Raw genomic sequence first — 48,719 nt, forward strand, 5'->3', positions numbered from 1 at the left:
TACATGCAAGCTAACTTTAGGGTCATTTGTATTGATACCAACTTGAGCAATCGCAGATATGGAAAATATTAAAAATAAATAAATAAAGATTTGGGACTTCATATGTCAATTTTTCACAAAGTTACTAAAACAACCATTTTTTAATCATAATAAACTTATAATAGATTAGTTAATAGTACAGTACCTGTAATCCACAATATGAATGAAAGCACCCCTCCAATTATCAAAAAATGCTTAAACTTATAGAGTCCTGTTCCATAGATTAAAGTATTTGTTTGGTAACCAACAGGAGTGAAAAAACTAAAATTAGCTCCAAACATAACCGCAAGAATAAAAGGTTTTACGTCCAGGTTTAAACCTGTAGCTAGAGCAATAGCAATAGGTGTCATAATAATTGCAGTAGCATTATTACTAACAAAACCAGAAAGCACCATAGTAAAACCAAATATTAATCCTATAATTATTAAAGGTGTCTGTCCGTTTAATAGTTTAAGTAGGTATTCGCTTATCCAAGCATCAGTACCACTGTTACTCATAGCCATACCTAATGGAATCATCCCTGCAAGTAAAAAAATGATTTGCCAGTTTACTCTATGGTAAATATTCTCTAATGAAATAAGCTTAAATAATAGCATAGCAGCAACTCCTGTAATCGATGCAGCTAGTATTGATAAAACACCTGTAGCAGCTAATACAATAACTCCTATTAAGATTATAAGCGCTGTAACTTTACGATTATTAGGTATTGCTGGTGTGTATTCATGTTGATTGAGTACTGCGATGTTTTGTAGCTCATACATTTTAGCAATTCGTTGTTCTTGTAATTCAACTAAAAGTCTATCGCCAGGTTTTAGATTAATTTCATGAATGTTTTTTCGAATCATTCGTTCAGCAGTATTGCGAATGTTTTTACGTTTTTTTATAGCGATGGGATAAGCACCATTAAGCGACATTTTTCTAATTCTTTTCAGCGTTTTGCCTATTAGATTGGACCCAGGTAATATCAGTAATTCTACATAAGTCATATCACTTTTATTACTGTCTTCACCATCGCCAAATTCTTCTTGTTGTGCTTCTCTTCGTTTCTCGTTAATGACAAGTTTATGTTTATTTACAATTTCAGAAATACTTTCTAGACTACTCATTAAAACTAGATTATCACCTTCTTTTAGCTCAATATATTTTCCTGGCGCATTAATTACTTTTTTGTTTCTAATCAATTTTAAAGGCACAGCGCGTTCTTCATTTATAAAATCTACTTCAGCGATAGTTTGTCCTATCAAATCTGATGCTTCATCACTTGCTTCGGAAATATTCGGGATTTTTAGAGTAAATACATAATTGTCAATCTCGTAGTTTTCTTGTAAATCTGAATTAGGATCTTTAGGTAAAAAGCGTGAGACTATAGTCATGTAAACAATACCAATAATTAGAAAAACACCACCATATAAGCTAAATTCAAAAAAACCAAAAGCTTCTACGCCAGCATCTTTAGCAATTGAATTAACTAAAAGGTTTGTGCTTGTGCCCATTAATGTACAACTACCTCCTAATATACCTGCGAACGAAATAGGCATCAGTAATTTAGCTGACGAAAAGTTATACCGTTCAGCTAATTGGGTAATTATTTTAATGAAAATGATTACAACAGCAGTTGTGCTAATAAATGATGAAATTACTGAAGACACGACCATAAAGGCTGGAGTGAGTAATATTAATGGTAACACTTTAAGTTTTTTTATGGCGTCAGTAAGCCATTGAATAACACCGTTATCTTCGAGGCCTACAGCTAATATCATTAACGATAAAATAGTAATTACGGCAGGATTAGAAAAACCACTTATTGCTTCCTCTGGTGTAGTTAATTGGGTGAGGACTAAAGTGGCAATGATAAAAAATGAAATTTTATCAATAGGAAAATACTCCGTTACAAAAAGTAAAACGGTGATTCCTATAATAGCGAATACCAAAATGATAGGTAGTGTCATAGTTATGCTTAGTTAAAATAAAAATATTCTAACTTTCCATAACTCTTAGTTAAGAGGGTATTAAATTATTTGGTGCAGCTAAACTTCTAATTAATTGTAATTAAGATAAATGGTGTTTAATTTTTTCATACCCAATCATATTAAAATGATTTACTACCATATTAGCATTTGAGTAATCTTGATCTGTAGAATGTTTACTGTCGTATCCTATTACGTAAATTCCTGCATCGTTAGCCGCTTTAATTCCGTTTGTGGAATCTTCAATTACAACACAATGTTCGCGAGCGTGTCCAGCAGCTTCTGCAGCTTTAATGAAAATCTCTGGATGTGGTTTACTTTCTTTTAAATCAGCTCCACTAAGTTTTGCTACAAAATATTGGTTGAGGTCAAAACGATCAAATATTCTATCGATATTAGGCATGGAAGCAGATGATGCTAAAACTAAAGTAATATTATTAGCATGATAATCTTTTATCAAGTCGAGAACACCGTCAAGCAACTGAAGCGAGCTATCGTTTTCAAATAGGTATTTGAAATGTTTTCGTTTACATGCCACAAGTGCCTCAGGAGCTTCTGGAATACTAAACATATCCACAAGTTTTTTACAAATATTTAAGGTAGACTGCCCTGTGAAACTAGTGTAAAGCGTTTCAGTTACTTCAATGTTCATGTCGTCAAACATTAAAAAATAGGCTTTACGGTGGAGCGGTTCTGTATCTACAATAACCCCATCCATATCAAATAATACTGCTTTTAACATTCGTCAAAGATAAAACTATTCATAAAAAAGGTTGCCGAGAGATTTTGTTTTTATTCGGAAATTTTAAGTAGGAACACAAAAGCCTACATGTAAAAAGTTTCCTTATTTTCATCAGTTTGTTGCGAGTACAATGAAAATAAGGAAACTTGAATATTAGTAGTTCTTCAATATGTTATTCTTGAACAGAAGCTTTAAAGTTAAGTCGAAAAGGGTGCTGCTGCGCATTCGTTTTAACATAAATAGTTTCAGAATAATCCCCTGTTCTTTTAGGTGTAAAGTGCACTTTTAATTCTCCAGATTCGCCAGGTTTTACCTCCTTTGGCATTTCAGTAGCAAGACAAGCGCAACTTGAATTTTTATCAGTTAAAAGCAATGGCTCAGTCCCATCATTTAAAAATGAAATTTTTACAATTTTAGTTTCGTTAATTTTATCTGTCGTTGTTGAAATTTCACGAGAATTAAGTGTAAAGCGTGGGCCTTCCTTAGTTGCATTAAATGTTTCTTGTGCAAAAGTTGATGCACTAACAAATGCAGCAAAAAGTAGTACGTAGATATTTTTCATAACAGTTTAATTTTTGTTGAAAAATAAAAATAATGCAATTGAAACCCGATAACAAGTATTGAAGGATTTTCGCACACTATAAGGCTTAAAATTTCAGAAATACCATAATAGAGGACATCTATTGCTGTACTTGTTTAGATATCAGTTAAAATTACGATATTTGCTGTAAGAAAATAATCTAAGTTTATCAAGTTAAGTAGGGCTTAAAATACACTTTAAAAACGTGCTTAAGCTTTTTGGAAGTAACTCGATATTTACTAATTTTAGATTATTCGCCTAAAAACTACTCACATGGCAAAAGAAATTAAAAATTTAAAAGATTTACAAAACACAGAGTATTCATTGAGAAAACTCTTTGATGAAGCTGAAGATTTTCTTCCACTTTTAGGAACAGATTATGTGGAGCTTTATGTAGGTAATGCAAAGCAAGCTGCTCACTATTATAAAACTGCGTTTGGTTTTCAAAGTGAAGCTTATGCTGGATTAGAAACTGGATTGAAAGATCGTGTTTCGTACGTATTGAAACAAGATAAAATTAGATTGGTTTTAACTACTCCATTAACTAAAGATGGAGAAATTAACCGTCACATTAATGAACATGGTGATGCAGCTAAGGTAATTGCATTGTGGGTTCCAGATGCCACAAAAGCATTTGAGGAAACCACTAAACGTGGTGCAAAACCATTTTTAGAGCCTACACGTGAAGAGGATGAAAACGGATGGATTATTAAATCTGGAATTTATACCTATGGAGAAACAGTACATATGTTTATCGAGCGTGAAAACTACAAAGGTTTATTCCTTCCAGGTTTTACTAAATGGGAATCACATTTTAACCCAGAGCCAGTAGGTTTAAAGTATATTGATCACATTGTAGGAAATGTAGGTTGGGGAGAGATGAATAAATGGTGTGAGTTCTACGCTAAAACAATGGGCTTTGCACAAATTATAAGTTTCGCAGATGATGATATTGCAACAGATTACACGGCATTAATGTCCAAGGTAATGAGTAATGGAAATGGGCGTATTAAATTCCCTATTAATGAACCAGCTAAAGGGAAAAAGAAATCTCAAATTGAGGAATATCTTGACTTTTACGGAGGTGCAGGAGTACAGCATTTAGCTTTAGCAACAGATGATATTGTTGCAACAGTAAGTGCCATGCGTGAAAGAGGCGTAGAATTTTTATATGTGCCAGACACGTATTATGATGATGTGCTTGAACGCGTAGGTGAAATAGACGAAGATATTGAAGTACTTAAAAAACATGGTATTTTAATTGACCGTGATGAAGAAGGATATTTATTGCAATTGTTTACAAACAATGTTTTAGATAGACCTACAATGTTTATTGAAGTAATACAACGCAAAGGGGCACAATCTTTTGGTGTCGGAAATTTTAAAGCGTTATTTGAAGCTATTGAAAGACAACAAGCCCGAAGAGGTACTTTGTAAAATAATACCGTTGCTATAAGCAGCAAAAATTAAAAAGCCATTTAGAAATAAGTGGCTTTTTTTATGAAATATTTTAGTGTTAATTGTGATAATCTGAAATTTTCAAACAGATTAAAACACTTAAATTTCATTAAATTTACCTTATGGAAAAGAGCATTTTAAAAACTATAGAGGAAAGAAGATCTGTCTTTCCTGCACAATATAATAAAGAGCCAATAACAAAGGGGGAAATTTTGCAAATCCTTGAAGCAGCAAATTGGGCACCAACACATAAAAAAACAGAACCTTGGAGGTTTAAAGTTTTGCAAGGTCCGTCCCAAGAAAAACTAGGTTTGTTTTTAGCCGAAACATTTAAAAATGAAAGCCCAACTTTTTCTGAATTTAAATACAACAAGCTTAAAGAAAACCCTAAAAAAGCAGGAGCAATTATAGCTATCTGTTTTCAAAGAGACGAACAAGAACGTATTCCTGAATGGGAAGAAGTTGCAGCAACTGCTATGGCGGTTCAAAATATGTGGTTAGTAGCTCACGAAATGAAAATAGGAGCTTACTGGAGTAGCCCTAAATTAATACAACATACAAAGAAATTTTTCAGCCTAGCAGAAAATGAAACCTGCTTAGGTTTTTTCTATCTAGGGAAATATGATGATGAGCTTACACCTGGAGATCGTAATTCTACTATCGAAGATAAAACTGAATGGATGTAAAAAAAGTGAAAAGTATAAAATATAAAAAATCATCATTTATAGCGAGTTTCTATAGATGATGATTTTTTTATTGAAACAACTGTAAAGATTTGATAATATTTAATTAACAGTAGTAATAGCAATAAAAGCTAGGTTTGGGGTTTTAAAAAACAAATTTCGTGAACTTTTCAATTTCAACACCACGCTCCATTAAATGGTCCTTTCTTGCATTAATCATATTTTTATTATTTGCAAGCTGTGATAAATTAGACACATACGTTGTAAAAACTGACACCTTTAATTCTTTTTTAAATGAAGTTGAATTAGCCGCAATTATCCTTGATGAAAGTGCTGCAGCTTTTCAATTACAAAAAATCCCAATTGATACTTTAAAAACACACATTTTAGATACTAGGAATGCGTATAAAAAAGTTGAATTTTTCTTGGCTTATTACAATCCAGATTTTGTGAATTCACATTTAAATGGCGCACCGTTATTAAAAATCCAAAAATCTGGTAGTGAACCAAGTGTAATACCGCCTGAAGGTTTACAAGTACTAGACGAGTTGATATTTTCAGAAACACCAAAAAATGAAAGAGTTAAAATTTCTGCTCTTGCGAAAAAATTTAAAGCGAATGTATCAATTTTAACAGCTGCTATGCAAAAGGTAACGCCATCGCTTACCGATATAGTAAATGCTTCAAGAATACAGTTAGTAAGAGTTTTTACTTTAGGTGTTACAGGTTTTGATACTCCAGGTTCAGTCAATGCTTTAACTGAAGCAAAAATATCATTAAGCGGAATGAAACAATTAATTGAAGGAGTGCCTGAATTTGATAAAGTTTCTCAATTAAATCAATCAATTCAGTTGATTGATGGTGCTATCAATATGTTAAGTAACAGTTCTTTCGAAGAGTTTGATAGGCTATCTTTTCTTAAGGAATATATAGACCCTTTATACAAACAATTAGGAGCATTACCTATTGATAAAAAATCTGTTTTATTATCCAATAGTTCTTCTTGGAACCCAGAGAGTACTAGTATTTTCTCAGCTAATTTTTTAGATCCTTATTATTTCACCCAATTAAATGAAAAAGAAGATTCCGAAACACTTAGAAATCTTGGTGAAAAATTATTTTATGATACCATTTTGAGCGAGGATGGAAGTATGAGTTGTGCTAGTTGCCATAAGCCAAACTTGGCTTTTACTGATGGTGAAATAAAATCAATATCCAGTATTGAAGGAGCCACTGTTATGCGTAATTCTCCTACACTTTTAAATGCTGTTTTTGCTGAGCGATATTTTTATGATGTTAGAGCTTTTAGTTTAGAACAGCAAGCTGAACATGTAATTTTCAATCCTAAAGAATTTAATACAAGATATAGTAGTTTGCTAAATCGTTTAAACAACAATGCAGATTATTCTAATGACTTTAAAGTGCAATTTGGTACAAATAAAATTAGCCGCGAACAGTTCGCTAGTGCTTTGACTTCATACGTTTTGTCACTGCAATCCCATAACAGTGAGTTTGATCAATTTGTTCGGGGTGAATTGAATGAAATAGAGGATGAGGTGAAAAATGGATTTAATTTGTTTATGGGAAAAGCTGCTTGTGCTACTTGTCACTTTGCACCTACTTTTTCAGGATTAGTGCCACCGCTATTTGTTGATTCGGAAACCGAAATTTTAGGGGTTTTAAGTAACCCATTAGGTAAGGACCCTTTGTTAGATTTAGATGAAGGAAGATGGGACAATAAAATAGCCAATGAAAAATCATTTATATATAATAAGTCCTTTAAAACAACAACCGTAAGAAATATTGCGTTAACAGCTCCTTACTTTCACAATGGTGCGTACAGTTCGTTAGAACAAGTACTTGATTTTTATAATAAAGGTGGTGGAGCAGGAATGGGATTGAATGTTACAAATCAAACGCTTCCAGATTCAGAACTAGATCTTTCAGATAAAGAAATAGATGATATAATTTCATTTCTAAATTCTCTTACAGAAATTTATTAAAGACGTTATTTCCTTAGTTCACTAATATGTTCATAATTAAAGCATCAAGAATTAGATTAACATCCACTTAAAATAGAGTTTACAAACACCTTTCTTTTTTCATTTCTAGTTGATGTTAAGTTAAAATAAAAAAGCTACAGTTAATAGTTTTATGACATAGTGATAAGATTAAGTTTTAATATTTCGGAAACCATATTTATAATTTTGGGACAACTAAAAACTTAATCTTTCTAACTAAAAAAAACTATGAAAACAAATTCCTTTTTAATGGGTGTTTTGTTGTCTTTTCTTTCAATAGCAACATCATCAGCGACTGAGAAAAACTCAACAAATTCACTTACATATACTACTGAAACGTCAGTAGTTGAAAATATATTTCCATTTCCAGCAGGAAGTGAATGGAGATATAATGATTCTGGTACAGATTTAGGAACTGCTTGGCGAACTGTCGATTATGATGATAGCACTTGGCCTATAGGGGCAGGGCAACTTGGTTATGGCGATGGCGATGAAACAACAGTTCTTAGTTATGGTCCAGATTCTTCAAATAAATATCCAACGTATTATTTTAGATATAGTTTTGAAAATACAGGGGATGATCAATTCGGTAATTTTAATATTTCATTATTATTCGATGATGCAGCTGTTGTGTACTTAAATGGTTCAGAATTAATGAGAAGAAACCTTCCTAGTGGTGAAATTTCATATTCAACTCTTGCAAATGGTGGTGCAATTTCAGGTTCAGATGAAGATGATTATGATGTAGTGGATGTTGAGGCGGTGTTACTTTCTGGAACAAATACTTTTGCTGTTGAAATTCATCAATCTTCGGTTTCAAGTTCAGATATGAGTTTTGACTTTGCTGCTGAATTTACACCATTAACTTTTGATCCTGCTGCATATCCATTAGAAGCAGGAACATCTTGGTCTTATTTAGATACTGGAGTTAGTCTAGATTCAGAAGCTTGGAATACTTTGGGGTATGATAATTCCTCTTGGGCAATTGGTGCTGCTCCATTAGGATATGGTGATCCAGTTTCTACAATTATTTCATATGGTCCAGATGCTGGTAATAAATATATTACAACATATTTTTTGAGAGAAATTAATATGTCTTTAAATGATGTTACCGATGAGGTTGTATTTGGTTTAAATCGTGATGATGGAGCAATTGTTTACGTAAATGGTGTTGAAGTTATTAGAGATAATATGCCGCCTGCACCTACTGATTATTTAACCAACTCATCTACAATTGTTAGTGGAGCAGATGAAAACGTGTATTTTACTCATAATGTTTTAAAATCTAATTTTATAGAGGGTGTTAATATTATCGCAGTAGAGCTGCATAATAGAGATGGAAATAGTTCAGATTTAAAATTTGATATGTATATGCAAAATACGCCAGATCCAGTAGATCCATTTATTTGTGAAGACGGTGATATTGCTTGTTTTACTTCAATTATGCCAACTGGTCAAACGAGTAATTTAATTATACCTCAAGAACATAGATTCCAAATAATAGTTAAACAAGGTGATCCTTATACAAATGGAAATGGAACTGTAGGTGGAAATAATGACTTTACAGGATATACTCCAATTAGCGGTTCAAGTACTTTGGGATATGTGTCAATTAATCATGAAACTACACCAGGCGGAGTTACTGTTGCCGATGTTAATTTCAATGAAGACACCTTATTATGGGAAGTTTCACAAACACAAGGAGTAGACTTTTTTAATGATGCTTTAGTAACAACGACTAGAAATTGTTCAGGTGGAACTACGCCTTGGGGAACAATCATTACAGCTGAGGAATCTTCTAATGGAGGTGATATAAATATGGATGGATATCAAGATGTGGGATGGTTAGTAGAAATAGATCCTGCTACTGCCTCAGTAGTTGACTATGGAAATGGGCAAGAGAAATTATGGGCAATGGGAAAAATGAATCACGAAAATGTTGTGGTAAGTGATGATATGGTTACTGCATACTATGGAGAAGATGGAGGAACTGATTGTGTTTATAAATTTGTAGCAGATACTCCAGGCGATCTTTCTGAAGGAACACTATACGTTTTAAAATTAGATGATCCATTAGTGAATGATAATCCTTCATCAGATACTGCTCAATGGATTCAAGTTCCTAATACAACTATAGATGAAAGAAACAATGTTCGATTTGCAGCAGAGGCTCTTGGTGGTACAAATTTTAATGGTGTAGAGGACTGTGAGATTAACCCAATTACTGGTGAAATATTTTTTACTTCTAAAGGAAAAGGGAGGGTATATAAATTTACTGATAATGGAACTTCAGTTGCTGGTTTAGAAACATTTGTAGGTGGAATGTCTTACGATATAACGACTCCTGAAGGTGTTTTTAACGAATCCTGGGGAGGAGGAAATGATAACTTAACTTTTGATGATAAAGGTAACCTTTGGGTTTTACAAGATGGGGGTAATAATTATATATGGGTCGTTCGTCCTAACCACCGTCAAGATGTGCCTAATGTTGAATTATTTGCTTCAATGCCAAACGGATCAGAACCTACTGGATTAACATTTACACCAGATTATAAATATGGTTTTTTCTCAGTTCAACATCCAAGTAATGCAAATACACCACAATTAGATGCTTCATTTAATGAGGTTTCATTTGATGCATCATCGACTGTTGTTTTCGCATTAGGCGAGCACTTAGGTCTTCAAGCACCAATAGCAGATTTTACAGCTTCAACGGTGTCTACAGAGCCTGGAACTGCGATTGAATTTACAGATATGAGTACTAATAACCCTACATCTTGGTCATGGACTTTTGAAGGTGGAATTCCTTCAGTTTCATCTGAGCAATCTCCAATTGTTGCATATTTAGATGAAGGAATTTTTAATGTAAGTTTGATTACATCGAACCAAGCAGGTACAGGTGAGGTTGAAATGAAAACAGATTATATAGAGGTTTTGTTATTAGGTATAGATACTTTATTAAAAGAGGATGTATCGGTTTATCCAAATCCAACAAGCGGTATTGTAAATGTTGAAATAGCAAATCAATCTGAAGAAGTAATTGTGGTTACTGCTTATGATGTTCTAGGACGTGAATTGTTAAGTAGTTCAAATGTTCAAAATTCTGGAATTAATCAAGTAATTAATTTAGACTTATCAGCAGCCCTAACTAATAATCCAGTAGTGTTATTAAAAGTAACAGTAGGTGATAAAACTGGCACCTACAAAATTTTAAGAAAGTAATTGTTATTATAACGCACTTTTGAAGTTTAATAATAATGATGAAAATTGAAGTTTAATATTGTTCAAGACTGGCGCAAATATTTGTGCCAGTCTTTTTTATTTGAAACTAATTTTGAAATACATAATAACCAGTTTATGATTTATAGAATATCTAAATTAACGAAGAAGTTTTTAGTGTTTGCTTTTGCTTTTTCAATGAATATGGACGCTCAAAACGCTAACCCTATTATAGATAAAATGTATTATAACGTTGATGAAGCTATTGCAGAAAATGTAAATACACAACAACTTAATTTACGTGATCAACAACTATTTTTTTTGCCTGATAATATTTCTCAATTAGGTGAGTTACGTTTTTTAAATGCTATGAAAAATCTATTTGAACATTGGGATTTGAATATTTTTAAATTAGTGAAATTGAAGGAAATTAATCTAAAAGCTAATAGTTTAATTCAAATTCCTAGAAAAATAGGTGACTTAAAAAATTTAGAGACTTTAGATTTAGCTGACAATGCCATCAAAAAAATAAATTCTAACATTAGTGAATTAAAAAACTTAGAACGTTTATACTTATCAAGCAATAAATTAGCATACTTACCTAGTGAGTTAGGAAAATGTATAAAGTTACAGGTGCTTGAGTTACAAAACAACCAATTGGCTTATGTGCCAAATTCTTTTTCGGAACTTATAAATTTGAAAATATTAGATTTAAGTTATAACCAGATAAATGAGCTAGACCCTATCTGGATGAAGCTAGAATCTTTAGAAGATCTGAAAATTAGTTACAATAAGCTAACGCAACTTCCTGAAGGTATTTCTGGTTTTAGAAACTTGAAAACGTTGTCTTTAAATAACAACAAAATAAATAAGTTGCCAAATGATTTTGGGTTATTGAAAAACCTTACTTTGGCTATTTTATCTAATAATCAACTCACAATTTTACCTAGTAACATTTCAGAATTAATCAATTTAAAAACGCTTATTTTAACAGGAAATAATATTTCAGAAAATGAAAAAACGCGTATTAAAAAGGCGTTGCCTAATTGTAAAATTTACTTTTAATATGCTTAAAATAACACTTCACGATACTCAATAACTTTATAGATAAATAATCCAAGGTAGATTAGTGTAGCCATAAATTTCACGAAAGTTGAAGCTAAGAAGCCAATAAAAGAGCCGAAGGCTGCTTTTAAGGCAGTATCTCCTGTGGAGTTGTTAAATGCTGTTTCTCCAATAAATGCACCCAAAAATGGACCCCATAATATCCCAAGTGGGATAGGTACAATAATACCAACAATAAGTCCAACCATAGTACCATAAACACCAGCTTTACTGCCACCATATTTTTTAGTGCCAATTGCAGGAATTATATAATCCAGTATATAAAGCACTATTGCTACAATACCTGTAATAATGATAAAGGTCCAATCAAAAGTTATAGCTGGAGTAAGGTAAAGTGCAATTAAACCTAGCCAACTTACAGGGACCCCAGGTAAAACAGGAAGAAAACTTCCAATAATACCTACTAGGATTAATATAAACCCCAATACTAAAAATAAAATTTCCATAGATTAATTTATGTACACATTAGACTACTAAAATTAATTAATGTTACACTTTACAACTAAATAATTAGTTTAACTAATTATTTAGTTGTAAGTTTGTGTTCGTTAATAGCTGTTTAAGTCTATAAAAAGGATTATCTAAATTACATGAAGGAGTTGTTTAAATATACTCCTTAAACTTTGAAACGTTAAATATAAAATGAAACAACTTACAAAAGCAGAAGAGGATATCATGCAAATTCTATGGAATTTAGGTGAAGCAAATGTTGCAAGCATTGTCAATGAGTTTCCAGAGCCTAAGCCTGCAAACAATACTGTTTCAACTATTGTTAGAATTTTAGAAAGTAAAAATTTTGTCACCTATCGCAAAGAAGGTAGAGGACACATTTATATTCCTAAAGTTCAAAAAAATGAATACAGTAATCAATCTATAAACAAATTAGTTGACGGTTATTTTCAAGGTTCATTTAAAAGCATGGTGTCATTTTTTATGAAAAAGAATGAAATTTCGGTAAAAGAAATGGAAGCTATTTTAAATGAAATTAACAAAAAGAACTAATTATGGCACATTACATTATACAAGTAATAGCGTTTCAGTTATTGTTTTTAGTAACCTATGATTTGTTTCTTAAAAAAGAAACATTCTTTCAGTGGAATAGAGTCTATTTAATTGCTACGAGCATTCTTTCTTTTGGACTACCATTTATTAAAATAGGTCTAATACAACGATCGATTCCGCAGGAATATATGGTGCAATTACCAGCAGTTTTAATTGGTGGTTTGGTAAATGAGCCATTACGTGTTCAAGGTGAAGATGTATTAATCAATGGTATTTCAACAGCACAATCTATATCGGTATTACAAATTATTACAGCGCTTTGGATTGTTGGGATGGTTGTTTTCGCGGGAATCTTTGCCTTTAAAATTGCACATATTCGGAATTTAAAAAGAAGAAATCCTTCAGTTTTTGTTAAAGGAGTTAATGTAGTAACACTTCAAAATACTGATGCGGCATTTTCGTTTTTTGGCACTATTTATTTAGGGGAGAATATTTCCGAAGCAAATAAAAAAGACATTCTACTTCACGAAGAAGTACACATTAATCAACATCACTCAATAGATCTTTTGTTTTTTGAAATCTTCAAGATTGTATGTTGGTTTAATCCATTAAGTTATGTTTTTCAAAAACGCTTAGAGTTGCTTCACGAATACATTGCTGACAGTATTGTAGCAACTAAAAAACAAGATACTACCTATTATCAAACCTTATTATCGCACGTTTTTAATACTGAAAATGTGTCGTTCGTCAATACCTTTTTCAATAAATCACTAATTAAAAAACGAATTATTATGTTACAAAAATCAAAATCAAAGCAGTTATTTCAATTAAAGTATTTAGCACTAGTTCCATTAGTTTTTGGAATGTTAATTTATACATCTTGCTCTAATAATCCAGTAGAAGAAGGATATAGTACAGCAAATTTTGGGTCTGATTCAGACAGTGAAATAATACAAAATATTGAACGCCTTAAAGAATCTATTGCTAAGAAAGGATATATTTCAGAAGAAGAAGAGTTAGCACTAAAAGCATTTACAGTGTTAACATCATCTGAAGGAGTAGATAATATACATTTTGAAGAAGTACAGGATTTAGTAGATATTCCTTTTGGAGTAATTGAAAAAGTGCCTGCGTATCCTGGTTGCTCTGGAACAAATGAAGAAATGAAAGATTGTATGACAAAAAGTATGAGCGCATTTATTGGTAAAAACTTTGATATTAATGTAGCGCCAAAAGGACTAACAGGTGTACAGAAAATCTACGTTCAGTTTAAAATTGATACTCAAGGAAAAGTGGTAAATGTAAAAGCGAGAGCACCACATGAAGCACTTAAAGAAGAGGCAATTAGAGTGGTTTCTAGTCTTCCTACAATGAAAGCTGGAGAGCAGAGTGGAAAAAAAGTGAGTGTACTTTATTCTTTACCAATCAAGTTCGAAATCAATGAATAAATATTTTATAGTAGTTTTAATTTTATGTTTCGCTAGAGCCAACTCACAAAAAGAGTTGGCTTTGGCTGTGGGTGATAGTTTGTATGCTATGGGGAACTACTCGTCAGCCATATTAGAATTTGAGAAAGCGCCTAAGAGCAAGATTCAGCAAGAGAAAATTGCTAAATCTCATCTATCTCTAGGAAATAAAATTGAAGCTATTGTGATATATAAAAACTTGAGTATTCAATATCCAGAAGCTTTGATTCTTAAAAAAAACTACGCTACTGTTTTATATAATGCTGAAAAATATACGGAAGCTAAACAGGTTTTTAGAGAGTTAGCAATGCAGGATATGCAAAACTCAAATACCTTTTATTATTTGGGGCTTATTGCAGAAAAGCAACAAGATACCACGGCTGTTGAAAACTTTAAAATGGCCACGTACATAAACCCAAATCATAGTGATGCTATATATAAAGTAGCAAAACTTAATGTACAAAAACAACGTTTTTTTAATGCAGCAGGATTTATTGAAAAAGGACTTGCACTTAATGAAAATAGTACTAGATTTTTAATTTTAAAAGGTCTTTCGGCATATTATAAAAGGGAATATGAGGAAGCAATTGAAACCTTAACTAAGGTTGTTTCTTTGGGTAAAAATACAGAGCAAATTCATGCGATTTTAGCTACTAGTTACGCAATGCTATTTCAGTATGAAAATGCGGTAGCAGCGTATCGAATTTTACTATCGCAGTATAATGATTTGAACCCGAGCTATCATTACAATATGGGTAAATGCTTAATGGGATTAGAAGATTTTGAGAATGGTCAATCATACGTGAAGACTGCCATTTCAATACTAGATGTGTCACTGCATGATCAATACGTAACGCTAGCTGTAAGTTATAGCCGACAGCAAAAATATCAAGAGGCATTTTCGTATTTAAAGTTAGCTCTTAAAGAAGATAATACAAGTGAAAAAGCGCACTACCAGCTTGCTGTTGCTGCAGATAATTTTTATAAAGACGATGCTGATGTACTTGAATTGTATGAGAATTATATGGATAAATTTGGAGTAAATGGACGTTATTATTCGCTTGCGGCAACGAGATCAAAGGATTTAAGACAGGTATTATTTTTTAAAGAGGGTAAGTAACTAATTGAGCTTATTATTTTTGTACTTTTCGGGCGCAAAGTAGTGGGATCAAATGAAATACATTTTACTTTTAATATTATCATTGACATTGAGTTCTTGTCAGTTTTTTGAAACTGAAAAGATCTCGAGTGAAACCTTCTACGAAGAAGAAATTAAAACCTTCAATTGGAACGAGGTTGACACCTATCCAGTTTTTAATTCGTGTAATGACATTGCCGAAAAAGAAGCAGGAAAACAATGTTTTTATAATACGCTTAATTCCGAAATAGTAACCACTTTACAACAGCGCAATCTCATTGTACATCATGATGTTAATGAAAAAGTATTGGTTCATATTCAAGTTTCTGAAAATGGAATGTTAACCATTGATAATGTTGAAATGGACAGTCTTACCGTTGTGAAATTTCCGAAGTTGGAATCTTGGATTAGACAAAGTGTCGATAATTTAGGAGCGCCACTACCAGCATTAAAAAGAGGGATTCCGGTAAAAACTAAATTTACACTTCCTGTAGTTTTAAAAACGGAATAAATAAAGGAATTCTATTTATAAAAGCTTTCAAAATAAACTTTTTGAACTTACAATTTAAACTTGTAACCTAAACTTACATCAATAGGAAACTCACCATTACCATCTTGATTTAAAGCTACTGCATCATTATAAGTAGCAAATAAATAACCATTACCTAATTTATACTCTGCGCCAATACCAAAGGCAATAGGTGCGTCAAAACCGCCACCGCTTGTTTCTTCAATTCTTGCAGGTTCAGTATCTGTTGCTGCTACATTAAATTCATTTTTAATATATGAATAAGCAGCTACTTTAGTGTTTAAAAATGCGTTGAAGGTTTCTGAATTAATAAATTTAAAACGATAGTTAAATGAAATTTGTGTAGCGCTATTTTTTTGTTCGTCGCTTTTAAAAGTTTGACTAAGTCTAAAAACAATAGCGTGGCGTTTTAGTTTTTGAGCATCCATCAATTCTACTTCAACCCCTATTTTTGGTTGATAAACATTGGTTTCATTTCCGGAGAAAATGGCATTAGTAACTCCTCCAAAAGCACCTAAATAGGCTATTAAACGCACAGGATTTTCGTCGTAAGAAAAGGAACTATCTGCTTGCTTATTATATTCATTATAAAAAGTACGAAGTGATCCCATTGTTAATTTCACATCACTCACTTCTGCATCCATGTTACCTGAATGTTGTTTTAAAACAGCTATGTATTCTTCTTGGTAATCGCCATTTTTTTTCGTGTTTACAAGCTCAAATATTTCATTTCCTTTTTTTGAAAAAAAACGTATGTTGCCATCAATACTATTTGAAAGCAATGTTAAAGTACCATGAACTTCTGTGTTTAATTGATATGAGTTGCCGTCAACTGTATATGTGTTTTGAGCAAACAAGGATAAGTGGAAACTAAAAATGAGTACGGTAAGTAGGAGTATGTTTTTCATAATAAGTGATTAGGGTTGTTAAAGGTAAAAAATAAATTAACCTAAAAGAGTAATTTTAGTTTTTAGAATTAATACAACCTGCCTTTCCATTGATAGTTAAAAAACTGACTTTTAATTGTAACAAAACAGGTAATAAAAGGATAAATAAATCCGCTTAAAAGAATATGTAAAAACGAAAGCTGAATTCCCATCCATAGTTTCATTTTTTTAATAAATAATGCGTCAACTACAATTTTTAAAAAAATAAAAACAGCTGCATTATACCAAGTGCTAATTGCCAAAATGCCCAAAATAAGTATAATGATCCAAAGAAAATTAACCATGAATACAAGTAGGCCTAACATTAGGGAACTTTTATGTTTAACTTTTGCAGTTTTAGACGCCCAGCGAATACGTTGATTTATTAGTGCACTCCACGAAGTTACGGGTTGAGTAATAACTATAGCATCGTTAGATTTTAAAAAATGGACTCTATCCGGAAATTTGGCTTTCATTTTTTGAAGCATAAACACATCATCTCCACTTGCCAGATGTGAGTTTCCTTCATATCCATTTACTAATTGGAAAGCTTTTTTTTCGAAAGCTAAATTTGCGCCATTGCATAGTAATGGATTTCCTGTGCCAAAACTTCCCATTGTTACACCTTGTAAACTAAGGATGTCTGCTTGTTGGTATTTGCTTAACAAACCCTTACTATCATTAATTGAAACTGGTGCACAGAGCATTTTAGCATCAAAAGTTTTAATCGCTTTTGTATATTCTATAAGCCAAGTTTTGGGTACTTCGCAATCTGCATCAGTGGTTACAATCCAAGTTCCTTTAGCCTTAGAAATTGCTAATGTAATAGCGTCTTTTTTAGGTGAATTTGTACGTAACACATTCTCTAAAATAGTGTAGTTAATGGAGGGTTCGATTGTTTTATTGATAATATGAATAGAAGAGTCGTTACTCTCATCATTAATAAAAATTATTTCAAAACGATCCTTCGGAAATTTTAATGCGTTTAAACTGTTTACTAAATTTAATAGATGAGCTTCTTCATTTCTAAAGGGAATAACAATTGTAAATGAAACGGAAGTTGTTTCGATAATTGAAATTTCCGAAGTAGGAATTTCCAAAAGCCGCTGAAATCCCTTGTAAAGAAAAAACAATACAATGAAGTAACAATTTAATAAGATGAAACTGCCAATGATCACGCTTTTTGATTTTTAAGGGTGAACAAAAAAATACTTCCTATTATAGCTGGAAGTACCATATTTAGTAACCACATTATGAATACAGTACACAATACTGAAATTTCGGGAACTCCTAAAAGTGAAAATACAAATACGGCTACACCTCCTTTAATAGCAACATCAAGTATGAAAATTGAAGGTAGAAAAGAGGAAACAAGATACATTCCAAAAATGGCAGCAAACCCATCAATAAGTTCAACCTGGACATCAAAAAACCGTAACAATTCAAAAAACATAAAGCTGAACACCAAATATCTGATTAATGAAAAAACCAGAGTTTTGATCTTGATTCTTGCTGAAATTTTTTTATAAAATGTATAGATATTAGCAATTGTAAAACCTTTGATGATGAACTCTTTTTTTCTGAAAAAATAACTAACTAACCCAATAATGATAGTTGTAAAAAAAAGAAGGAGAGCTTTGTAAATGGAGATATCGATTTCAAAAATAATGACAAGATATCCAAGTCCTAAAATGCCAAAAAATGTGGTTACTAGCATTTGAAAACCATTCCCTATAAAATTTAATAATAGAATTTTTTTACAATTATTAGATGGATAAAAAAGTGCTTTGGCTCCATATTCCCCTATTCTATTTGGTGTTGCTAATGATACCGCAAGCGAGGCCAAACTTTCCTTTGCCGCACGATTAAATGAGATGCTATTAAAACTTGAAATCAAAGATTTCCACTTTAAAATTTCGAATAACCAATTTGCAAATACAAGCATTACTAAAAGTGCTATAAAGTAAAATAACGAACCAATACTTAAATTGAAAGCATTGTAAACTGTTTTCTTAATAGATACATCTGTTGTATTTAGTTTGAAATAAATGTAATAAAAGGTTCCCACTAAAATTAAAACCTTTAGTGCAACGAGCGAATATTGCTTAGCTTTGTGGGAGAGGGAAAACATTCATACGAATGTAATAAATATGCATTGCGCCTCTGTGCCTTTGCAAGAAAATTTTTATAATTGAAAGATTCTACAACCGAAAGAATAATTTTAGGAATTGACCCAGGAACCACAATAATGGGTTTTGGACTCATCAAAGTCGTTGGTAAAAAAATGGAGTTTTTACAATTAAACGAACTTCAACTTTCAAAATATGACGACCATTATAAGCGCCTCAAAATAATTTTTGAACGTACCATCGAATTAATTGAAACGTTTCATCCAGATGAGATTGCTATTGAAGCACCATTTTTTGGTAAAAATGTTCAGTCCATGCTAAAGTTAGGTAGAGCGCAGGGTGTTGCAATGGCAGCAGGGCTTTCAAGAGACATTCCAATTACAGAATATGCTCCAAAAAAAATAAAAATGGCCATCACTGGAAGCGGAAATGCTAGTAAAGAACAAGTAGCTAAAATGCTGCAAAGTATTTTGAAGTTAAAAACACTTCCTAAAAACCTAGATAGTACTGATGGGCTTGCAGCTGCAGTATGTCACTTCTATAATACAGGAAAAACAGTAGCTGGAGGAAAAAGCTATTCTGGCTGGGCTAGTTTTGTAAAACAGAACGAAAGCAGAGTAAAAAAGTAAGTAATACAAAACCATAATAGTTTTTTCATAAAAATGGCAGGAATCTACATTCATATCCCTTTTTGCAAACAAGCTTGTCATTATTGTGACTTTCATTTTTCGACATCTTTAAAAAAGCGAGACAAGATGGTGGACGCCATCTGCAAGGAAATAGTACTTCGGAAATGTGAAATTGATGGGGAAATAGCTACAATTTATTTTGGTGGAGGAACCCCGTCATTATTAACAAATGTAGAAGTTGACAAAATACTAAGCACCGTTTATTCTACTTTTCAAATTTCAGAAAACCCAGAAATCACCTTAGAAGCAAATCCTGATGACTTAACAAAAGCGAAGATTTTAGAATTTTCAAATTCTGCAATTAATAGGCTTTCAATAGGCGTACAATCTTTTTTTGAACACGATTTAAAACTTATGAACCGTGCACATAATCAAACTGAAGCGCTCGAGTGTATTGTGCTTGCTAAAAAGCATTTTGAGAACATCAGTATCGATTTAATTTACGGAATTCCAGAAATGTCTAGCGAGCAATGGATTGCGAATATAGAAAAAGCACTTTCATTAAATATCCCACATTTATCTTGTTACGCCTTAACGGTTGAGCCTAAAACGGCTTTGGAACAATTTATCAAAAAAGGAATTGTGCCACCTGTTGAAGATGATGTAGCGCAAGAGCATCACGCTATTTTAATAGAAATGACAGAAGCTGCAGGGTATGACAACTACGAGTTTTCAAACTTTTGTAAACCTGGATGGGAATCCAAAAATAATACTGCCTATTGGCAAGGAAAACCGTATTTAGGTGTTGGACCTTCTGGGCATAGTTATGATGGTAATCAAAGGAGTTGGAATATTTCAAACAATCCTATTTACATTAAAAAAATTAATGATGGAGAACTTCCTTTAGAACGAGAGGTGCTTTCTACTAGAGATAAGTATAATGAGTATGTAATGACGCGTTTGCGTACTACAAATGGAATATCACTAAAAGAAATTAATGAAAATTTCGGCTTAATATTTAGTGAGTATTTATCTAAGCAAATGATTCAACATATCGATAGCGGCTTGCTTTGTGTTAAAATGGATGCGATTATTGTAACTAAAAAAGGGAAGTTTTTGAGTGATGGGATCGCAGCAGATTTGTTTATGATTAATATATAAGTATCTGATAAGGAGGATTTATACTATAGGTTTTGTATTTTTGCTGTTTAAGTGTTGTTTAATATGGTTAAACAGCACTTCACTAGTTTTATAATTATTTCTCCTATGCAAAATGATGCAAATGGTCAAGAGCACATTATAGACAATTTGCTTAAAGAGGCATATGAACTTCGAGGACATCATCTCTCTAAAAGTATTTCGTTAACAGAGCGCGCTCTTCAAATTAGCAACAACTTAAACCTACCATTTTATACTGCAAGAGCTTTAAGTAGGCTTGCATTATATCATATGATTAGAGGAGCGCACGATTCTTCCATTGAGATGTCTAATCAAGCTATAGAAATCTTTACAGAACTCAATGACGAAAGAGGGATTGCGATAACAAAATATAGCATTGCATCAATTTTTTATAAAACGGATAATCATCATTTAGGAATGTCCTACTTGTTAGATTGTTTAATTTCTTTCAGAAAGTTTAAAGATCACCATAATGAGTCAAAAACTTTAAAATCCCTAGGTACTGTTTATGAGTATTTAGGTGATTCTATAAATGCTCAGATTTCTTATAAAGCGGCAATAGCCTCTGCAAAATTAGCAGGGGATAAAAATTTAGAGTCAAATGTTTACAATCCTAAATCAGGTTTGTCTTTAAAATTAGGGAATACTAAAAATGCAATGGATTTAATTAAAAAGTCCATAAAATTAAAAGAGGAAACTAATGATTTAAGAGGGATGGCATTTGCTATTTATGGTAGAGGGAAAGTTTATCAAAAAATGGGTGAATACGAAAAAGCGTTAGCCGATTTTGAAAAAGCTATTGATATACACAGAAGTTTTGGGGAGAAACTTGGTGAAGGGATGGTAAACTATAAATTAGCAGAACTTCGGCTTAGTATGGGGCAGCCTGATGTTGCAAAAAAACTTCTTACAGCAAATATCGTTTTTACGAAAAAGTATAAAAGTTTAATGATAAACCTTAAGTGTAAAAGGTTTCTGTCACAAATTTATAAAGAAGAACAAAATGCAGAATTATCATTACTTTATCTAGAAGATTATACCTCCACGAAAGAGGCTCATGAGTCATCTCAAACCGTAAAGGTGATTGAGCTATATGAACGTGCAGCAATTTTAAAATCTTCTGAAAGAGAAGCCTCTCTGGAGTTAGAGAAAATTGAATTGTTAGCAAAAAAGGACTTAGCTGTTCAAGCTGCTCAGGTTCGACAAGAATTTTTGTCGGTTATGAGTCACGAAATTAGAACACCTTTGAATGCTGTTACAAGCATTATTTCGCTTTTAGAAAATCGATCAGATCCACAAGAACAGGAATTATTAATTTCCTTAAGATTTTCTTCAAGAAATTTATTAAGAATAATTGATGATATTTTAGATTTTTCTAAACTGGACTCAAATAAAATGACACTAGAAAAGTATCCGGTGAATTTTAAAAATTTCTTAAGAAATATTCGCCTTACCTATTTAAATATGGCAAAGGAGAAAGGTCTTAATTTAAAGGTGAGTTCAGATTTTGAGATAGTAACAAATTATTTATTTGATGAAACTAAACTTTTCCAAATCCTAGGAAATTTATTAAGTAACGCCATAAAATATACTAATAAAGGCGATGTTTCACTTTCAGTAACATTACAAAAGAAGACAGATTTAATACACACCTATAGGTTTGAAATAAAGGATACAGGTATTGGTATTGCAAAAGAAGAAATTAATAAATTATTTGATAGCTTTTATATTCCAGCATCTAGTACAACCCGTGATTTAGGAGGGACAGGTCTTGGATTGGCCATTGTAAAAAAATTAATAAACCTTCACGATAGTGAAATACATATTGAAAGTAAACCTAACGAAGGTTCAACATTCTGTTTTGATTTAGATTTCGAAGTTTCAAGTCAGGAACAACCTTCCATTAAAGAAATGTATGCTTCACTAGAAAACAAAAAAACTATTTTAGCTGAAGATAATGAGGTAAATGCTCTTGTCCTTACAAGATTACTTAACCGAAGCGGTATTGAAGTTATTAGAGCTAAAGATGGCGAAGAAGTTGTAGAAATGTCTCAAAATAATGAAGTAGATTTTATATTGATGGATATACATATGCCAAAGTCTAATGGGTTTGAAGCCGTTAAAAACATTAGAACTAGTTGCACTTCTAATAGTAGAAAACCTATTTTTGCTCTTACAGCGGATATCACAACCAATGACAGAGATGAATATAGAGAGATGTTCGATGGAATAATACATAAGCCTATTCAAATTGAACGACTGTTAGCTATTTTGTCAAACACGTTTACATCTAAAAACAAAAGTTGTAAAAGAATAGAATAGGTATTCTTAATCTCATAAGAATAAAATTGTATATTAACTTTCAATATGCGCGCAACCTTAAAAATAAAAAACAAACAAGTAACCGTTAATTTATCTAAGCCTTTAGATATTTCAATTCCACTTTCTGCGGAAACTAAAAACCCGTTGGCTTGGTATATTGATAAGCCTGAAATTTCCCCGGTAATTATGGGAGATTGGGTAGGGAGTGTCGAAAATGGTGCTTCAGTAAATTTCAATAATATTCAGTTTAATCCGCACGCGCATGGAACTCATACGGAATGTGTAGGTCATATTTCAAGAGAGTTTAATTCAATTCACGAAGCACTAAAAGAATATTTTTTTTCAGCTGAAGTTGTTACAGTTACATCAAGAGGGATTAATGGAGATGAAGTAATTACCAAAGAAGCTATTGAGAAAAGCCTTAAAGTAATGAATACCCAAGCAATTGTAATTAGAACTAATCCAAATTCAGCTTCAAAAAGATCCAAAAAGTATTCTAATACAAATTGGCCATATTTAGCTGAAGATGCAGCCCAATTTATTCACGATTTAGGAATAGAGCATCTATTGATTGATTTGCCTTCAGTAGACAAAGAAAAAGATGAGGGGGCTTTAAAAGCACATAAAGCATTTTGGAATTACCCAAAAGCACCAAGGTTTAATTCGACAATAACCGAATTTATTTATGTTCCTAACAGTATTAAAGATGGTTCGTATTTACTTAATTTACAAGTAGCTAACTTTGTGAATGATGCTGCCCCAAGTAGGCCGGTTTTGTATAAATTTTTATAACAAACCAGAGTATTTCGGGATATAAATAATTTTGGTACGCTATTAGCAGTTAAACAAACAACCAAAACAACACATGGAACAAGTATTAATAGGGTTAGCAATAGGAGCTGTACTCGCATATTTTATCTTCAGCAAGTTTAATAACTCAGCACAAAAACATAGACGCAACAGTCAGAGTGTCATATTGATGGAAAAAATTAGATCAGTTTGTAAGTTTATTACAGTTGAAGGTGATTTTTCTGAAATCTATCATTACGAAAATGTAGAAGCAAAGTGGATGAACAAATTGCTTGGTAAAAAGAAAGCATTGGTATTAATTGAAGCAAGAGCTTATGTAGGGTTCGACTTAACAAAAATTAAAATGGATGCCTCAGAAAAGGCTAAGAAAATTACCATTACTAATTTCCCGAAACCACAGCTACTTTCCATAGAAACTGATTTCAAATATTACGACAAAAAAGAAGGATGGGCAAATCCATTTACAGCAAGTGATCTTACTGACATTAATAATGAAGCTAAGCAACACATTGTGGATAAAGTACCATCAAGCGGATTGTTTGACGAAGCTTCAAAGCAAGCATTAGATACCATTCATTTAATAGAACAACTTGCAGCAACTATTAACTGGGAAGTAGATTATCAAGCGCTAGTATTACCGCCTGTAAGTAAAAAGAATGTATTAATGTCAAACAATGAAATTGAATAAACAATTACTATTTTTTTTGTCATTTCTTGGAATATTAATAAGCTCAAGCCTAAGCGCTATAATCATTGCGCAAACCAATGACGAGATTGACGCAACAATACAATTATATCCAACTTTAGTAGATACTCCAGAGGAGTTGTCAAAGTTTATTACAAGAGATTTTAATACAGATGAAGCAAAAGTTCGTGCAATTTATACTTGGCTAATTCAAAACGTATCGTACAACCCTGAAGAGTATAAACGCTTTAATTATTCGTTTAAAAACTACAGAGAACGAAATACTAAAGAAGAAAAAACACGGCGTAAAATTATCAATCATACACTACAAACTGGTAGTGCAGTTTGTGAAGGATATGCCATGGTTTTTGAAAAATTATGCCAGCTACAAAACATCGACAACTATCTAGTTAGAGGTGATACCAAAACCAATTTTAACGATATAGGTAGAACCTTTGCGAATAACCACATGTGGAATGTAGCTTTTATTAAGGGAGAGCCTTTTTTATTTGATGCAACTTGGGGAGCTGGTAGGTATACTACTAAATTTATCAAGGAGCCTTCTTATTATTATTACAAAATATCTCCACAACACTTAATAAATACACACTATCCACAGCAGTACGAAGATGCATTTTTAAATGAAGATCTTTCGACAATTCTTTTTTTTGATAGACCATTGATTATAAAACATGGCCTCACTTTCGGCGATATTATATCAAAAGAAAAATCTGGAGTAATTAATTAGCAATTATATAATGGTGAGGTGGTTTTTAAAGTAGCAACACCTGTTGATGAGGTGTCTTATTCCTTCGGAAATGAGACGTTCGTTTTAGATTCCTCAAGTGTTGAAAGCTTTGATAATGAAACGACATTTACAATTCCATTAACTTTAGGCATTGATAAATTGCTTGTTTATTTTGATGGCAAACCAGCGCTTGGTTATTTGGTTAATTAAACGACTATTGAAGTATAATTTTAGCCTCATTAAATAAAGTTGAAACGATAGCAACATTTACTACTTTTACATCTATTACTTAATTCGAGGTTATGAACATAGAACAATTTAGAGACTATTGTCTTTCTAAAAAAGGTGTAACTGAGTCATTGCCGTTTGATGAGCACACCTTAGTTTTTAAAGTTATGGGTAAAATGTGGGCGCTATGTTCATTACGTAGGCAACCAACTCAAGTTAATTTAAAATGTGATCCTGAGCGATCTGTGGAGTTGAGAGAAGAGTTTGATGGACTCATTATTCCTGGATATCACATGAGCAAAATGCATTGGAATACTGTATTGATTGAAGATACAATTCCACCTAAATTAATTATCGAACTAATTGACCTCTCGTATAAACTAGTAGTTTCAAAACTCACTAAAAAGTTACAAGCAGAACTTACTGCATTATAAATGGATTCACTTACTCAAATAGTTTTAGGTGCCGCAGTAGGCGAAGCAGTATTAGGAAGGAAGGTAGGATGGAAGGCTGCGCTCTATGGAGCAATTGCTGGAACAATTCCAGATCTTGACGTACTTGTTAAACCTTTTGTTGATACAGTTACAGCACTAGAGTGGCATCGTGGCATTACTCATTCAATTCTTTTTTCTGTTTTTATGGCTCCTGTTTTAGGGTGGCTTGTTTCAAAATGGGAAAAAGCTGCTAGTTGGAAAAATTGGGGGTGGCTTTTCTTTTGGGCGTTGATAACACACCCGTTATTAGATGCTCATACCACTTGGGGAACACAACTATTTTGGCCTTTCGATTTAAGATTAGCTTATAAAAATATCTTTGTAATAGATCCATTATACACGGTACCATTTTTAATCTTTTTACTGCTTGCATTAAGGAAAAAGCGAACTGACCCAAAGCGTGCTAAGTATAACAAAATTGGTTTGTGGATAAGCAGTGGGTATATGGTTTTGACACTTGTATTAAAAGGAGTAACTTTCTTGAAGTTTGAAAATGCATTAACAGAACAAAACATCGCATATTCTGAAATTGAAACAAAGCCCTCTCCAATGAATACTATACTTTGGACGGCAAACGTGGAGACTGAAAAATCCTTTTTAATAGCAGATTATTCATTATTTGATACTCAGCCTATAACCTTTAGCGAACATACTAAAAATCACGAATTATTAGGTGAGTTGGCTTATAATGATAAAATACAACGACTCATTAAACTCACTAATGGCTGGTATACAATCACCCAAAAAAAAGGGGCTTTATATTTTAATGATTTACGCTTTGGGCTGTTGAGTACAGATAGTACATCTAATGATTATGTATTTAGTTTCTTAATCGACAATACAGGTAGCGATCTAATTATTACTGAAAACAGAAAACGTCCAGAAGACGCTAAACGACTATTAAAAGATTTGTGGCTTAGAATTAAAGGAAACTAGTTACCCACAACTCATATCTGCCACAATCTTCCATTCGCCATCAATTTTCTTAAATATTATCATAAAAACACCGTTAGCATCACCTACTTTACGACTTAAAAAGTATTCGCCCATAACCCAATAACTTCCACTTTCAATAGGGGAAATATCATTCACATTAAAAGTTAGTGTTCCACTGTGCTCTTTAGTTGGGTACCCTTTTTTATAATTGTCCAACGTTTGTTGCCATCCTTTTGTTAATCCACTTTTTCCGTAGAATTTAAGCGAGTCACTTTTAATGTATCCTTGCATAAAACCCTCAAGATCATTTTTGCTCCAAGCAATTTCTTGGTCTTTCATTACTTTTAAAATTGCAGCTTTATCAGCATCAGTAATTGATTTCTTTCTAAGAATAATAGCTTCCTTTTCTATGGTAGTTTCAGGATTTGTTTGAGAATTGCAGCTTGAAAATGTAAGTGCTATAGCAAAAATTAAAAGGTATTTCATATTTCGGAATTTAATCTTTTAAAGATACGCTTTTGTATTTTTGTTATAAAACTGTGCAATGCGAAAAATCACTATTCTTACTTGTAAAAAATATTTAGAACTTGATACTTCCGTCCCATACGAAGCTAATATTCAATTAGAATATAATTTACTGAAAGATGCTCTTGTTTCTAAAGGTGTTTCCGTAGAGCGAACCAATTGGGATAATACCGATTACAATTTTGCCAAAACAGACGCTATTGTTTTTAGAACAATCTGGGATTATTTTGAGCGCTACGAGGAGTTTTCTGTTTGGTTAGAAAAGGTGTCAAAGCTAACAACAGTGATCAATCCACTATCGTTAATACAATGGAATATCGACAAACATTATCTAGCAGATCTTTCTGATAAAGGTGTTTCTGTTATGGAAAGTGTTTTTATAAATACAGGCGAACATCAATCGCTAAACGCGATTTGTCTAAAAAAAGGGTGGGACGATATTGTTATAAAGCCTGCAATATCTGGTGCCGCAATGCACACTTATAAAATAATGGCTTCGGAAATATCAAAGAACGAAGCATTGTTCAGAAAATTAGTAGATGAACGCGATATGTTAGTGCAAGAGTTTCAACCCACCATAATGACAAAGGGAGAAACTTCGTTAATGATTTTTAATGGAAAGTTTACGCACGCTATTTTAAAACGAACAAAAGAAGGCGAGTTTAGAGTTCAGGATGATTTTGGCGGAACTGTACATGCTTATGAACCTAACTCAAATGAAATAGAACTAGCAGAAAAAGCTTTTGCAGTGTGTGACCCAAAACCAGCATATGGAAGAGCAGATATTGTTTGGGATACAGAAGGAAACCCAATGATCAGTGAGTTAGAAATTATCGAACCAGAATTATGGGTACGTACATATCCAAATTCTGCATTTGATTTTGCTGAAGGAATTCTAAGTTTCGTTAAATAAATTTTAGATAGAAATACTAATTAAAAATCTTCTATAAATAGAAAAGAAGGATTTGGGCACAGGCTTTTCCATGTTATAATTTCAGAAGGGAATGCCACGCCATTATAATTTTCTGATGCTCCTAAAAGATCTGTGATTACTTGTAAATGTAGATGAGGTAACCAATGTCCATTTTCTTTTTCATTGCCTAAATACGCAATGCACTCTCCTTTTTTAACATATTTTCCAATAGGTGATTTTGTTAACGAAGCAATGGTTAAGTGACCATAAAGTGTATAGAATTCTAATCCGTTTTCCTTGTGTTTAAGGACTAAAAGAGGCCCATAATCTTTATGGAAATCATTGTGATGACTAATTACCACTTCACCATCAAATGGAGTGTGAATGGGTGTTTGTGCTGGCAACCAAAAATCTGTTCCTAAATGAATGTTTCTGTATTCAATAGTACCATTTTTTGTTCTTTCAAAACGTGGAGTATTGTAAAAAGATCGTTCCTCTAAGTAGCCATTTGCTAATAGCGCATCAGGATTTTTAAGCTGAAAGGCTGCTAATCTTTTAGCAGCTACTTTTAAGTTTTCGTGCTGTGGATCATTTCCGAAAAAATGACTGCCAACACTCATGTTAGGTACAGCGATGTTTCTAAAATTAATGGTAGGAAATAAATCGCTAAGTGATGCTTTTTGCTCTGTACTCCAATTTAAAAATGGGTTTGTCATTCTTCAAAAATACAAATCACTTAGCAAAAAACGATTTCTGTCTCTTGTAAAAAGCATCGGCTTGATCTTGCATTAGTTCGCGCGCAATTTTACGTTTGTAGTCATATAATTCTTGTTCTTCAGCAATGTCTCCATAAACGCGATTGTTTACTTCAAGATCTGTTGCGACAAGTGTTTTTTGCTGTTCTTTTTGTTGTGCCACCCAAGATTTGAGCCCGCTTTCTTGTTCCTCTAGTTTTAAATCGTATGCGCCTTTTGGTGATAATAATTTCGCAATTATTGGCGATGTTTCAATGGCTAGAAATAGTAAGAATATAAAAAAGGAAGGTATCCAGGGTAATTTGTTTAAAGCGGTAACACGAGCCATCAAACCGTCAAAGCCATCAATAATAGGCTGTGTTTCGGCAACGCGAGTTTCATATGCGGTTGTAATGGTCGAAATTTCTTCTTCAAGTGCTAAAATTTTAATTGCATTATTATCTTTTAATAATTTTAATGCAGCTAGCTCAGTATCGTGTTTGTCTCTTTTTTCTTGATATACGGGACCTTTGCCTAACTTTTGAGATCCCGCAGTACCTTCAGCTTCAGCGATGTAAGTGTTGTATAATGCATTTACCTCAGATTCTTTAGTAGTCACTTGGTTTTCAAGTTCTATTATTTCAGAATTTAGTAAGTCGATACTTGGTGTGAATTGTAATGCTAATTGGTCTTTATTTGCTAATGTAAGATCGTTTTTTTCTTCGAGTATTACTTGACTTATTTCCTTTTCAAAAATCTTTAATTCTAATGGTTTAGAAATTACGATAGCAATGATTAATGCAAGGATTATTCTTGGTAGTGCTTGTAGAAATTCAGCAAAAAAATCATCTCTTTTTTTAATTGTTGATACAATAAAACGATCTAAATTAAAAATTAGTAAACCCCAAATTAGTCCAAAAAATATTGCTGTAAATACATTCTCAAAAACTGTGAATAAAGCATACGACCCTGCAATGGTTGCCATCACAGCAGTGAAAAATACAGTAGCACCTATGCCTGCATATTTGGTGTTTTCGCCTGGTGAGCAATCGTTTAAAATAGCAGTATCTGCACCTGAGCAGAAAATAAAAAAACGTTGTAGCATAGTGTTTCTTTTTAAGTGAATGAATCTACAAAACGTTTTTTTTAACATTTTTGTTGCTCGATGGCAGTGTATTTAACCTTTAATTAACTAGATATTATTTGTTAGTTGCAAATAGATTTTTAAAAATGTGTTAAAATTCCTACAAAATCTCTTTTTATCGTATTAATTTGTATTTTATCATTTACCTTTGTATCGTATTTCTATTGCTCCCCCATAACCTTACAAAAACCTCAACAACATTAAATCTATTTCAACGTACTTATGTATCCTGCTATTTTCATTTTTTTCTATAACTAGTTACGCCCAAGTGGGTATAGGAACAACAATACCTGATCCTTCAGCTTTACTGGAGTTAGACTCTGATGAACACGGATTTTTAACACCTAGAATGTCTACCTCTTTAAGAAATAGTATTTCCAGTCCTGCGAAAGGTCTCTTAGTTTTTGATACAGATGAAAATGTTTTTTATTTTTTTAATGGTACAATCTGGGAGCCAATAGCAAGTAGCGATAAAAGGGATAATTATAAATTAGTAAAAGATATATCTGACTTAGCAGACGAATTGTCTGGGGGAACTTATATACTAGATGAAAATTTTATGTATGAAATTAACGGAACCATATTAGTGGATAATCCTATTGACATTAATGGTGCATATATAAGAGGACATGATACTGGAGAAGATATACTACAGAATAATTCTGGAGGCACCTTATTTGTTGGGAACAAAGGAGGCCGAATGAAAGATATCTTGATTATGGGTAATGGTCAACAGGTCTTTGATATCACAGGAACTGGTGTTGAAAATGTAATATTATATAGTGTGGTTATAGTAGGAGCATCTTCAGTTGGAAGTTTAAATATGTTAAATACTCTTTATTGTGAAGTGCTTCAGATTATATCTTGTTCAAATGGTATCAGTTCTAATACCGTAAATAACTTTTATTTAGACAAAGGATTTTTTGATGCTAGTAATTCTGGTACTTACTTAACCTTATCAGGTACTTTTAATAACGTTCAATTAGCAAATGGAAGAGTGGTTGTTGATACAGGAGAAACAGGTTTAGATGTGTTAGCAAATCCAACTATAACGATTTCAGCTTCATTATCTGAAATTAGTTTTGCAGGAGATGGTACTCGAGTAAGAGCTTATACTTCAGGAACATATCCAGGTTATAATTTTACAAATGAATGGGATGTAAATTGTCCAGGAATCCCTATAGAAACAGATGGTACAGCTACTGGTGATATAAATTTAGATACTGCTGTTGGTTCTGGAGAAATTACAACTTTTGCAGATAATTTAACCCCTACAAAAATTCTTGGTACAACCACTAATAATAATTTATTTAGGTTTTCAGCTTCTGGAAATAATAGAATAATTTATAACGGGCTTAAAAAGCGATTTTTTAATATATCTGCTTCAATATCATGTCAATCTGCCAATTCAGGAATTTATATTTTTTATTTAGCTAAGGGAAGTGGCGCTGGAGCTGCTTCAATACTTCCAGAAACTAAAGTATATCGTCGTTTTAGTTCAGGTTCAGATATTGGTGGTGCAACTGCTATTGGAACCATCGAAATGGAGCCAGGTGATTATGTAGAGGTTTGGGCACAACGCTATAGTGGGACTTCTAATCTATTAACTGTATCGTTAAATTTAGTTGCTAACTAATTTTATATTTTTTATAGCATTGCTTATTTATAAAAAGAGCCCCAATTTTATTGGGGCTCTTTTGTTATACGAGTATTTTAATTATCAAGTTTAGAAAATAAATATGGTTTGTTTGAAGACGATTTTTTTGCTAAAACTGTCTTACGATATTCTTTATTTAATTTTTCAATAAACGTATTAGTGGTATGTTCTTTTTTTAGGCTTACTCCATATAGCTTAAAAGCTTCATCAGGCCAGTTTTCTGTATGTATATCCATTGCTTTTTTAAACTCTGATAGTTTTACCTTGCTTCCGTTAAGATAAATATCCTCCCCATTTACGTATACTACATAACTGTATTTATATTTTTTTGTAACATCTCCAAGACTAGAAGGTGGTGGCGGTGGCGGTGGCGGTGGCGGTAGCTGTAAATTATTTGTACTTACTTTTGATACCTTAGGAGCAGGTGGTGGTGGTGGAATAGTTGATTTTTCGCCTTTTTTAACAATTGGTGATGGAGGTGGAGGCGGTATTATATTCATTCCTCCATTAACTTTAGAGAACTTCGTTTTTTTGAATTCAATATTTATTTTTTCTAGATATTCCTTAGGAGTACTTGCAATTAACACTGAAGGTTGTGCTTTTTTAAAATCTATTGTTGACCAGTTTTTAGTGTAATTATCTACCGTTTTAACTAATTGATTAAAGGGAACAACTTTACCATTAAATATTATTTCGCTTATCTCGATTTGGAGAACAAAAGCTTTTAAATTATTTTTTTCTCCACCAGTAATATACTCATTGGCGTAAGTATTATGTGTAATAATTTCTGACTCTGGAGCCATAGGTAGATTTCCTTTAGAACGAATAATCTCTTCCTTAGGAGTTATAATTCTATGGTAGCCGTATGTTGTTGCAATCTTTCGTATAAATAATAAATCTTCATACGATATTTCGTTTATAGCAGTCACATGAATATTTATTATTCTGTCTCTCTGTTTTTTTGTTATATCTGTGTTTAAAGATCCTAACGACTCGTAAAGGCTTTTCTTTGGTATTTTCACCCCTTCGACTTCCATAAAATTTGTGTCTAAAATTTTTATTGAAATGCTACGAGCTGTAAGATGCCTCTGTTCTTTTGAGTTATCTTCAGAAGGTGTAGTGGTTGTAACAGTATTGTTATTGTTTTTTTCAACTTTTACAAGTTCTTGAGTAGTACTGAATCCATAAATTAATATGGATAGAAGCGGCACTAACAATAATCCTTTAATTAAACCATTTCTTTTTGATGTTTTTGTTTTCATAACAGTAAATCTTTTTTTTATGGATGAATAATTTATAGCATTTGCCATGGAAGGGTGTCTCCATGAATTTATATAATTGAGTAATATTTTTTGATACTTTTTTGTGTCTTCTTGTCTCTCTAATACAGCACTATCTGCTAAAAATTCGTGATTGAGTTTAATGGTTCTTTTGAATAAATAGATAAGTGGATTGAACCAAAAAATAACTTGTATACATTCAATGAATAATATGTCTAAGCTGTGTTTTTGAGTTGCGTGTGTTTCTTCATGCCACATAACTTCTTTAGGTATTTTTCCTGCTTCATAACTTGCTTTATGAAAAAAAATATTATTTAAAAAAGTATGTGGTGCAACATATTCATTCAATAATATATAGATGAAACTATCTTGCTTCATTTTAGTATTCTTCTTGATATTATATAATATTTCATATAGATTTTTTATAAAACGATAACTAAAAAATAGCACACCAAAACCGTATATTATTAATAAAACAGTAGTGTGATTAAACGAGCTCTCAGCCATTGTATTAGTTGAGATTACTTGTTCCGTATTTGAAAAAACTGGACTAAATGAGGTTAATTCACTTTCTATATATGTTGTAAATGTGATCAACGGAATTATAAATGAAGTTGCTAAACTTCCTAATAGATAGCCTCGTTTAAATTTATGAAAAGATGTGTTTTCAAGAAACACTTTGTAAAAGACAAAGAAAATAGCGAGGCAGGCAGCCGATTTTAAAAGATAGATTTCCATTATTTCTTCTTTTTAATTTGATCATTTATTATCCCTTGCAATTCCTCTAGTTGAGCTTTAGTTAAGTTTGTCTCTTCTGTAAAAAACGAAGCAAACTGTGCCGGACTATTATTAAAGAAATTTTTGATTAAACCATTTACATGTTTACTGAAATAGTCCTTTTTCTTTACTAAAGGGAAATATTCTCTAGAGCGACCAACTTGTACATAGTCAACAAAATTTTTGTCTTGCATTCGTTTAAGTAACGTTGCAATAGTTGTTGTTGCAGGTTTAGGATCATCATACGCTTTAATTAAATCTTTCATTATGGCGCGTTTCTGCTTCCATAAAATTTGCATTAGTTGCTCTTCAGAATTTGATAATGACATAGTTATTTTATTATTTGCTCTACAAACATAGAATAAACTTTTCTATTCTACAAGTGTAGAGTAAAAAAAATGTAAATTTGATTTTCCCAAATAACTGATAATTAAAGAAAGTGAATACCTTTACAAAATGAGAATAACTGCTATTATGTGATTGTTAGTTGGTACTAAACCCATCTTTAATTATTTATATAGCAACAAAAAACAACTGCCATGAATAGTACTATTGAAAGAGAAATAAGAAAAAGAGCTGAAGATAAATGTGAATTATGTGGACAAACCGATCCTGATAAAGTTTCTGTATATGAAGTTCCAGACACTCCAGAGCGAATTGAAGGCGCAGACATAGGAATATTAGCTTGTGATAAATGTCAAGCAGAATTTGATAGTGAAGAGAAAGATCAAAACCACTGGCGTTGTTTAAATGATAGTATGTGGAGTACGGCTCCTCCTGTTCAAGTTATGGCTTGGAGAATGCTACACCGTTTAAAATCATACGGTTGGTCGCAAGATATGTTAGATATGATGTATATGGATGAGCAACAACTAGAATGGGCAGCAGCAGCAGGAGATGCTTTAGATAAAAGTGATGCACTAGTGCATAGAGATGCCAATGGTGTTGTTTTACAAGCTGGTGATAGCGTTGTCTTAATAAAAGATTTAAAAGTAAAAGGAAGCAGTATGGTTGCAAAACAAGGGACTGCTGTTAGACGTATTTCATTAGATCACGAAAATGAAACTTATATTGAAGGTAAAGTGGGTGACCAACAAATTGTAATTATTACAGAATATGTAAAAAAACTCTAATACTTATAATCTAAACTTTCTATAAATTTAATGAATCTAGTCTCATTTTTATATGGCTCAAAGGCTGGTTCTACAGGTAATTCTATTAAACCTAAGTCATTATATTCTTTAGCTTTATCTAGCCAAAAGTACATCTCTTTTGGTTTATTGATTAAAGCGTATGTAGATGCAATTTGGAAACTCCAGGCTTTTTGATGTTGATCAATGAGCGTTTTAATAGCTAAGTCTGACTTTTCTTTATCCCTAATAAAATGATAAATCACCCCCTTGAGGTGAAGTTTAAAACCTTCGAGGGGTTCTTTTTCAATGACTATTAGTGCTTCATCATATTTCTGTTGATTTAATAGTGTTAAAGCATATAAATAGTAGCTCATTTCTTGTTTTGGTTCTAATCGAATGCTTTCTAAAATGGCAGCCTCAGCTTCTTTGTATCTCTTTGCAAAATTTAACGTATTAGCTAATCCATAAAAATTACTTTCATTTACAGGATCTAACTCAATAATTAATTTTTTAAAATCAATTGCCTTTTCAACATTCCCTTTTAAAAGTGCAATCTCTGAAGCTCTTTCTAATCCTGTTATATTATTAGGCTCTAATGTTAAAGCTTGACTCACAAATGCGCTCGCTAAATTAATATTTCGATCATATTCTAATGCTAATAATGCTTTAAATGCATAGGCTTCCGCATAAGTGCTGTCTTGTTCAATAGCTTGCCTAGCCATGTTTTTAGTTAATCTTTTTGCATCTGAAAAATTTATTATTCCATAGTTGTTTTTTTCGTGATAAATTTCACCTAATAGTATTAAAGCTGGAGCGTATGTGGAATCAATGGCAATAGATTTGTTGATTAACATTTCGGCATCAATTAATGATTCTCTGTCATACGTGTTGTAATGTTTGTATCTAGCTTGTAAGAATAGGGCATAGGCCTCCGTTTTTGCTTCTTTAACCTTAGGGACTATATTATCTAAAATTCTCAACTGAAGATTTTCTGAAACCGCTACTGCAATTTCATTCTGTATTTTGAAAATATTTTTTAATTCTTTTTCCCAAGATTGAGACCAAATATTTGTGTCTCCTTTAGTTTCCACTAACTTCACATTAACTCGTATAATACTGTCGTAAGTTCGCACACTACCTTCTAAAATATATCCAACTTGTAGTGCTTTTGCTATATCTGAAAGTGCCATAGCTTTGTTTTTAAATGAGAAAGCAGATGTTCGAGATGTAACTTGTAACTCACCAATTTTAGTTAATGAGTTTAGTAACTCTTCGGCTAACCCATCTGCAAAATAGCCTTGCTCTTTATTTGGAGACATATCATTAAAGGGAAGTACTGCTATGGTTTTATCTGAAATTTTCTCAACATTAGCCACTTTGTTAGTCTGTTGAGATCTTAGTCTAAACCTGTCTACAAAGAGTAACACAATGGCTAAAGTTAAAAATGCAATTATAAATGTATTTAGTTTCTGTCCAGTTTTTTGACTGATAGATTTTTCCTTGGGTACATTTTTAGATTTTTTAATTCCTTCGGTTGTAATTTCAAAAAACCAAGAGATACAAACCCAAACCGGCAAAAGCACTATTAAAATTATAAGTATCATTTTGCCAAACCAAACGGGTGCCTCTATAATAGGGGAAAGTATAGAGATAACTTGTAATAAAACCCAAGAAAAAACCAAATAGGAGATGGTGCCTTTAAAGACATTTCTTCTTTTTAGTTCGTTAAAAAATTCATTGAAATTCATTAGTCATTATTTGTTGTTTTAGGAAACCCCATTTTGTCTATAAATTTGTTCCATCTTTTGTCATTGTGTAAATTTCTAAATCGTGGTTCGGCTAGTATTTCATTTAAACCCACATCGTGAACATCATATGCTTTTTCTAACCATTTAAAGGCGTTTTCTTTGTCATTTCTAAAGGAATAGCTTTCGGCAATTTGGTAAGCCATTTCGTTTGTGTACTTATAAATTAATTGTTGCATATACATTTCAGAAGTATCTAATTCATTTAGTTTAAAATGGATGTCAGATAGCATTTGTAAACTCCATCCATCATCTAATTCGGCTTTAATAGCTTTTCTTGCTTCATCAATGTTGTTTTGTTGTAATAAAATACGGGTGTAATAGTAATGTATGGCATACCTGTTGGGATTCATTTCTATACATTTTCTTGCGGCATTCGCTGCGTCTTCAAGCCTATCAGCATAGTAATATATATTAGATAAATAGTAGTATGTATCTGGGTTTATTGGGTCTAAACTAGCGGAGTATTCTTGCAATCTAATGGAGCTTTCTATATTACCTAGAGCAATAGCAAGCGTTGCACTTAAGTTAATTATTACGGGGTTTTTACTATCTAATTTTAAAGCAATAGCGTTTAACTGTTTTGCTTTTTCAAAATCCCAATCATAACTTAAACTATAGTCGGCTAAATAGGCGTAAGCAAGCGCATTAGTTGGGTCTATTTTTAATACATTATTTGCAGCTTGTTTAGCTTTTGTATATCCTTCTTCAAAACTTAGCTCAGTACTATTTGCTTTGGTTTCATAAAGTCTTGAAAGTAAAAGCCAAGCAGGAATATAGCTTTCGTCAATTGCAAGCGCTTGTTCAGAATAGCTAATAGCTTCATTTAATTTAGATACACTACTGCTAAAGTGTGATGCGTGCACGCCTTGTAAATAAAGTTTATATGCTTCAGGATTTGTCTTTGTAGATTTCGGTAATGGTTTAGCTTCTAATAGGCTAATTTCAAGAGCTTTTACAACTTCTTCAGCAACTTCATCTTGTATAACAAAAACGTTGTCTATTGTACGGTCAAAAGTTTTAGACCACAAATGTTTATCGGTTTCCGCTTCAATGAGTTGTGCTGTAATTCGAAGTTGACTTTCAGATTTTCTAACACTACCTTCAAGCAAGTATTTTACATTTAATTTTGAAGCAATTTCTGGAATTTGAAGGTCTGAATTTTTAAAAGAAAAAGTTGACGTTCGTGAAGTTACTTTTAGGTTTGGTACTTGCGATAAGAGATTGAGTAGCTCTTCGGTTAGTCCATCTACAAAGTATTCATTGTCTTTTTCCGAAGAAAAATCTTTAAAAGGGAGTACAGCAATGGTTTTAGATTCTAAAACGAATTCAGTCTTGTTGTTTTTAGTTTTTGAAACTTTTCCAGTTATAAAAAACCGATCCACAACTAAAACAATTAAAACCATTACGAGAACAGCAATAATAATTTTATTCAGTCTTTTGCTTGTTTTTTTACGAATAGACTCGTTTTCTTCAACTTTCTTAGTTTTTTTTAATCCATTGGGTGTTATTTCATAAATCCAAGAAAGTAGTAGCCAAATTGGAAAAAAAATTAATAGTAAGAAGAATAAGCTTTTAGTAATCCAAATGGGCATTTCAAGAATATCGCCTAATAAGGCCGCAATGCGTATAAGTAGCCAGGCCACAACGATGTAAGAAATAGCTAAAAAACTGTTTTTGCGTTTCAAAATTCAAAATATTACGTTAGATTTTTGCCTATTAAAGGTACAATTTTTTATACCATTAGCATTACGTAGAAACACCCGTAAGTTTTTACAAAACTAACGGGTGCTTTATTTAATATTTTGAATAACAGTTTTTTAGCTATTTTTCAGCTTCGTAAATTCATGATAGAATTGAGGAATAGTCTCAATTCCTTTCAAATAATTCCATATACCAAAATGTTCATTTGGCGAGTGAATTGCATCACTGTCAAGTCCAAATCCCATCAAGATAGTTTTACTTTTTAATTCTTTTTCGAAAAGAGCTACAATAGGAATACTTCCTCCGCTTCGTTGAGGAATAGGTGTTTTTCCAAACGTAGTTTCATAAGCATTACTTGCTGCTTTGTAGCCTAAACTATCAATAGGAGTAACGTAAGCTGTACCACCATGATGTGGATTTACTTTTACAGTAACACCTTTAGGAGCAATACTTTCAAAATAGTTTTTGAAAAGCTCTGTAATTTCTTTCCAATTTTGATCTGGGACTAAACGCATTGAAATTTTAGCATATGCTTTACTTGCTATAACCGTTTTAGCACCTTCACCTGTGTAACCTCCCCAAATACCGTTTACATCTAATGTAGGACGAATACTATTGCGTTCGTTAGTAGTGTATCCTGCTTCTCCGTAAACATCCTCAATGTCTAGCGCTTTGCAATATGCTTCTTTACTAAATGGAGCTTCAGCCATTTTTGCACGTTCCTCTTTCGATAACTCTTCAACTTTGTCGTAGAAGCCTGGTATTGTAATATGATTGTCATCATCGTGAAGCGACGCAATCATTTTAGTTAATACATTAATAGGATTTGCTACTGCACCTCCATAAAGGCCGCTGTGAAGGTCTCTATTGGGACCTGTAACTTCAACTTCAACATAACTCAATCCACGAAGACCAGTTGTAATACTTGGAATATCGTTAGCAATCATCCCTGTGTCACTAATTAATATTACATCATTAGCTAGTTTTTCTTGATTGCGTTCAACAAACCATCCTAAACTTTCACTGCCTACTTCTTCTTCTCCTTCAATCATAAACTTTACGTTGCAGGGAAGTTGATTTGTTGCTGTCATATATTCCATCGCTTTTACGTGCATATACATTTGTCCTTTATCATCACAACTTCCACGAGCAAATATGGCTCCTTCTGGATGTAATTCAGTTTTTTTAATGACAGGCTCAAACGGAGGGCTATCCCATAAATTAATAGGATCTGGTGGTTGAACATCATAATGACCGTAAACGAGAATTGTAGGTAATTTTGGGTCTAGCATTTTTTCACCATATACAATTGGATATCCTGGTGTGTCGCAAATTTCAACTTTATCACAACCTGCTTTCTCTAAACTCTCTTTTATGACATCTGCAGTTTTTATAACATCATTTGCATATGCTTTATCTGCTGAAATGCTCGGAATTTTTAATAAATCGATCAATTCGGTTAAAAATCGGTCTTTATGTTCTTCTATATAGGGTTTTGCGCTTTTCATATAAATTCCTCTAAGTCAGGAAGTTTTTGATGTTAATTAATATCTTAAATGCTAAAGGTACAAAAAGTAGATTTTTTTAAAGAAATCTTTGTTTATAAATAAAATATGTTCTTTATATTTGCCGTCCCTTAACAGGGCATAGTTTCATCTGTAACTTATACAGATATAGCCGCGGATGTGGTGGAACTGGTAGACATGCTAGACTTAGGATCTAGTGCCGCAAGGCGTGCAGGTTCGATTCCTGTCATCCGCACAAAGCTTCTCAGAAATGAGAAGCTTTTTTGTTTTAGATACTTTTTGGATTTTTGATTAAGTTCTTTTAATAGAAAAGCCCACTGTTTAGTGAGCTTTTGTAGAATTATCATATAACAAAAAAAATCCCGTGTTTTGAACACGGGATTTAATACTGATTACTTAGGAGCGTCTAGCGTTTCAAAATGCTTAACTGCTCGGAGTAAATCCTTTTCCAGATTAATATCTAGTTGATTAGCTTTTACCCACTTTTTCATTTCTTTTTCTTTTTCTCCAAAAACCTTTAACTTCTTGTTTCTAGATTTTGGAAATTGATAGAATTTACCTGTTTTTGTTACTAAGTAATAAACTGGCTCATCAGTAAAACTTGCAGGAATATCTCTAGTTAAAGTTGATGTGGCTTTTTTTGCTTCATCGAAGTCTTTAATATGCTTTTTGTAAAAGTCTACCTGAGTTCCTTCGTACATTACTTGGAAATATCCGCCTTCCTCAACACCACCTTGATAAGGAACAAAAACATAAATATCTAAGCCTATTTTAACAAATATGTCTTGAGACTTAGTTAAAACCTTAGCGTCTTCATCGTCAGTTGTTAATGACTCCTTTACTTCCATTTCGTCTGCAATGGCATTATAGCGTAAAGCAATGTTTTCAGCTAACAATTTCCCTTCCTTATAAATACTTCCTAATAAATAATTTGCATTATTATATGGAGTACCTGTATAAGATTTAGTGTCCTTAAAGTTTATTCCTTTGTTTTGGCGCTTTATATATTCGTCTAAAATAAATAAGTCACTAGTAAACTTTTTGGCGTTAAACTGTCCATAAGTTACTTGTAATGTAGATATAGCAATGATTAATAGTAGAAGTAATTTTTTCATAACTGTTAGTTTTATTTAAGAGCACAAATATTTTGCCAAAACCTGTTTTCTTAATTTAGCGTGCTGTAATATTTAAGCGCTTTTATTAAATCTTCATCTTTACGTAGATTTAATTTTTCGTTTTTCATATAAGTTGTAACTTCGTTTTCTTTAGAAGAAAATAATTTTTTACGCTTTCCTTTAGATCCAGGAACTTCTTTAATTTCTTCTCCTTTCACTTTAATAAAAAGTACTTCGCGTTCTTTAAAACTGTCTGGCACATCACGTGTGTATGAATTTACAGATTTTTTACCTTCTACAAACTCTTTACTTAGTTTTTTATATAAAGTTAATTTATCATTTTCTTCTAAAACGATTAAATATCCATCTTTAAATTTTTTTCCTGGAGAAGGAAGGTATACGTAATGGTCGTTTAAAATTTTGACGTCAATGTTTTCACTTTTCTTAACTACATTAACAACAGTTGCTTGAGAGCCTAATTGTTTCATGTATTCAATTTCTTCACTTTGAGCGTTATAGCGTAAACCTACATTGCTTGCAGTCATTTTTCCATCAACGAAAACAGTTCCTCTTTTAAACTCTTTATCATTATAGATAGATCCATTTGTGTTTTTATAACCTTTGAAAACAGGAACAGTTTTAGAAGATAAGTAAGAGGCTTCTTGGTCAACTTCGTTTTCAACGTTTTGTGCTTGCGCAGACATTGTTCCTGCGCAAACTAATGCCAACAGTGTGTGTTTAAATAATTTCATAGTGGGTTTTTCTTAGTAATTTTTTTTGAAATCCAAAGTTAACCGCATGGAGTCTATTAAATGTTAATTATTTGTTATTATTTGAGTATAGGTGAACATCTCGTTGAGGGAATGGAATCGATATTCCTGCCGCTTCAAGTCGCTTTTTACCTTCTTCTAAAGTGTACCAACGAGCATTCCAAAAGTCTGGATTAGTTGCCCAATATCTTAAAGAGAGGTTAACAGAACTATCGGCTAATTCAGCAACTACAATCATGGGCATTTTATCTTCTATTTTAAGAATAGTTTCTTGTTCCATAACTAAATCAAGTAATATTTTTTTTGCTTCAGAAACATTACTAGTATAGCTAATTCCAAAAGTGATGTTTTCTTTTCTTATTCCTTCTGAAGAATAATTAACAATAGTTTCATTTGATAATTTACCATTTGGAATAATAGCTTGTTGATTTCCAAAGGTGAGCACTCTCGTGTTAAATATTGAAATTTCCTTTACAGTACCTTCAATGTTTTGTGCCTTAATAAAATCGCCCACTTTAAATGGTTTTAATAATAAAATTAAAACTCCTCCAGCAAAATTAGAAAGAGAACCCTGAAGTGCAAGGCCAATTGCTAATCCTCCAGCACCAATTATTGCAACTAATGAAGCAGATTCAACTCCTAATTGAGTTATGACAAGTACGAATAAAACAATTTTTAATCCATAATTAATTAAGCTCGCTACAAACCTTTCTAAAGTTATGTCATAATCAGCATTGTCAAAAATTTTCTTTACTACTCTATTGATGACTTTGATAATCCAAAGACCAACAAATAATAGTAAAATAGCCGTCACTAAGCTAGGAATAAAGTCAATTAACTTTTGACCGTATTTTTCAATGTAGTATTCAGCTTGTTGAAATTTTTCTGTATCTATTTTTAGCATTTTTATTTTGTTAATTTTATAGGGTTAATTGCTTTTTCAATAACGCTTTCTGGTAATTTACAAGCGTTATTTACACATACGTAAATTAGAGTTTGATTATCAACATAACGTTGTGTTAATAATGGAGCGCTTGCTTCAATATTACTACCTGCAGTTAAAATATTTGGTAAATAATTAATGTTGATTTTTGCTAGTTTTTCCTTTGCATTAGCACCTACAACTACTACTTCGTAAAATGGTTTTTGATAATCAAGTAATAATGATAGCCAATTCGAAAATCCTGAAGGATATTGTTTCATTTCTGGCAATACATTTTTAAGCATTTGTTTTGATACTTCCGCATATAGTTGGTTGTCGAAATAATGCGATAGTAGTTGCAGGTTTTTAGCCATTATCGAATTAGATGCAGGAATTACGTTGTCTCGGTATTCAAAATTACGCGTTACTAAAGCAGGATCTTCGTCGCTTGTAAAGTAGAATAACTTCTTTTTTTCGTCAAAAAAGTGCTCAAATGTGTAAGCTGTCAAATTATTTGCAATATCTAGCCATTCCATATCTAGAGTCACTTCATACAGCGATATGTATGCGTCAATAACTGCAGCATAGTCTTCTAAATAACCATTTATCGTACTCTTTCCATTTTTGTGATTATGCAAAAGTGCACCACTAGTTTGCATCTGATTGTTCTTTATAAAATGAGCGTTTTTTACTGCTGCGTCTAAATAATCTTCAGTGCCAAATGCTTTGTAGGCATCCACATAGCCTTTCAGCATTAGTCCATTCCACGAAGTTAATATTTTGTCATCTAATCGTGGCATGGGCCTTTTGGATCGATATTCGCTTAATGCTTTTTTCCATAATGTTTTTTTGGAATTTAATATTTCAGCTGAAATATTATATGTGTCTATTATTTCCTCATCACTTTTAGAACGGATTAATACATAATGATCGGCTTCCCATTTTCCGAAAGTGTTTACATTATAATAATCTGAAAATAAATTGAAGTCATTACCTATTAATGTTTTTAATTCCTCTTTTGCAAATACATAAAATGCCCCTTCTTCAAGTTCGCCATTTTCGTTATCACTATCGGCATCGTATGAAGAATAAAATGCTCCATTATCTGTTGTAAATTCTGCTGCGATAAAGCGAAGTGTTTCTTCGACTACTTCTTTATAAAGTTCTTTTTTTGTTGCTTTATACGCGTCGCTATAAAGACTAACTAATTGGCCGTTGTCATACAGCATTTTTTCGAAATGAGGGACATGCCATTTTATATCTGTGCTGTATCTAGAGAAACCTCCGGCAACGTGATCATAAATACCTCCATAAGCCATCCGGTCTAGAGTTAGCGTAACTTGTTCAAGTAGTTTGTTGTCATTGTTTTGTATTGCTTGACGTAATAAAAATGATACATTATCTGGCATCATAAATTTTGGAGCACGTTTAGTACCTCCGTATAAGGGATCGAAACTTTCTTTCCATGAAGCTATTGTTTCATCAATAGAAATTTCTTTAAAGTCTACATCGTCTGTATTTAGAGGCAACAAGTCCATACTTTTTATGCCTTCTTCTAAATTATCAGCAACATCAAGTAGTTTTTGAGGTTCAGTTTCATATAATTGCTGAAGCCTCTCTAACGCATTTATCCATTCATCTTTTCTGAAATAAGTTCCTCCCCAGATTGGTCTTCCATCAGGTAATGCAACCACATTTAAAGGCCATCCTGCATTACCAGTTAAAAGCTGAACTGCATTAATATAAATTTGATCAACATCAGGTCGTTCTTCGCGATCTACTTTAATGTTGATAAAGTTTTTGTTCATTACCGCAGCAACAGTAGTGTCTTCAAAACTTTCGCGTTCCATCACATGGCACCAGTGACAAGCAGCATAGCCTACACTAATAACGATTAATTTTTTTTCTTCTTTTGCTTTTTCTAGCGATACATCATTCCACGCACGCCAATCGACTGGATTGTGTGCATGTTGCAATAGATACGGGCTAGTTTCTTGAGCTAGTAAATTTGTATGTTTGTTTGAAGACACAGTTTCTTTTTTTGAGGTAGAAGTACAGGACGCGAGAAGTAAAATAGAAATTACAATCCCCCAAAACGGGTTAAATACCATAGGGTGTTCGTTTAAATGAAAAATACGCTCTTAATAAAATTAAAAGCGTATTCTATTAAGAGGTAGTGAGGTGTTATTTTACCTCAAATGTGATTTTTACATTAACACGAAATTCCGTAACCTTTCCATCTTCAACAACACACGTTTGTTCATTTAAATAAACCGAACGAATATTTTTCACACTTTTAGAAGCATGCTTTACAGCATTTTCTGTTGCTTCTTCCCAGCTTTTGTTAGAATTTGCTAATACTTCGATTACTTTTAATACTGCCATAATGTTTAATTTTAAATTACTACTTGTTTTATAGCCACTAAAGTACAGTTTTACAATTAGCTTTTTCTGAAAATCAAGTTAAAAGTATAGTACTCACTTGTGTAGAAATTTAATTTTAAGGCAAAGCCGAAATATCAAAGGTTTTAAAATTTCTAAAAGTTTATGAAATTTATCCGTTAACAGCTTCTACATGCATAACACGACCTTGTAACATATCTCTAAGCATAGTTTCAATACCATTTTTAAGTGTTACGGTAGATGAAGGGCAACCACTACAAGCACCTTGAAGAATCACTTTTACAGTTTTGCTAGTTTTGTCAAACGAGTCAAAAGCGATATGTCCACCATCGCTGGCAACAGCAGGTTTTACATATTCATCTAGAATGTCAACAATTTCTTGCTCGATACCTTCAAATGAAGCGTTATTAATAGAAGTAGATTTTGTGCCAGAATTTTCTTCAAACGTCTCATTAGTTGTTTTTGCATTTGAATTTTGTAGAAAAGCATCAGAGAAAATAATATTTCCGTCTTCAATAAACTTTCTAATAAACTCTCTTAATTCGTTTGAAACCTCAAGCCATTCAGCAACATTGTATTTAGTAACTGAAACATAATTTGCGCTTATAAAAACTTCTTTTACAAATGGAAAGCCAAAAAGAGCTTTTGCTAAAGGAGCATCTGTAGCATCGTCAATATTTTTAAATTCAAAAATACCATCAGCAAGTGGTTTGTTGGCTACATATTTCATTACTGAAGGGTTAGGAGTACTTTCAGCATAAATTGTGACAGGTATTTTTTTTGAAGTCTCACTTTCTGTTATTACAGGGTCTCCTGTTTTTAAATAATCAGAAATCGATGAGGCAACTTCATCTTGCACAGATGCCCAATCAATTATGTTGTATTTTTCAATAGCAACAAAATTTTGAGAAACATACACTGTTTTTACGAAAGGAAGATGAAATAGTTGTTGCGCTAAAGGGCTAGGTTTTGCTTCTTCAATATTTCCAAATTCATAACTTCTTGCCTGAGTTAAAAACGAATTTGCAACAAATTTTACAATATTTTCGTTATTAGTTGGTTGTACTGTTATGTCAAATTGATTTGCCATGCTATTTTTTTTGCAAAAATAACAAAAGAAAATCATTGTTATCTATATATTTGGCAGCATAAAGTGCTATTTATGAAGAAAATTTCACTCCTTTTATTTGGGTTGTTAGGCTTCTTGTCAACAGCTTGTATAAATTTTTATAAAACTTCAGCCACTATTTTAGGGGTCTTTGGAGCATTAGTTAGTATTAATTACGCTAGGGCTTTTTGTTTATTAATCTGTAAGGAGTATGATTTTAATAAAAATAATAGGCTCAAAAGCTTTAGTATTAAGGCTTCAAATACACTTTTATTAAACGTATAATTATGAAAAAACTATTACTTCTTCTAACCATATTTTTTTCCTATGCTGTTTTTTCTCAGAGTATAGTTGTGAATGATCCTGCCGCTCCGGAAACAGCATATGATGCTGAGGAGTTGTTAAACGAAGTTTTAATTGGTGGCGGTGGTTGCGGTGAGGTTAACCTTACTTTTTTGCAAGAAAACCCTGATGGTGTAGCTAATATCAACGAACGTAGTTGGGGATACTTTGATGCTACTGGAACAGGTTTTCCTTTTGAATCTGGAATACTTTTGGCTACAGGTTTTGGTGTAAGTGCTCAAGGACCTAATGATACATCTTCTATTTCGGATACGGGAACAGGATGGAATGGTGATCCAGATCTTCAAGCAATATTAAATGCTCAAAGTGGTAATGTCTTTAATACTAATAACGCTACAGTATTTCAGTTTACATTTGAGCCTGATGTCGAAGAGTTGTCTTTTAATTTTATTTTTGCCTCAGACGAGTATGAAAATGACCAAGAATGTGCCTCTTCAGGTCAATTTAGAGATGGTTTTGCCTTTTTATTAAGAGGAATGGGTATTCCAAATGATTCTGGTACTGGATTTGGAGGTACAAATATAGCAGCCGTTCCTGGTTCTGCTGGAGTTCCTGTAAGTACATTATCTATTCATGCAGATACTTTTGTTTGTGGTCCAGAAGTAACTGGAACTAACTTTTTTCCTGATTTATATATTAGTAACAATGGGGCTAATAATCAAAATGAAATTCAATACGATGGTTATACACAAGGCTTAGTTGCTATGTATAATTTAATTCCAGGAGAGCTTTATGAATTGAAAATGGTTATTGCTGATAGAGGTGATAGTGGTTTTGATTCTGCAGTATTTTTTGAGGAAGGTAGTTTTAATTTAGGGGTTAACCTTGGTCCAGATGTTACTATCGCAGATAATAATACTGAATGTGAAGGAGAGATAATCACCATAGGATTAGATGGTATTGGTGGTACCCCAGGTACTTATCAGTGGTATGTGTTAAATGAAGGTACAGGAATGTTTGATATTATTCCAGGTGAAACTAACAATTCACTTGACGTAACTGTAACAGGAACCTATCAAATAGAAGTGACTAGTGGAGGTTCGGCTTGTGCTGGTACAGATGAAATATTTGTAGAATTTGCTCCCCAGCCAACTGCTAATGAACCAGATGATTTATTTCAGTGTGATGATGGAACTTTAATGGGTGTCTTTGATTTAACTGTAAATGATGCAGTAGTTATAGGTGCACAAGATCCAGCAGATTTCGTAGTAAAATATTATGAAAGTTTATTAGATAGTCAAGGTGATATTAATGAAATAGCAACACCTGCAGCTTTTCCAATAGCTACTACACCTACACAAACTATTTATGTTCGTATCGAAAATAATGGTGGTCAATGTTCAGCCCTTACAGAGTTTGATTTAAATTATGCTCAACCAATAGTAGGTACTTTAACTGATACTACATTATGTGATGATGACAGCGATGGCAGTGTGGATGTAAATCTTCCTGCTTTAAAGGATGCTGAAGTATTAAACGGACAAGACCCTTTGTTGTATACTGTATCATATCATAACACTTTGCCTGAAGCTACGATGGGCACAAATCCATTGGCTTCAAATTATTCTGTAACTGCACCAGGTGAAACAATTTTTGTTAGACTTGAAAGTAGTTTTGATAGTACTTGTTTTGATGTAGGTAATTTTTCAATAACAATTTTCACTGCTCCAGTCGCAACCACACCAACAAAATATAATCTTTGTGATGATTTACCAAACGATGGTTTTGCAACTTTTGATTTAACGACAAAAGATTTAGAAATCACAGGAGGGAATCCAGATGCAG

General features: G+C 32.5%; 44 protein-coding genes and 1 tRNA gene (1 of these 45 cut by a window edge). 23 read left to right on the forward strand and 22 right to left on the reverse strand.

Annotation, left to right across the window (positions count from 1 at the left end; translation table 11 throughout):
* The 4 genes from GBH57_RS12555 to GBH57_RS12570 form a co-directional block, all read right to left on the reverse strand.
* On the reverse strand, window positions 1–102 hold the 5' end (the start) of the coding sequence (locus GBH57_RS12555; protein ID WP_151674845.1) for a hypothetical protein. Its footprint begins 1,155 nt before the window's first position; 102 of the gene's 1,257 nt are visible here — the first part of the coding sequence; it begins with the start codon at window positions 100–102; its stop codon lies off the left edge, out of view.
* Between the two features lie 53 nt (window positions 103–155).
* On the reverse strand, window positions 156–1,988 hold the full coding sequence (locus GBH57_RS12560; RefSeq protein ID WP_151674846.1) for a sodium:proton antiporter: 1,833 nt from the start codon (window positions 1,986–1,988) through the stop codon (window positions 156–158).
* A 100-nt stretch (window positions 1,989–2,088) separates the two neighbouring features.
* A complete protein-coding gene (locus GBH57_RS12565) occupies window positions 2,089–2,748 on the reverse strand; it encodes an HAD family hydrolase (protein WP_151674847.1) in 660 nt (219 codons plus the stop codon).
* Between the two features lie 172 nt (window positions 2,749–2,920).
* Window positions 2,921–3,310 (reverse strand): DUF1573 domain-containing protein, encoded by a 390-nt coding sequence (locus tag GBH57_RS12570; protein WP_151674848.1) that lies wholly within the window; start codon window positions 3,308–3,310, stop codon window positions 2,921–2,923.
* 291 nt (window positions 3,311–3,601) lie between these two features.
* Between GBH57_RS12570 and hppD the strand changes: the two genes are divergently transcribed.
* The 5 genes from hppD (at window position 3,602) to GBH57_RS12595 (ending at window position 11,774) form a co-directional block, all read left to right on the forward strand.
* Entirely contained in the window at window positions 3,602–4,765 is a 1,164-nt protein-coding gene (gene hppD / locus GBH57_RS12575) for a 4-hydroxyphenylpyruvate dioxygenase (protein ID WP_151674849.1), read from the forward strand.
* 143 nt (window positions 4,766–4,908) lie between these two features.
* The gene (locus tag GBH57_RS12580; RefSeq protein WP_151674850.1) at window positions 4,909–5,472 is read left to right on the forward strand and encodes a nitroreductase family protein; all 564 of its coding nucleotides are present in this window, start codon (window positions 4,909–4,911) and stop codon (window positions 5,470–5,472) included.
* A gap of 158 nt (window positions 5,473–5,630) precedes the next feature.
* Window positions 5,631–7,472, forward strand: a complete 1,842-nt coding sequence (locus GBH57_RS12585; protein WP_151674851.1) for a cytochrome-c peroxidase — start codon at window positions 5,631–5,633, stop codon at window positions 7,470–7,472.
* 246 nt (window positions 7,473–7,718) lie between these two features.
* Window positions 7,719–10,712, forward strand: a complete 2,994-nt coding sequence (locus GBH57_RS12590) for an alkaline phosphatase PhoX (RefSeq protein ID WP_151674852.1) — start codon at window positions 7,719–7,721, stop codon at window positions 10,710–10,712.
* 135 nt (window positions 10,713–10,847) lie between these two features.
* Window positions 10,848–11,774 (forward strand): leucine-rich repeat domain-containing protein, encoded by a 927-nt coding sequence (locus tag GBH57_RS12595; protein WP_151674853.1) that lies wholly within the window; start codon window positions 10,848–10,850, stop codon window positions 11,772–11,774.
* Window positions 11,775–11,779: 5 nt separating this feature from the next.
* Here GBH57_RS12595 and GBH57_RS12600 read toward each other — a convergent pair whose 3' ends face one another.
* A complete protein-coding gene (locus tag GBH57_RS12600; protein ID WP_151674854.1) occupies window positions 11,780–12,280 on the reverse strand; it encodes a DUF456 domain-containing protein in 501 nt (166 codons plus the stop codon).
* 196 nt (window positions 12,281–12,476) lie between these two features.
* On the opposite strand from GBH57_RS12600, the gene GBH57_RS12605 reads away from it, so the two are divergent.
* Genes GBH57_RS12605 through GBH57_RS12620 form a run of 4 tightly spaced genes read left to right on the forward strand, consistent with a single transcriptional unit; the run spans window position 12,477 to window position 15,951 of the window.
* Entirely contained in the window at window positions 12,477–12,836 is a 360-nt protein-coding gene (locus tag GBH57_RS12605; RefSeq protein WP_151674855.1) for a BlaI/MecI/CopY family transcriptional regulator, read from the forward strand.
* Between the two features lie 2 nt (window positions 12,837–12,838).
* Complete coding sequence (locus GBH57_RS12610; RefSeq protein ID WP_151674856.1) at window positions 12,839–14,284, forward strand: M56 family metallopeptidase; 1,446 nt, start codon at window positions 12,839–12,841, stop codon at window positions 14,282–14,284.
* Window positions 14,277–15,422, forward strand: a complete 1,146-nt coding sequence (locus GBH57_RS12615; protein WP_151674857.1) for a tetratricopeptide repeat protein — start codon at window positions 14,277–14,279, stop codon at window positions 15,420–15,422. Before GBH57_RS12610 ends, GBH57_RS12615 begins: the two co-directional genes overlap by 8 nt.
* Window positions 15,423–15,474: 52 nt before the next feature.
* Complete coding sequence (locus GBH57_RS12620; protein WP_151674858.1) at window positions 15,475–15,951, forward strand: hypothetical protein; 477 nt, start codon at window positions 15,475–15,477, stop codon at window positions 15,949–15,951.
* A gap of 47 nt (window positions 15,952–15,998) precedes the next feature.
* On the opposite strand, the gene GBH57_RS12625 is transcribed toward GBH57_RS12620, so the two are convergent.
* The 3 genes from GBH57_RS12625 to GBH57_RS12635 all read right to left on the reverse strand — a co-directional run bounded on the left by GBH57_RS12625 (window position 15,999) and on the right by GBH57_RS12635 (window position 19,026).
* A complete protein-coding gene (locus tag GBH57_RS12625) occupies window positions 15,999–16,877 on the reverse strand; it encodes a hypothetical protein (protein ID WP_151674859.1) in 879 nt (292 codons plus the stop codon).
* 68 nt (window positions 16,878–16,945) lie between these two features.
* Complete coding sequence (locus GBH57_RS12630) at window positions 16,946–17,995, reverse strand: glycosyltransferase family 2 protein (RefSeq protein WP_161596101.1); 1,050 nt, start codon at window positions 17,993–17,995, stop codon at window positions 16,946–16,948.
* A gap of 74 nt (window positions 17,996–18,069) precedes the next feature.
* Complete coding sequence (locus GBH57_RS12635; RefSeq protein WP_151674861.1) at window positions 18,070–19,026, reverse strand: hypothetical protein; 957 nt, start codon at window positions 19,024–19,026, stop codon at window positions 18,070–18,072.
* Window positions 19,027–19,086: 60 nt separating this feature from the next.
* On the opposite strand from GBH57_RS12635, the gene ruvC reads away from it, so the two are divergent.
* From ruvC to GBH57_RS12680, 9 genes are all read left to right on the forward strand, one after another.
* On the forward strand, window positions 19,087–19,653 hold the full coding sequence (gene ruvC / locus GBH57_RS12640; RefSeq protein ID WP_262714261.1) for a crossover junction endodeoxyribonuclease RuvC: 567 nt from the start codon (window positions 19,087–19,089) through the stop codon (window positions 19,651–19,653).
* Between the two features lie 33 nt (window positions 19,654–19,686).
* Window positions 19,687–20,814, forward strand: a complete 1,128-nt coding sequence (hemW, locus tag GBH57_RS12645) for a radical SAM family heme chaperone HemW (protein WP_151674862.1) — start codon at window positions 19,687–19,689, stop codon at window positions 20,812–20,814.
* A 105-nt stretch (window positions 20,815–20,919) separates the two neighbouring features.
* The gene (locus GBH57_RS12650; protein ID WP_161596102.1) at window positions 20,920–23,154 is read left to right on the forward strand and encodes an ATP-binding protein; all 2,235 of its coding nucleotides are present in this window, start codon (window positions 20,920–20,922) and stop codon (window positions 23,152–23,154) included.
* Window positions 23,155–23,199: 45 nt separating this feature from the next.
* A complete protein-coding gene (locus GBH57_RS12655) occupies window positions 23,200–23,946 on the forward strand; it encodes a cyclase family protein (RefSeq protein WP_151674864.1) in 747 nt (248 codons plus the stop codon).
* Between the two features lie 73 nt (window positions 23,947–24,019).
* A complete protein-coding gene (locus GBH57_RS12660) occupies window positions 24,020–24,652 on the forward strand; it encodes a DUF4230 domain-containing protein (RefSeq protein WP_151674865.1) in 633 nt (210 codons plus the stop codon).
* Window positions 24,639–25,397 carry a transglutaminase domain-containing protein gene (locus GBH57_RS12665; RefSeq protein WP_151674866.1) on the forward strand — a complete coding sequence of 253 codons (759 nt, stop codon included), beginning with the start codon at window positions 24,639–24,641 and terminating at the stop codon, window positions 25,395–25,397. Before GBH57_RS12660 ends, GBH57_RS12665 begins: the two co-directional genes overlap by 14 nt.
* Before the next feature lie 18 nt (window positions 25,398–25,415).
* Window positions 25,416–25,607 (forward strand): hypothetical protein, encoded by a 192-nt coding sequence (locus tag GBH57_RS12670; RefSeq protein ID WP_151674867.1) that lies wholly within the window; start codon window positions 25,416–25,418, stop codon window positions 25,605–25,607.
* Between the two features lie 92 nt (window positions 25,608–25,699).
* A complete protein-coding gene (locus GBH57_RS12675; RefSeq protein WP_151674868.1) occupies window positions 25,700–26,059 on the forward strand; it encodes an MmcQ/YjbR family DNA-binding protein in 360 nt (119 codons plus the stop codon).
* Entirely contained in the window at window positions 26,060–27,055 is a 996-nt protein-coding gene (locus GBH57_RS12680) for a metal-dependent hydrolase (RefSeq protein WP_151674869.1), read from the forward strand.
* On the opposite strand, the gene GBH57_RS12685 is transcribed toward GBH57_RS12680, so the two are convergent.
* Window positions 27,056–27,541, reverse strand: a complete 486-nt coding sequence (locus GBH57_RS12685) for a YybH family protein (protein ID WP_235904716.1) — start codon at window positions 27,539–27,541, stop codon at window positions 27,056–27,058.
* A 58-nt stretch (window positions 27,542–27,599) separates the two neighbouring features.
* On the opposite strand from GBH57_RS12685, the gene GBH57_RS12690 reads away from it, so the two are divergent.
* Window positions 27,600–28,493, forward strand: coding sequence for an ATP-grasp domain-containing protein (locus tag GBH57_RS12690; RefSeq protein ID WP_151674870.1), 894 nt, complete (start codon window positions 27,600–27,602; stop codon window positions 28,491–28,493).
* A 20-nt stretch (window positions 28,494–28,513) separates the two neighbouring features.
* Here the strand turns inward: GBH57_RS12690 and GBH57_RS12695 are convergent, their stop codons facing one another.
* Together GBH57_RS12695 and GBH57_RS12700 are read right to left on the reverse strand one after the other, a co-directional pair.
* Window positions 28,514–29,209 (reverse strand): peptidoglycan DD-metalloendopeptidase family protein, encoded by a 696-nt coding sequence (locus tag GBH57_RS12695; protein WP_151674871.1) that lies wholly within the window; start codon window positions 29,207–29,209, stop codon window positions 28,514–28,516.
* 16 nt (window positions 29,210–29,225) lie between these two features.
* Window positions 29,226–30,332, reverse strand: coding sequence for a DUF4407 domain-containing protein (locus GBH57_RS12700; RefSeq protein WP_151674872.1), 1,107 nt, complete (start codon window positions 30,330–30,332; stop codon window positions 29,226–29,228).
* A 307-nt stretch (window positions 30,333–30,639) separates the two neighbouring features.
* On the opposite strand from GBH57_RS12700, the gene GBH57_RS12705 reads away from it, so the two are divergent.
* Window positions 30,640–32,007, forward strand: coding sequence for a phage tail-like protein (locus tag GBH57_RS12705; protein WP_151674873.1), 1,368 nt, complete (start codon window positions 30,640–30,642; stop codon window positions 32,005–32,007).
* 77 nt (window positions 32,008–32,084) lie between these two features.
* On the opposite strand, the gene GBH57_RS12710 is transcribed toward GBH57_RS12705, so the two are convergent.
* Window positions 32,085–34,046 (reverse strand): M56 family metallopeptidase, encoded by a 1,962-nt coding sequence (locus GBH57_RS12710; protein ID WP_151674874.1) that lies wholly within the window; start codon window positions 34,044–34,046, stop codon window positions 32,085–32,087.
* The gene (locus GBH57_RS12715; protein WP_151674875.1) at window positions 34,046–34,414 is read right to left on the reverse strand and encodes a BlaI/MecI/CopY family transcriptional regulator; all 369 of its coding nucleotides are present in this window, start codon (window positions 34,412–34,414) and stop codon (window positions 34,046–34,048) included. Before GBH57_RS12715 ends, GBH57_RS12710 begins: the two co-directional genes overlap by 1 nt.
* 210 nt (window positions 34,415–34,624) lie before the next feature.
* Between GBH57_RS12715 and GBH57_RS12720 the strand changes: the two genes are divergently transcribed.
* Window positions 34,625–35,218, forward strand: coding sequence for a PhnA domain-containing protein (locus GBH57_RS12720; RefSeq protein WP_151674876.1), 594 nt, complete (start codon window positions 34,625–34,627; stop codon window positions 35,216–35,218).
* Here the strand turns inward: GBH57_RS12720 and GBH57_RS12725 are convergent.
* The 3 genes from GBH57_RS12725 to GBH57_RS12735 all read right to left on the reverse strand — a co-directional run bounded on the left by GBH57_RS12725 (window position 35,215) and on the right by GBH57_RS12735 (window position 40,235).
* A complete protein-coding gene (locus tag GBH57_RS12725; RefSeq protein WP_151674877.1) occupies window positions 35,215–36,966 on the reverse strand; it encodes a tetratricopeptide repeat protein in 1,752 nt (583 codons plus the stop codon). The genes GBH57_RS12720 and GBH57_RS12725 overlap by 4 nt on opposite strands.
* A complete protein-coding gene (locus GBH57_RS12730) occupies window positions 36,966–38,669 on the reverse strand; it encodes a tetratricopeptide repeat protein (protein WP_151674878.1) in 1,704 nt (567 codons plus the stop codon). Before GBH57_RS12730 ends, GBH57_RS12725 begins: the two co-directional genes overlap by 1 nt.
* Window positions 38,670–38,843: 174 nt before the next feature.
* Window positions 38,844–40,235 (reverse strand): dipeptidase, encoded by a 1,392-nt coding sequence (locus GBH57_RS12735; RefSeq protein WP_151674879.1) that lies wholly within the window; start codon window positions 40,233–40,235, stop codon window positions 38,844–38,846.
* 171 nt (window positions 40,236–40,406) lie between these two features.
* Here GBH57_RS12735 and GBH57_RS12740 point away from each other — a divergent pair.
* Window positions 40,407–40,488 (forward strand) — tRNA-Leu (locus GBH57_RS12740).
* Window positions 40,489–40,645: 157 nt separating this feature from the next.
* Here GBH57_RS12740 and GBH57_RS12745 read toward each other — a convergent pair.
* The 6 genes from GBH57_RS12745 to GBH57_RS12770 all read right to left on the reverse strand — a co-directional run bounded on the left by GBH57_RS12745 (window position 40,646) and on the right by GBH57_RS12770 (window position 46,553).
* Window positions 40,646–41,368, reverse strand: a complete 723-nt coding sequence (locus GBH57_RS12745) for a hypothetical protein (RefSeq protein ID WP_151674880.1) — start codon at window positions 41,366–41,368, stop codon at window positions 40,646–40,648.
* Window positions 41,369–41,418: 50 nt separating this feature from the next.
* Entirely contained in the window at window positions 41,419–42,120 is a 702-nt protein-coding gene (locus GBH57_RS12750; protein WP_151674881.1) for a hypothetical protein, read from the reverse strand.
* 67 nt (window positions 42,121–42,187) lie between these two features.
* Window positions 42,188–43,042 (reverse strand): mechanosensitive ion channel family protein, encoded by an 855-nt coding sequence (locus GBH57_RS12755; protein ID WP_151674882.1) that lies wholly within the window; start codon window positions 43,040–43,042, stop codon window positions 42,188–42,190.
* Between the two features lie 2 nt (window positions 43,043–43,044).
* Window positions 43,045–45,090, reverse strand: a complete 2,046-nt coding sequence (locus tag GBH57_RS12760; RefSeq protein WP_308640248.1) for a thioredoxin domain-containing protein — start codon at window positions 45,088–45,090, stop codon at window positions 43,045–43,047.
* Between the two features lie 154 nt (window positions 45,091–45,244).
* Window positions 45,245–45,445, reverse strand: coding sequence for a dodecin family protein (locus GBH57_RS12765; protein ID WP_151674884.1), 201 nt, complete (start codon window positions 45,443–45,445; stop codon window positions 45,245–45,247).
* Window positions 45,446–45,614: 169 nt separating this feature from the next.
* A complete protein-coding gene (locus tag GBH57_RS12770) occupies window positions 45,615–46,553 on the reverse strand; it encodes a NifU family protein (RefSeq protein ID WP_151674885.1) in 939 nt (312 codons plus the stop codon).
* 305 nt (window positions 46,554–46,858) lie between these two features.
* On the opposite strand from GBH57_RS12770, the gene GBH57_RS12775 reads away from it, so the two are divergent.
* The coding region (locus GBH57_RS12775) for an FIDD domain-containing protein (protein WP_208997625.1) at window positions 46,859–48,719 on the forward strand (1,861 nt) is incomplete at its 3' end.

Origin of the sequence: Patiriisocius marinus (genome assembly GCF_008974325.1) — a bacterium.
In the GTDB taxonomy this organism is placed as follows: Bacteria; Bacteroidota; Bacteroidia; order Flavobacteriales; family Flavobacteriaceae; genus Patiriisocius; species Patiriisocius marinus.

Coding starts and splice junctions, on each gene's coding strand:
- GBH57_RS12745 (WP_151674880.1), bottom strand. CDS start 41,368: ATGAAAAAATTACTTCTACTATTAATCATTGCTATATCTACATTACAA.
- GBH57_RS12605 (WP_151674855.1), top strand. CDS start 12,477: ATGAAACAACTTACAAAAGCAGAAGAGGATATCATGCAAATTCTATGG.
- GBH57_RS12765 (WP_151674884.1), bottom strand. CDS start 45,445: ATGGCAGTATTAAAAGTAATCGAAGTATTAGCAAATTCTAACAAAAGC.
- GBH57_RS12665 (WP_151674866.1), top strand. CDS start 24,639: ATGAAATTGAATAAACAATTACTATTTTTTTTGTCATTTCTTGGAATA.
- GBH57_RS12690 (WP_151674870.1), top strand. CDS start 27,600: ATGCGAAAAATCACTATTCTTACTTGTAAAAAATATTTAGAACTTGAT.
- GBH57_RS12755 (WP_151674882.1), bottom strand. CDS start 43,042: ATGCTAAAAATAGATACAGAAAAATTTCAACAAGCTGAATACTACATT.
- hppD (WP_151674849.1), top strand. CDS start 3,602: ATGGCAAAAGAAATTAAAAATTTAAAAGATTTACAAAACACAGAGTAT.
- GBH57_RS12570 (WP_151674848.1), bottom strand. CDS start 3,310: ATGAAAAATATCTACGTACTACTTTTTGCTGCATTTGTTAGTGCATCA.
- GBH57_RS12610 (WP_151674856.1), top strand. CDS start 12,839: ATGGCACATTACATTATACAAGTAATAGCGTTTCAGTTATTGTTTTTA.
- GBH57_RS12685 (WP_235904716.1), bottom strand. CDS start 27,541: ATGAAATACCTTTTAATTTTTGCTATAGCACTTACATTTTCAAGCTGC.
- GBH57_RS12595 (WP_151674853.1), top strand. CDS start 10,848: ATGATTTATAGAATATCTAAATTAACGAAGAAGTTTTTAGTGTTTGCT.
- GBH57_RS12580 (WP_151674850.1), top strand. CDS start 4,909: ATGGAAAAGAGCATTTTAAAAACTATAGAGGAAAGAAGATCTGTCTTT.
- GBH57_RS12725 (WP_151674877.1), bottom strand. CDS start 36,966: ATGAATTTCAATGAATTTTTTAACGAACTAAAAAGAAGAAATGTCTTT.
- GBH57_RS12565 (WP_151674847.1), bottom strand. CDS start 2,748: ATGTTAAAAGCAGTATTATTTGATATGGATGGGGTTATTGTAGATACA.
- GBH57_RS12675 (WP_151674868.1), top strand. CDS start 25,700: ATGAACATAGAACAATTTAGAGACTATTGTCTTTCTAAAAAAGGTGTA.
- GBH57_RS12700 (WP_151674872.1), bottom strand. CDS start 30,332: ATGCTACAACGTTTTTTTATTTTCTGCTCAGGTGCAGATACTGCTATT.
- GBH57_RS12560 (WP_151674846.1), bottom strand. CDS start 1,988: ATGACACTACCTATCATTTTGGTATTCGCTATTATAGGAATCACCGTT.
- GBH57_RS12720 (WP_151674876.1), top strand. CDS start 34,625: ATGAATAGTACTATTGAAAGAGAAATAAGAAAAAGAGCTGAAGATAAA.
- GBH57_RS12650 (WP_161596102.1), top strand. CDS start 20,920: ATGCAAAATGATGCAAATGGTCAAGAGCACATTATAGACAATTTGCTT.
- GBH57_RS12680 (WP_151674869.1), top strand. CDS start 26,060: ATGGATTCACTTACTCAAATAGTTTTAGGTGCCGCAGTAGGCGAAGCA.
- GBH57_RS12635 (WP_151674861.1), bottom strand. CDS start 19,026: ATGTTTTCCCTCTCCCACAAAGCTAAGCAATATTCGCTCGTTGCACTA.
- GBH57_RS12695 (WP_151674871.1), bottom strand. CDS start 29,209: ATGACAAACCCATTTTTAAATTGGAGTACAGAGCAAAAAGCATCACTT.
- GBH57_RS12735 (WP_151674879.1), bottom strand. CDS start 40,235: ATGAAAAGCGCAAAACCCTATATAGAAGAACATAAAGACCGATTTTTA.
- GBH57_RS12600 (WP_151674854.1), bottom strand. CDS start 12,280: ATGGAAATTTTATTTTTAGTATTGGGGTTTATATTAATCCTAGTAGGT.
- GBH57_RS12625 (WP_151674859.1), bottom strand. CDS start 16,877: ATGAAAAACATACTCCTACTTACCGTACTCATTTTTAGTTTCCACTTA.
- GBH57_RS12655 (WP_151674864.1), top strand. CDS start 23,200: ATGCGCGCAACCTTAAAAATAAAAAACAAACAAGTAACCGTTAATTTA.
- GBH57_RS12620 (WP_151674858.1), top strand. CDS start 15,475: ATGAAATACATTTTACTTTTAATATTATCATTGACATTGAGTTCTTGT.
- GBH57_RS12710 (WP_151674874.1), bottom strand. CDS start 34,046: ATGGAAATCTATCTTTTAAAATCGGCTGCCTGCCTCGCTATTTTCTTT.
- GBH57_RS12660 (WP_151674865.1), top strand. CDS start 24,020: ATGGAACAAGTATTAATAGGGTTAGCAATAGGAGCTGTACTCGCATAT.
- hemW (WP_151674862.1), top strand. CDS start 19,687: ATGGCAGGAATCTACATTCATATCCCTTTTTGCAAACAAGCTTGTCAT.
- GBH57_RS12715 (WP_151674875.1), bottom strand. CDS start 34,414: ATGTCATTATCAAATTCTGAAGAGCAACTAATGCAAATTTTATGGAAG.
- GBH57_RS12615 (WP_151674857.1), top strand. CDS start 14,277: ATGAATAAATATTTTATAGTAGTTTTAATTTTATGTTTCGCTAGAGCC.
- GBH57_RS12750 (WP_151674881.1), bottom strand. CDS start 42,120: ATGAAATTATTTAAACACACACTGTTGGCATTAGTTTGCGCAGGAACA.
- GBH57_RS12770 (WP_151674885.1), bottom strand. CDS start 46,553: ATGGCAAATCAATTTGACATAACAGTACAACCAACTAATAACGAAAAT.
- GBH57_RS12590 (WP_151674852.1), top strand. CDS start 7,719: ATGAAAACAAATTCCTTTTTAATGGGTGTTTTGTTGTCTTTTCTTTCA.